The organism is Pectobacterium sp. S5 (assembly GCF_051707265.1).
GTDB lineage: Bacteria > Pseudomonadota > Gammaproteobacteria > Enterobacterales > Enterobacteriaceae > Pectobacterium > Pectobacterium polare.
In genome coordinates, this window is sequence record NZ_JAULSZ010000004.1 from 401,660 (window position 1) to 459,330 (window position 57,671).

The window sequence follows — 57,671 nt, forward strand, 5'->3', positions numbered from 1 at the left end:
CAGAGCAACGACTGAAAACAGCCATTTCTTCATTATTATTCCCTTCTGCGATTATGGTTATAAATGATAATAGTTATCATTATTGAAATGATATCCTGCCGTGATTATCAGAAGCAATGGGTTTTTAGCGCGGCGTTAATAAAAGGTAAAATTAGCCAGAGAATGGCCGAATACCGCCCATCATCGCGGGCTGTGCACTGAGGTAAAGCAGGACGCCGGAGCCAACTAAAATCAGCCCGCCGGCAAACGCAAGAAGAGAAAACGTCGCACGCTGCCACACGGGCGAGGCACGGTTTGCACCTAAGCGCTCAACCACGCGACGGCAGTAAAAAACCAACACGGCCAGTGCCGAGATCGTGATCGCCGTTCCGGCTGCCATCACCAGCGCAGAGGCGACGCCCCACCAATACACGCCGATCACTTTAGAGAAAAGCAGCACCAGAATAGCACCTGAGCACGGGCGCATGCCCATCGCCAGCACAATCATCAGACGCGTACGCCAGTTGCTATCGCGCTCAAGTTCTTCATTGCTCGGGAGATGGCGGTGCCCGCAGCCGCAGTCAGCATCGTGTTGATGAGGAGAAGAGGAAAGCGCAGGCGTCGGACGAAGCACCATACGTCTATCGGTTGGTACGTTAAACTGGGTGACGTGAGAAGTCGTTACATGAAAAGGCGTTACGCGCAAAATCATCGCCGGCTTAGGCTGCCGCACGATGGCGATATACAGCTGTTTCAACGCACGGAAACAGAGCAGCAGCCCCAGCCCCGCCACCAGCACAAAGCTTCCCTTTTCCATCCAGAAGCTGCTGCTATGCAGCGTTCGGCTGGATAACTGCAAGATCCCTAATACTATGGTCACCAGCGCTACCGCCATCAGCCCCTGTACCAACGACGCAGCAAGCGTCAACTTCAGGCTGCTTTTCAGCTTCGACGGGTGTGTCGCCAGATAGGTCATGATGACGACTTTACCGTGCCCCGGCCCGACGGCATGAAGCACGCCATAGACCAGACTGAACATCATCAGACTCAGCCCCGCCTGATGCGGTTGCTGTTCCACCATCTGCAACAGGTGCGACATCTGCTGATGCAGCGATTTCTGCCAGATCGCGCTTTGCAGCACGATTTGCGGCCAGTACCCCACGATGTAATGCAGCGCTAAGGCCAGCAGCGCCAAGAACAGCCACAGCGGCCACAGATCGTACAGCCGACTCAACAACGGACGCTGACGCGGCAGCAAGTTGAGGTTCACTGACATTGTAACGTCACCCGCTGTGCAAACTGTTTCCCTAGCTCCATGTCTTCATCCGGCGCATCGTTCTTATCCAGTGATAGCGCATAAGATTGCAGTTCTGTGTTGGGTTCCGGCGTGACGAGCGAGGTTTTACAACGTGAAGCCAGCGCAGGCGCTAGTTTAACGGCCTTGTCGTTCTGGTAGGACATATCGACAAAGTAGGTAGGATCGTAGGTAGAAATCAGCAAAGGCTTGCCGGCCAGAGGCTGTGGATGCGCCAGCGGCAGCACAAACTCCAATACCGCCTGATTGCCTTTGCGGGAAAGGTGATATTCGGTTGGCATCGGCGCATATTTCACGGGCTGGCCATCACGATAAATATCGGTGAAATAATGCTGCCCTAATACATTTGCCATCACTTCCGCTGCCAGCTTTTTCCAGACTTCAGAATCCTTCTTCGCTTTCCCAGCGTCATACAACAGGTCGGCAGACGTGATGGGATCCATCGTCCACAGCATACGTAAACCGGTGATGTTGTCGTTCTGGCTCTCAACTGTCGTCTGCATATCAATAAAACTGTGTGGGTGAGCAAAAACGGGCTGGCCGCATGCCAGACCTGTTATCAGCAACGTTATCCGTCCGCACCACCGTTTCAAAGCGTTATAATGTAACATTATTTTTACCACACTACGTTATATTGACAATGCGCGCCATGACTTACGCCTTTCCGACCACAGTATGGTGACTGACGGAAGGCCGGATAAACAGAGCCGGAACCGCCAACAGCGCCATCACCCAGAACGTTCCGCCCTGTAGATGTTCAAACAGGAAACCGGACACCATCGTCATCACCGCGATACTCCCGCCCATTGCCAGCGCGGAATACACCGCCTGTAACCGCAATACGTCCCCATCGCTGCGTGCGGCGATAAAACGCATGGCAGCCAGATGGCAGACGGTGAAGGTTCCACAGTGCAATATCTGTATCACAATCAGCCACGGCAGAGCCACCGTCGCCCCCATCAAGCCCCAGCGCACCACGCCGCATATGGCAGAGAGCAGTAAAAGCTGTCTGGCGCTCCAGCGTCGGAACAACCGTTGGCTGAAGGTAAAGATGACAATCTCCGCGACCACGCCCAATGACCAGAGATAGCCGATAATCGAGGCGGAATAGCCCGAATCCTGCCAATAAATGACGCTGAAACCATAGTAAGCCGCATGCGCACCTTGCAGCAGCGACACGCAAAGCAGGAAGCGCCATACCGCAGGTTCGGTCAGCAATCGTTTCCACGGCGTGACGCTAACCGACTGCGCTGTCGACGTTGCCGCTTGTGGCATCACGCTGGGACGAAGCAGCATGCCTACTAGCATCACAACCAGCCCCGCGCTGAGGATTGCCAGAATCGCGGGGTGTCCCCAGATAGCGACCAGTTCCCCCGTTGCGGCAGAAGCGATAACAAACGCGATCGAACCCCAGACGCGCACCTTGCCGTAATCCATCACGACCTGTCGCTGCCACGTCGCCGCTAATGCATCCGTCAGTGGCACCAGCGGTGCAAAAAACAGGTTAAACCCGATCATCACTATCATCAGCCACAGCCAGGCATTACCCAGCCAGAAACCGACGACCAGCGCCAGTGACAGCAACGCCAGTCCACGTAACACCGTAATCAATTTGGACGGATCTTTCACGCTTGGCGTGATGACCAGACTGCCGACGAAGCGCGCCACGAGCCCCGCGCCCAGCAGCATGCCGATCGACTCAGCGGACAGCCCCTCACCTTTCAGCCACCCGCCCCAAAACGGCAGGAAAACGCCATAGCAAAAAAAGTAGGTGAAATAGCTCAGCGCTAACCAGCGCGTCGATTGCAAAACCATGATTCCTCCCTTTCGATGACGAACTCTCCTAGCTTCAGCACTTTTTTGCTGGCTACTCTTTTTTGCCGGTTACTGTGTCAGAGTGCATGCGGCGGTGCAACGCGTTATTCGCCATTAAACGTGAACGGAAGTATCGACCGATCGACAGGCATAAAAAATTTCCGGGAGAAATTTTTAACATTGCGTCAGCAACGGCCCGCAGGGTGGCGGCCAGGGATGGCACGCCATAAAAAACGCCAGCACTCAGGCTGGCGTTTAGGACGTGTTCCGACAATGATGTCAGAGAAAATGCCGAATTATGCGTAAACCGGGAAGCGGGCGCAGATCTCCAGAACTTTCTGTTTCACGCGCTCAATGGTCGCTTCGTCGTTGATGTTGTCCAACACATCACAGATCCAGCCAGCCAGTTCACGCACTTCCGCTTCTTTAAAGCCGCGACGGGTTGCCGCTGGCGTACCGATACGGATACCAGAAGTCACAAACGGGCTCTTCGGATCGTTAGGCACGCTGTTTTTGTTCACGGTGATGTTCGCACGGCCCAGCGCAGCATCAGCTTCTTTACCAGTCAGGTTTTTGCTCACCAGATCCAGCAGGAACAGGTGGTTGCTGGTTGCACCAGAAACAACGTTGAAACCACGTGACAGGAAGACTTCAACCATTGCTTTGGCGTTTTTCGCAACCTGCTGCTGGTAAACCTTGAATTCAGGCTCCATCGCTTCTTTCAGCGCAACGGCTTTACCGGCGATAACGTGCATCAACGGGCCGCCCTGACCGCCAGGGAATACCGCAGAGTTCAGTTTTTTGTACAGCTCTTCGTCGCCGCCTTTCGCCAGAATCAGGCCACCGCGTGGGCCAGCCAGCGTTTTGTGCGTGGTGGTGGTCACGATGTGAGCATGAGGAACCGGGTTAGGGTAAACATCAGCAGCGATCAGACCGGCAACGTGCGCCATATCAACAAACAGGTAAGCACCGATGCTGTCAGCAATTTCGCGCATCTTCGCCCAGTCAACAACGCCAGAGTAAGCAGAGAAACCGCCAACGATCATTTTTGGCTTGTGCGTACGCGCCAGTTCAGCCATTTCGTCGTAGTCGATCTTGCCGCTTTCGTCGATGCCGTAAGGAATGACGTTATACAGTTTACCTGACAGGTTAACCGGAGAACCGTGCGTCAAGTGACCACCGTGCGCCAGGTTCATACCCAGAATGGTGTCGCCCGGCTGCAGCAGCGCGGTGTAAACGGCAAAGTTAGCCTGAGAGCCGGAGTGTGGCTGCACGTTGGCATAATCTGCACCGAACAGTGCTTTCGCACGATCGATCGCCAACTGCTCAACGATGTCAACATACTCACAGCCGCCGTAGTAACGCTTGCCCGGATAACCTTCAGCATACTTGTTCGTCAGCTGAGACCCTTGAGCCTGCATAACGCGTGGGCTGGTGTAGTTTTCTGACGCAATCAGTTCAATGTGCTCTTCCTGACGCACCACTTCTTGCTCCATTGCTTGCCACAGGTCGGCATCATAATCGGCAATGTTCATTTCACGCTTTAACATCCGGATCTCCTGACTCAGCTAACATAAATATACTGGGAATTAATGACCCATTTGGGAATTGGGCTACCCTTTTGGGGAATGGCGTATAGTGTAAACCGTTTTTCCCTAATGAAGATAGGTCTTGACAGAGGTTTTTACGCAAACGATTAGCTACACGCAGCACAAGGCTTCAGCAACTATCTGCTGCGCAGTGGTAAACGGATTTTTCTTCATTCTCAACCTGCTATTTCTTCATGTTATTCCCTTTGGCTCCGCCTAAAAACCCCTACCACCAAAAAGGTAATTTACAGCGGCGGACAAACCCAATAAGATGCATATAAAATACAACTTATAAGTCATGCCAATAAATAAGGAGTCACCATGCTGGATAACCAAACTATCGCCATCGTTAAATCAACCATTCCTCTGCTGGCGGAAACCGGCCCGAAACTGACCGCGCATTTTTACGATCGCATGTTTACGCACAACCCTGAGCTCAAAGATATTTTTAACATGAGCAACCAGCGCAATGGCGATCAGCGGGAAGCGTTGTTCAATGCCATCTGTGCTTATGCGACGAATATTGAAAATCTGGCTGCGCTGCTGCCTGCGGTTGAGCGTATCGCCCAGAAACATGCCAGCTTTAACATTCAGGCCGATCAGTATCAGATCGTCGGTAATCACTTATTGGCAACGCTGGATGAACTGTTTAGCCCAGGGCAAGAAGTGCTGGATGCCTGGGGTAAAGCCTATGGCGTGCTGGCGAATGTCTTCATCCAGCGCGAAGGCGATATCTACCGCAGTACCGAAGCGCAAAACGGCGGCTGGAGCGGCGTACGACCTTTCCGTATTGTGAACAAGCAGCCACAAAGCTCGGTGATTACCAGCTTCACGTTGGAACCCACTGACAGCCAGCCTATTGCTGATTTTCAACCGGGCCAGTATCTGGCGGTTTATATCAAGCATGACAGTTTTGCCAATCAGGAGATTCGCCAATACTCTCTGACTCATGCACCAAATGGAAAATCCTACCGGATTGCGGTGAAACGTGAAGCACAGGGCACCGTTTCCGGCTATCTGCATGATACCGCGCGTGAAGGCGATATTATTCATCTGGCGGCTCCGCACGGCGATTTCTTCCTTGATATCCCCGCTTCCACGCCGGTTGCTCTGATTTCTGGCGGCGTGGGGCAAACCCCGATGCTGGGCATGTTGCATACGCTCAAGCAGCAGAGTCATCAGGCGAAGGTGCTATGGCTGCACGCGGCAGAAAACGGCACAGCACATGCGTTTGCGGATGAAATCGGAAAAACGGGACAGTCTCTGCCGCAGTTCCAGCACCACATCTGGTATCGGGAACCGCAGCAGGCCGATCGTCCGGGCGAAGATTACCATCACAGCGGACTGATGCAGTTGGCCTCGTTAAAAGATGAATTAACCACGCCAGATATGCACTATTACCTGTGTGGCCCTGTAGTTTTCATGCAGTTTATCGCACAGCAGTTGTTGGCGATGGGCATCCCCGCTGAGCAGCTGCATTACGAATGTTTTGGTCCGCATAAAGTTGTCTAACCCTCATTGATAACGGATCAAACCCAAAGGCCGCTTTTGCGGCCTTTTTTTCATCTTTCAGAAAACCACCGCCTGTAAAACACCTTATTGATCACAAATTTATATGCCAATACGGCAGCACTCCGCTAAAAAAGAGGTGGGTCACAAAAAACAAGACCTTATTAAAATAACATTTCATTTTTAATGAATGGTTATTTCATCAAAGATGCCTCGTTTAGGCATCGGCTTGGGTGCACAATAAAAGCCCGACGTTCTCGCTAAAGGCCGTGACAAGAGCGATAAAAAACAGCGACCTTCCTTTGATAACGCCTGGGTTCATTAACCGTTTTCGACTAACCAACAAGGGATATGTCTGACCATGGCAAAACGATTTTCAGAAAGTGTAGCTTTAGCGCTGATACTTTCCGCCCCTTTCACACTCGTACACGCTAAAACGCCCGCTGCGGCACACCAGACTGCCGCGCCGGACAGCGTTAACTTACTGTCGGGTTCAACGCTGGATGAAAAAACCGGCTTATCCGGTAATGTCACCGCACGGGATATTCATCTGCCTGCCACCATCATTATCAGAGACCAGCAGGGTCAGAAGCGGCAGACACAGACCGATGAGCAAGGAAAATATCATCTCGATGTCTCTGGCCTCACACCGCCGCTACGTCTGTTAGCCATCGAATCTGGCGGCAATAACTGCCTGCTGAATAATATTTCCCGTGCAATCTGCCTGTCCGCTGTCGCTCCGTCATTGCATGACGGCAAAGAGAATATTGCCAATATCAACCCGCTGACTGACCGTATTACCTCAGATATTGCGGTAGCAGCAGGCTACATTGGTCCACAGCAGCTAACGGACGACACGGCATCACCGAAACTGGACGCCGCAGCATGGAAAAAAGCCTACGCCGATTTTCATGCAGGCTTTAATGACGCGCTAAAACAGGTAGGCGTCAGTGCGCCCAAGCGTTTCGATCCTCTGACTTACCCCGCAACCCAGCAGGATGCAGTCACCAAAATCGTCAACGTCATTAACCATAACCGCAATTATCACAACGACACCGGCTATTCCGGCCATACGGTACTGACCGACAGTGCATTCCATCCCATTGTTGGCCTGAATAATAAAGGCGATTATGAACCGCTGGATTACCGTTCTGCCCGCCAGAGTCTGGACGCGATCCAGAAAGCGCAAACCCGCATTTTCATGGTCGGCGACTCAACCGCGGCAACCTATGAAAAAATGCGCTTCCCGCGCATGGGATGGGGTCAGGTTTTTGAACAACAGTTCAGTAAAAATAGCGGCGTAAAAGTGGTAAATGGCACACGTGCAGGCCGTAGCTCACGCGACTATTTCTACGAAGGCTGGTTCCGCCAGATGCAGCCGCTGATGAAAGAGGGTGATTTCCTGTTTATTCAAATGGGGCACAACGATCAAAATTGCAACAGTGCAAAAGCGGTGCGTGGCCCAGCGGATGTTGCTAACCTCTGTACTTACCCGAACGATGCGGCAGGGAAAAAGCAGGCACCGCAGGGGAAAGCCGATATGTCATTCCAGACATCGCTGGAGCGCTACATCACTTTCGCCCGCCAGCACAAACTCACACCAGTTCTGCTGACCCCTACCACCCGAGTAAAAACGGCTGACGGGAAAAATGGCACGCCTGCGGTACACAGCCACTTCACCAAGCAAAATTCAGAAAATGGTTATGCTTTCATCGGCGATTACAGCCAGACCATCAAGAATACAGCTGCCGATAACAAGGTGATTTTACTGGACGTTGAACCCGCCACTATCGCGCTGGCGAATCAGGGCAACAGCGACCATTGGAAACAATACTGGCTGGTGATCGATCCTAAGCAATATCCTTACTATCGCGATCAGGCGGGTAGCCTGAGCAAACCGGATACCACCCATTTTCAGAAAAAAGGCGCTATCGCTGTGGCAGGGATTGTCGCTGACGCCATTCGGCAGGAACCCGCTTTAGCGTCGCTGGCGGAAAAAACGGTCAGCAAGCACAAGTAGTTATCAGTCAGGCAAAACAATAAGACAGAACCGCGCGCGGCGTTACACCGCCGCGCGTTATATACCTTTCCCTTACCGATTACAGGACTCTGGACATGATAAACGCCTCACACCTCTGCAAAACGCTGACCTTAGCCATGTTGATTTCCTCACCCTGGGCGCTAGCGCAGGCTGCCGACTACAATGCGCTGGTTTCCAGCAACGCAGGGGACGCCAAAGCCTACAAAACCATCTCTGAAGCTATCGCCAGCGCCCCGGCGGACAGCTCGCCGTTTGTTATCTATGTGAAAAATGGCGTGTACCACGAACGCCTGACGATTACGCGCCCCAACATTCACTTACAGGGCGAAAGCCGTGACGGCACCGTGATCACCGCAACCACCGCCGCTGGGATGCTCAAACCCGATGGCAGTAAGTGGGGAACCTATGGCAGTAACACGGTGAAAGTCGATGCGCCGGATTTCAGCGCCCGCTCGCTGACCATCAACAATGGTTTTGATTATCCGGCCAATCAGGCTAAAGCCAACGATGACCCGACCAAATTAAAAGACTCGCAGGCCGTTGCGCTGCTGGTTGCCGAAAATAGCGATCGGGCGTGGTTCCATGATGTCAGCCTGACGGGCTATCAGGACACGCTCTATGTGAAAGGGGGACGCAGCTTCTTCTCACAATGCCGAATCAGCGGCACCGTTGATTTCATCTTTGGTAACGGGACTGCGCTGTTTGACGATTGCGATATTGTCGCGCGTAACCGTACCGACGTGAAAGATCAGCCGATTGGCTATCTCACCGCGCCCAGCACCGACATTAAACAAAAATATGGTTTGGTCATTATCAATAGCCGGGTGACGAAAGAACAAGACGTCCCAGCGAACAGCTATGGCCTGGGTCGCCCGTGGCACCCAACGACCACCTTTGATGATGGGCGCTATGCCGATCCTAACGCGATCGGCCAGACCGTCTTCCTGAACACCAGCATGGATGACCACATTTATGGCTGGGACAAAATGTCAGGCAAAGATAAACAAGGCGAGAAAATCTGGTTCCATCCGCAGGACTCACGCTTTTTCGAGTATAAATCCAGCGGTAAAGGGGCTGAGAAAAACGATCAGCGCCGTCAGTTAAGCGATGCGGAAGCGGCAGAATACACCGCAGACAAGGTGTTGGCAGGTTGGGTTCCTACCGCGCCTAAAGGGAAGTAGAGTAGAAGTAAATGTGACGAAGCCAGCCCTCATCAGGCTGGCTTCTAAGCGGTATTGACGGGGAAGCGAAACAATTAAATCGCTTCTTCGTCTTCTTCACCGGTGCGAATACGGACAACGCGCGCCACATCAAAGACGAAGATTTTACCGTCGCCGATTTTACCCGTCTGCGCGGTCTGCGTGATGGTTTCCACACAGGTATCGACGATGTCATCTGACACGACAATTTCGATTTTTACTTTCGGCAGAAAATCGACCATGTATTCTGCGCCACGATACAGCTCGGTGTGGCCTTTCTGACGACCAAAGCCTTTAACTTCCGTTACCGTCATCCCTGTGATGCCCACTTCAGCTAACGCTTCACGCACATCGTCCAGTTTGAACGGCTTAATAATCGCATCAATTTTCTTCATGGAGGAACCTTTGTGTTATCTATGTTGCGGCCAAAGCCGAGCATCAGCGAGTGAACAGCATGTCAGAACTCAGGCGGACAATCTACACCTGCTCTGCTCTCTCAGCGCTAGTCTTTAAAATCGTTGGCATCCAGCTCGTGGCGGCCCAACAGTTTATAAAATTCCGTTCGGTTACGCCCTGCCATTCGTGCAGCCTGCGTCACATTACCTTTTGCGATCTGTAATAATTTTCGCAGGTAATTAAGCTCAAACTGATGACGCGCTTCAACAAACGTTGGCAGGGCGGTATTTTCACCTTCCAGCGCTTGTTCAACCAGCGCATCGCTAATCACCGGTGCGCTGGTCAGTGCCACACACTGTTCGATGACATTCACCAGTTGACGCACGTTACCCGGCCAGCTTGCCGTCATCAAGCGCTTCATCGCATCGGTTGAAAAGGTGCGCACAAAAGGCTTGTGACGATTAGCAGATTCACGCAGCAGATGGTTTGCCAGCATTGGAATATCTTCGGCGCGTTCATGCAATGCTGGCAGCTTCATATTCACCACGTTGAGTCGATAATAGAGATCCTCGCGGAATTCGTTTTTCTCCATCGCCTTCGGCAAATCACGGTGCGTGGCGGAAATAATCCGCACATCAATGTCCAAATCGCGGTTGCTACCCAGCGGGCGGACTTTTCGCTCCTGCAAAACGCGCAGTAGCTTAACCTGTAAGGACAGAGGCATATCGCCGATTTCATCTAAAAACAGCGTACCACCTTCCGCCGCCTGAAAAAGCCCTTCACGGCTGCTGACCGCACCGGTAAAAGCCCCTTTCGCATGGCCGAACAGCTCCGATTCCAGCAATGGTTCCGGCAGCGCACCGCAGTTAATCGCGATAAAGGCTTTCTTCGCACGCGGGCTTGCCGCATGAATCGCCTGAGCCAGCACCTCTTTCCCGGTTCCGCTCTGACCGTTAATTAGCACGCTGACGTCCGACTGCGCGACCATTCTGGCCTGCTCCAGCAGACGCAGCATAATCGGGCTGCGCGTCACGATGGTTTCACGCCAGCTTTCATCACCCGCCGGGGCGGACAATGCCAACGCTTCGTCTATCGCTTTGTAGAGCGCATCGCGGTCAACGGGCTTCGTCAGGAAGCTGAATACGCCCTGCTGTGTAGCCGCAACCGCATCGGGAATGGAACCGTGAGCGGTTAAAATGATCACCGGCATCCCAGGCTGATAACGCTGAATTTCGGCAAATAACGCCATGCCATCCATTTCATCCATACGAAGATCACTGATCACCAGATCGAACGTCTCGCGCGTTAACAGCCGCAGCGCCTCTTGGCCGCTCTCCGCCGTCATCACGCTAAATCCTTCACTGGTCAGACGCATACCCAACAGTTTCAGCAGGCTGGGGTCATCATCCACGAGCAACAAACTCGCCGTTTTTCGGGCTGTCATTGTCTTGTTGACTCCTTCTTCGTCGTCGCGTTGTCCGTATGTGATTCCATCGGCGGCGTATAGGTGTCATCCGCATCAACTGGCTCATTTCTGGATTTCGTTGCCGAATTGCGCGAACCGTCTTTATTTGCACTACCGCTATTCGCACCAGCACTACCACGACGATCGCCGTCGTTATCCGGCATGTCCCCCGACAGTTGCTTACGAGACGACAGTTGACGCTCAATATCCGTCAGATTTTCCAGTTTCTGCGTGGTCGTTTCTAACTGATATTGCAGATGACTTTGCTGTACACGCAGGGTGTCTAGCTGCTTGTCGCTGGATTCCTGCAAGCGCTTATAGCGCAGACGCTCATCCGACAGCGCCAAGAACAACGTTTGTCTGTCACGCCAGGTTTGCATCAGCGGGCGCAGCGCCGCCGGGAAAGCCAGACGATATAAATTGATCTGTTCCAGCACCTGACGGCGTTCAGCCTGAGTAATACCAGCATTATCCAGCAGGATGCCCTGCTTAAATATGCTATCCCAACTATCACCCGCCACTTGCCCGGCTTCCTCACGGGCCTGGAACTGTGTTAAACGCCCGGCACAGTCCATCGCCCGCAACCAGTAAAGCGCGTTGTTCATGGATTCACGATCGTCTATCTGCCACAGATGCTCGCATTGCGCGATACGGAAATCGGCAACCTGCTCTTTCGGCGGTGTCGCTTCTGTCTCCAGCAACGCCGAGCCGATGCTCACATGGCTATTACACGCAGCCAAAACGAGCGGTGACGACATGGCCACCACTTTCAACAGACGGGAAAATCTTCTACTCGCCAGCCATCCCTTCATAAATCCTACATTCATTATCTATTCATTCTCGGACTATTCGTTATCGGACAATAAGGGCAGCTCGATGCGGAAACACACATCAGCATAGTCCACGGTAATTAGGCTAAGCTCACCACGCATACGACGAATGCAATCACGCGCGATGCTCAACCCCAACCCGCTTCCTTTGACTGCACCACGGCGCTGATGGCTGCCCTGATAAAAGGGCTCAAAAATCATGCTCCGCTCTGCATCGGGAATGGGCGTACCACTGTTGGCGACATCAATCTGAACGCGATTGCCAATCTGACGGCTATAAATCCAAATGTTACCGGATTCCTTACCGTAGTGCACCGCATTGGAATAGAGATTGTCGATCACTCTCATCAATAACGTCGTCTCCGCCCAACAGTGCTCAACGGCAAGCGTCACATCGGTATGAATCATTTTGGCGCGGGCAGGCAAACTGTGAGAGGCCACGACAATATCGACGATTTCTTCGATTTCCACGCGCTCCAGCTCGGTCGGCGTATCCGCCAGCTTACGATTGTAGTCCAGCAGTTGATCGATCAGCTGTAGCAGGTGGCGGCTGCTGCTATCAAGAATAGCGACGACCTCTTTCTGATCGGTAGTCAGCGGACCAACCACCTCATCGGCCAGCAATTCGGTGCCTTCACGCAGGCTAGCCAGCGGTGTTTTCAGTTCGTGGGAGATATGGCGTAAAAACTCATGTCGCTGTGATTCGAGCCAGGACAGACGCTCGCTCAGCCAGATAATGCGCTGCGCCAGTGTCCGAATCTCACGCGGCCCTTTAAAGGTGCTGGTGTTACCCAACGATCGCCCTTCCCCAAGGCGGTTAATCATTCGCTCGACGCCATTAACGGGGCCGATAATCATCCGAGTAAAGAGAACCACCAGCAGCACGCTGACCAGAAACAAGAGCAGCGCCTGCCAGCCAAAGAATTGACCGCGTTCGGAAATAGCCTGCTGAAGTTGTTGCCCGCGGGAGAAAACGACGTCACGCGTCACCTGCACCATCTGTCCGTTAGCGCGGGAGAACCCTTCCAGCAGGCTAGATGCCGTTTGTTCCGGGCCGCTGTTATGGCAGCGTATTTCGCCGAGCTGAGTCAGGAGTTGACGTAGCGTCTGGTAATAACGGGGATCGGGCAGGACCTGCGCGTGAGAATCCAGCATTTGCAAATACTGTTTACGCTGGTTCTGATAGAGCGTCGCCAGCGTCTGATCGTCCAATACGCAGTATTGCCGGTAGCTACGCTCCATCGCCAGCGCGACGCTGGTCATTGCCTCGCTGCGCCGGGCATCCGTCAGCGTTGTCCGGTTAATATCCGCAGCCTGTTCGCTCAGCATGTTCAGGCTTTGATAAGCCTGATAGGCCAGCACCAACAGCGGCAGCAAAACCAGCAAGAAGGCCATAATTACTAATTGCCGCAGGGAACGCGGGAATAAACGCCATCGTTTCAAAGAAATCATCTCGTTACCTATCGAATCCGCTCTGATGCTAACTGAGTCTTATAAAAGTTCAACGTTTTCCCTTACGACATGCGCAACGCTTCGCAATGTGGCATGAATACCAATGTAAGGACGGCAAAAATCACGCCGTAAAACAATCAGGGGGATTCTCTGGGGAGACGTGGCGGGGTTAAAACGTCACGCGGCCAGAAGAATCACTCCTTCTGGCCGCGTAACTGAATAGGCGGTGCCTCACTCAACGTGTCGCCCGATGCTTGATAACGTTCGTTTTCACGCCCGATTATCGGTCTGGTGGACGATAGGCACCCTTTCTTTTGGCATCATTCCAGATGTTATGAGCGAAAATGTTTGCCAGTTAGCAACGCAATCATAACCAGTTGAATGAGCAACTACATTTAATATGCACTTATGATGCCAACCTTAAAACAAACAAATTAAAACCATGATTATTAGCGATTTTTATTTTAAACCCAAACAAGAAACAAATAACCCGAAATACAAATAACGAAAATACGCGCAAAAGAGACACTTTATGTCGCTAAAAACAGACAGCTTTATGATGCCATCACACCGCTCATATAAATCAAATAGTTAAATGTCACCAATTAGAGACATCAAAAAGTCTGTCCGTCGCAAAAAAACGACAAACTGAGAAAATAGACGTAAAAAAGGGGCCGAAGCCCCTTTCTCTTACTGACCTTAACTTAGCCCAGCTGTCTACGCGCATTGCGGAACATACGCATCCACGGGCCATCCTCGCCCCATTCTTCTGGGTGCCAGGAGTTACTGACGGTACGGAACACACGCTCAGGGTGCGGCATCATGACGGTTGCCCGACCACTGGTGCTGGTTACTGCCGTAATACCGTTTGGCGAGCCATTCGGGTTAGCCGGATAGTTCTCGGTAACCTGACCGTAGTGGTTGATATAACGCAGCGCCACCAGACCGTGTTCTTCAATCGCCGCCAAATGCGCATCGTCGCGGACTTCGACTTGTCCTTCACCGTGTGAAACCGCAATCGGCATGCGCGATCCTGCCATGTCATTCATGAACAGCGACGGGCTTTTCTCCACTTCGACCAGGCTGAAGCGCGCTTCAAAGCGATCAGATTTATTGCGGACAAAACGCGGCCAGAGATCGGCACCCGGAATCAGCTCACGCAGGTTAGACATCATCTGGCAGCCGTTACAGACACCTAACGCCAGCGTCTGAGGACGCAGGAAGAATTCAGCGAATTCATCACGAACGCGAGAGTTGAACAGAATGGATTTAGCCCAGCCTTCACCCGCGCCCAGCACGTCACCATAAGAGAAGCCGCCACATGCAACCAGCGCCTGGAAATCCTGCAAGTTACGACGATTCGCCAGCAGGTCGCTCATATGGATGTCGATGGCATCAAAGCCCGCACGGTGGAACGCCGCCGCCATTTCGACATGAGAGTTCACACCCTGCTCACGCAGGACAGCCACTTTAGGACGGACATTCTTAGCGATATAAGGTGCAGCAATATCTTCCTTCGGATCGAAGGTCAGCGACACGTTCAGGCCAGGATCGTTATCATCCTGTCTGGCGATGTGTTCCTGATCGGCACACTGCGGGTTATCACGCAGGCGCTGCATCTGCCAGCTGGTTTCAGCCCACCAGCGACGCAGCGTTGAACGACTTTCCTGATAGACGGCTTCTGCACCCTGATTGATGGTGAAACGCGTGCCTTCTTCAGCATGACCGAGGTAATGCACGCAATCTGCCAGACCATGCAGTGCAAGAACCGCTTCCACTTCCGCACGACGTGCCGCAGGGATCTGGATTACTGCGCCAAGCTCTTCGTTAAACAGCGTCGCCAGCGTATCCTCGCCCTGAGACGCGATATCGACAGTCACGCCGCAATGGCCAGCAAACGCCATCTCTGCCAGCGTAACCAGCAGGCCACCGTCTGAACGGTCGTGGTAGGCCAGAAGCGCTTTATCCGCGACCAGTTGCTGCATGGCGTTAAAGAAGCCTGCCAGTTGCTCTGGGCTATGAACATCTGCCGTCTTACGACCCAGCTGGCGATAAACCTGCGCCAGCGCCGTCGCACCCAGTGCTTTATTACCAGCACCCAGATCGATGAGCAGCAGCGCATTATCCTGTCCGGTACGCAGTTGTGGCGTTACCGTGTTACGCACGTCTTCCACGCGGGCAAACGCAGAGATCACCAGCGACATCGGCGAGGTTACCGCGCGATCTTCGCCCTCTTCCTGCCAGCGGGTTTTCATCGACATGGAGTCTTTACCCACCGGAATCGTCAGACCCAGCGCAGGACACAGCTCTTCACCCACGGCTTTCACCGCATCGTACAGCCCGGCATCTTCGCCCGGATGCCCTGCTGCTGCCATCCAGTTCGCAGACAGCTTCACGCGAGTCAGCGGGCCGATATGTGTGGCCGCAATGTTCGTCAGCGCTTCACCCACCGCCAAACGTGCGGAGGCTGCGAAGTTACGCAGCGCGACTGGCGCACGTTCACCGATAGACATTGCCTCGCCATAATAGCTATCAAGGCTGGCGGTGGTCACCGCACAGTCAGCCACTGGCACCTGCCACGGACCGACCATCTGATCGCGGGCTACCATACCGGTAACAGAGCGGTCACCGATGGTGATCAGGAAGGTTTTTTCGGCGACAACAGGCAAGTGCAGCACACGCTCGACCGCTTCTGCCAGATAGATTTCATCACGCTGTAACGGCGTGCCTTCTACCTGTTTGCGCTCAACGTCACGCAGCATCTTTGGCGTTTTGCCCAGCAGCACATCCAGCGGGAGATCGATAGGTTGGTTGTTGAAGTGACGATCGTTCATCGTCAGATGCAATTCTTCCGTCGCTTCACCAATCACCGCATAAGGCGCACGTTCACGACGGCAGATTTCATCAAACAGTGCCAGTTGCTCTGGCGCAACGGCCAGAACGTAGCGCTCCTGCGATTCGTTACACCAGACTTCCAGCGGGCTCATGCCCGGCTCGTCGTTCAGAATATCGCGCAGTTCAAAGCGACCACCGCGACCGCCGTCGCTCACCAATTCCGGCATCGCGTTAGACAGACCGCCCGCGCCAACATCGTGGATGAACAAGATCGGGTTGGCTTCACCCAATTGCCAGCAGCGGTCGATCACTTCCTGACAGCGGCGCTCCATTTCCGGGTTATCGCGCTGTACAGAAGCAAAATCCAGATCTGCATCAGACTGACCCGATGCCATAGAGGAAGCTGCACCGCCGCCCAGACCGATATTCATGGACGGTCCGCCCAGTACAATCAGTTTAGCACCGACGATAATTTCGCCTTTTTTGACGTGATCGGCACGGATGTTACCAATGCCGCCCGCCAGCATGATCGGTTTATGGTAGCCGCGTAGCTCTGTGCCATTGTGGCTATCAACACGCTCTTCATAAGTACGGAAATAGCCCGTCAGTGCAGGACGGCCGAATTCGTTGTTGAATGCCGCGCCGCCCAATGGGCCTTCGGTCATGATATCCAGCGCGCTGACAATACGTTCTGGCTTGCCGAATTCTTCTTCTTCCCACGGCTGAATAAAGCCAGGAATGCGCAGGTTCGATACAGAGAAGCCCACCAGACCCGCTTTTGGCTTGGAGCCACGGCCTGTCGCGCCTTCGTCACGGATTTCACCACCGGATCCTGTTGCTGCGCCCGGCCACGGTGAAATGGCGGTTGGGTGGTTATGCGTTTCAACCTTCATCAAGATATGGGCGTCTTCCTGATGGTAAGTATATTGCCCGTTGGGATCGGTGTAGAAACGGCCGACGGCGGAACCTTCCATGACGGCGGCGTTATCTTTATAGGCAGAGAGAACGTGATCGGGGGTATGTTCAAAGGTGTTTTTGATCATTTTGAACAGTGACTTCGGCTGAGTGACGCCATCGATCACCCAATCAGCGTTAAAAATCTTGTGGCGGCAGTGCTCAGAGTTCGCCTGTGCGAACATGTACAGTTCGATATCGGTTGGGTTACGGCCCAGTTTGGTGAAGGCTTCCAGCAGATAATCAATTTCATCTTCTGCCAATGCCAGTCCCAGACGGACATTCGCCTCTTCCAGTGCCTGACGTCCTTGCAGCAGAATTTCGATGCGCTTGAAAGGAGCAGGTTGATGATGAGAGAACAGCGCTTCGGCCTGTTTCAGGTCGCTAAATACGCTTTCCATCATCCGGTCATGCAGCAGTGCCCCCAGTTGCTGCCACTGTTCATCGCTCAGCGTAGGCGCATGAATATAGAAAGCCAGACCACGCTCCAGGCGCAGTACTTTGCTTAATCCACAGTTATGGGCGATATCCGTTGCTTTGGAAGACCACGGTGAAATCGTGCCGGGACGCGGCGTGACCAGTAACAGATGGCCTTGCGGTTCGTGCTCCGCGAGAGAAGGACCATACTTCAGCAAACGTGTCAGTTTGGCCTGTTCATCGTTGTTCAACGGGGCGCTGACATCGGCGAAATGTACGTATTCAGCATAGATATCACTGACCGGCAAAACGTGCTCTTTGCAGCGGACCAGCAATTTATTAATACGAAAAGCCGATAAAGCAGGTGAACCACGCAGTATTTCCATAATCTAAAGTTCTCTCGTCTTCGATGCACTGGCTGCGATACAGCCATGGGGCACAACAGGGGGGAAACGCGCATATTATAGAGAATCCTTCCCTCGGACGAAACCGTTTGCGTGGCGATAATTTCACTTCGCGTCCGACGAATGATTAATTGGTGACCAAATCAATAAAAGTTGCACACTGGCGCTTTGTTAAGCAAAATGCCCCCACTCTGGGAAATGACGTATAAAAAAACTGCCGTTACAGACAGCCTGGCCATATGGCCGCCGAGAGATAACTATTTGAAGCCGTTAAAATTAAATTATTTTTTCATCGGGATTATCACGTTACTGCTGGCGTTAGCGCTATGGCCTAGCATTCCCTGGCGCAGTAGTCAGGATGTACAGCTCAGGCAGATCCTCTCACGCGGTGAGTTGCGTATCAGCACAGTCAACTCACCACTGACTTATGCCGTGAGCAACGGATCCCCGACAGGTCTGGACTATGAACTGGCAAAACGGTTCGCCGATTACCTCGGCGTCAAGCTGGTGGTCTCGTCACGCAAGAATCTTGACGAGCTGTTCGACGATCTGGACGGTGACGATGCCGACCTGCTGGCTGCCGGGCTGATCTACAACCACGAGCGTCTGGAACGCTTCCGTGCCGGCCCAACCTACTATTCCATTTCACAACAGATGGTGTACCGCCTCGGTTCGCCTCGCCCAAAAACGCTAGATAAACTGCAAGGCCGCCTCGTCGTCACATCCGGTTCCGCCCACGCCGCAACCCTGCGCGATCTAAAAGCAGAGAAATACCCGCAGCTAAGCTGGGAATCGGCCTCCGATCAGAGCACGCAGGAATTACTGAAGCAGGTTGCCGACGGCAAACTGGACTATACGCTGGGCGATTCGGTCACCATCGGCTTGATGCAGCGAATTCATCCGCAGCTTGCCGTCGCCTTCGATCTCAGCGACGAAGAGCCGGTTACCTGGTATATGCGCCGTTCACACGATGACAGCCTGTCCGCCGCGCTGCTGGATTTCTTCAGCCAGATTGTCGAAGACGGGACGCTCGCGCGTCTGGAGGAGAAGTATCTCGGTCACGTTGGCGAATTTGACTATGTCGATACCACCACGTTCCTGAGCGCGATTGATGAAACGCTGCCGGATCTGCGCCCGCTGTTTGAAAAATACGCCACCGATATCGACTGGAAGCTGCTGGCTGCCATCTCTTATCAGGAATCACACTGGAACCCGCTGGCGACCTCTCCTACCGGCGTGCGCGGGCTGATGATGCTCACGCGCAACACGGCAGAAAGCCTGAACGTCACCGACCGAGTCGATCCGGAACAGAGTATCCGCGGCGGTGCGCAATATATGTCGCACATGATGCAGAAAATGCCGGACACTATTCCGGAAGATGAAAAAATCTGGTTTGCGCTGGCGTCTTACAATATGGGATACGCCCATCTGCTTGATGCGCGTAAATTGACCGAGAAACAGAAGGGTAACCCCGACAGCTGGGTCGATGTAAAGATGCGCCTGCCGATGCTGAGCCAGAAGCGCTATTACACTCAAACCACCTACGGCTACGCGCGCGGACACGAGGCCTATAACTACGTGGAAAACATTCGGCGTTATATGGTGAGTCTGGAAGGTTATCTGATAGAAAAAGAAGCCAAAGTGCAGCAACAAACCCAGATCGCACAAGGCTATCCGGCCGTGCCTCTCAGCAAAGTACCGGAATAATCGTGCCTTAATAGTACTATCCCCTAAATAATTCGAGTTGCGTGAAGGCGGCAACTGAGTGAATCCCCAGGAGCTTACACAAGTAAGTGACTGGGGTGAGCAAGGGCAGCCAACGCACAAGCAGCTTGAAGTATGACGGGGATACGCTACTCCTGCGCGGCGTTTTTTTCTGCGGCACGGCGGACTTTATGCTGTTCACGGCGCAGTCTAAAGAACGTGCTGAGCGTTGCAGAACATTCATCAGCCAGAATGCCGGATTCAATCACAATCTGATGATTCATGCCGGGATGGCGCAGAATATCCACCAGCGACCCCGCGGCCCCCGTTTTCTCATCTGACGCACCGTAAACCAAACGGCCAATACGGCTGTGTATCATCGCGCCCGCACACATGATGCACGGCTCCAACGTGACATACAGCGTCGTCTCCAGCAGGCGGTAGTTCTGCAACACCTGCCCTCCCTGCCGCAGTGCCATAATCTCAGCGTGCGCGGTAGGATCGTGATGTCCAATCGGCCGATTCCACCCTTCGCCGATGGCTTCGTTATCCAGCACCAGCACCGCACCAACCGGCACTTCGCCTTCATCCTGAGCGCGCTGAGCCAGCGTTAATGCATGACGCATCCAGTATTCATCGTTACGCAGGTTGCCCACGTTTCCTCACTTAGAACCTATCCCATTAGGGCTATTTCACTTGCCATTTTGAACCTGGGCAGTGCTCAAAATCCTCACGTACTACGTGTACGCTCCGGTTTTTCCGCGCTGTCCGAGTCCAAACTGGCTGCGCCAATAAACGCCTACTGGAATAGGCCCTTATTATTCATATTTTGGCGGCGCATTATACCTATATGAAGAGATGAAAAAATCAGATGAAGGAATGAAAAAATCATTCCAGCTGTTGCAGGCTACCTTCGGGGGTGACTCGCCAGCGATGTTCGCAAAAATAGAGTAGCGGATTGTCCTGTTTGCTGTCGCTGTAGCCGCTGTAGAGCTTGAGCGGTGCGCCCAGACGCTGCTCCATCTGCGTCACTTTTTCATGTCCGAGACAGCGCAGCGTTAATACCCAACCACCGTAGCGGCGCGTAATCTGGCTTCCCATCAGGCGAACGCCGGGCAGAAACGGCGAATCATGATAGACCTGTTCCACCAGCCGCTGCGGCGATCCAGTCACCAGCCAGACCTGTGCATCACTGTCTTCAAGGTAGATTTTCAGCCGCTGCTGAACCTGCGGAAATGGAATGACATCATGACGAAACGCACCGACAAACTGCTTTTCCAGTTGAACCAACTCGTCTTCATCACGCCCAAACGTAATCGCCCACAGCAGCCAGCTCATCGGCCACCGGGTCGCGCGACCACGAATCAGTAGCCCCAGCCCGATAATAGGTAATAGCGGGACAACCAGAACGAGATTTAACGGCAACCGACGAAGTAAAAAACGCAAAAAGCTGCCAAACATGTCCTGCTGATGCAACGTGCCATCCAGATCAAAAAAAACAATGCGTTGCTCTCGCTTATCACTCAAAACGTGTCCCCCGACTTACACCAAGAAAATCTTATCCACCAATCAGCGCCTCACGCAGATAACCGTTGTGCTGTTTCAGGCGCTCACGCGCCGCTACCACATCAATATTAGCCAGAAGCATCAGAATCGCAGGCTTAACTTCATTATCTGCCTGTACCAGCGCCTGCCGCGCTTTCTCACGCTCGGCACCCGTCGCTTCAACCACAATGCGGCAAGCCCGGTCCAACAGCTTCACATTGGTTGCCTTCACATCGACCATCAAATTCTGGTACACCTTTCCCAGCTTAACCATTGCGCCGGTAGAAATCATATTCAGGACGAGTTTTTGCGCCGTTCCCGACTTCAACCGCGTCGACCCCGTTAACGCTTCCGGGCCAACCACCGGAGAAATCGCCACCTGCGCTTCTTGCGCGATGGGTGAATGCGGATTACAGGAGATCGCCGCCGTCCGGCAGCCAACATCGCGCGCATAGCGCAAGGCACCAATCACATACGGCGTCCGGCCGGATGCCGCAAGACCGACAACCATGTCCGCCGCGGTTACATTCAGTGCTTTTAAGTCCGCCTCACCGAGTGTGGGATCGTCTTCCGCACCTTCAACCGCCTTCAGCAGTGCACCCGGGCCACCCGCAATCAGGCCGATAACCAGCCCATGCGGCACGCCAAACGTCGGCGGACACTCTGAGGCATCCAGCACGCCCAAACGACCGCTGGTCCCCGCACCCAGATAGATCAGCCGCCCGCCTTCCTGCAACGACGCCGTCGCCAGATCGACAGCCTCAGCAATCGCGGGTAAAACCTGCGCAATGGCTTCAGGCACTTTCCGATCTTCCTGATTAAACGCGTGCATCATCTCCAGCGTAGAGAGCTGATCCAGCGCCATCGTCGCCGGATTCCGAGTTTCAGAAACCAGCTTCCCTAAATTAAGGTTCTCTCCATCCATCACATCTGAACACATTCTGCTACCCCATGCTTTGTGCCAGCGTTTTACACGCCTATGACAAACAACCATTTTCACCACTATACTGCTTTTGAGACCTATGAAAGTACGCTATTCTGCATCGAATTCACCCTCCACATGCATCTCGCAAGGTAAACAGAGAAACCTCAGTGCGACTCTCCGGGTTCAGGCTCTCCAGTTACACGCTTTTCTTTATTAGCTGTCTGCTGTTTCTGCTGGCGGGTTCCCTACGTGCGGACTGGGATTTTATTACCATTAATCAGCGAACCGAGCAGCTTTATGGCCCGGCAACGCCCGATGCTCGCCGCCGAATAGATGAATGGCAGACGCTGTTGGTCAATTCCCGCAATAAAGAGGAAAAGGCTCTGCTGAGCAGCGTGAACCAATTTTTCAATGATCGTATGCTGTTTCGCGATGATATTGTCGTCTGGAATCAGGAAGATTACTGGGCTACGCCGATTGAAGCACTGCGTAAAGGTGCGGGGGACTGCGAAGATTATGCGCTTGCCAAGTATTTTACGCTGCGCCATTTAGGCGTCTCAGCGGACAAATTACGCATTACCTACGTTAAAGCCCTGCGCCTGAATAAAGCGCACATGGTAGTGACCTATTATCCCACGCCAACCTCGATTCCACTGGTGTTGGACAATCTGACCGACAAGATCCAACCGGCGACAGAGCGCAATGATTTAGTTCCGGTGTACGCCTTTAATGGCGGTGGTCTCTGGCTGCCGGGTGCCAGCGGCAGCAACAAACGCGTCAGTGACAGTAAACGACTTTCACGCTGGCAGGATGTATTAACCAAAATGCGTGCCGAAGGGTTTTCAATTGAGGAGTAAGGGTAGGCTATGTCTCTATACAAACAATTACTGATAGCCATCTGCCTGTTTGTGCTAATTATTTTCAGCGGGAGTTTTTTCGTCAGCCTGGAAAATTCGCGTGAACAGTACAATAACCAGCTTCACTCTCACGCGCAGGATGCCGCTACCGCGCTGGGCCTTTCCCTGACGCCGAACATCGATGATCCGGCAATGGTAGAGCTGATGGTCAGCTCGATTTTCGACAGCGGCTATTTTTCCAGTATTCGCGTGCGGGATTTAAAAACCAGCAATGTCACGCTGGAACGCACCGCGTCACCAGATATCCCTGACGTACCGCGCTGGTTTGTTCAGTTAGTGGACTTGCAACCCGGCGCGGGCGAAGCCATTGTGATGCGCGGCTGGGAACAAGCGGCAAAAGTCGAAGTCGTCAGCCATCCGATGTTCGCGGTGACCCGACTGTGGCGCAGCAGTACGGCCTCTTTCCTGTGGCTGCTCGGCTGCGGCACGCTGGGCGTGTTACTCGGCGCACTGTTCCTGCGCCGCCAGCTACGCCCGCTTGATTATATAGTCGATCAGTCGCTGGCAATTACCCGTCGTGAATTCCTTAGCCAGCCAGATTTGCCCAATACGCCCGAATTCCGCCGCGTCGCACAGGCGATGAACCTGATGGTCAGCAAGCTCAAAACGCTGTTTGAAGAAGAAGCAGAGCGGAGCGAGCGCTTACGTCAGGACGCCTATCAGGATCCTCAAACTGGATTGAATAACCGTCGCGCGTTTGACATGCAGTTCAACGACAAACTGGCCGACGAAGAAACCGCCCCCGGCTTCCTTATTATGATTCGCGTTCAGGATCTGGCGGGAATGAACCAACGGCTGGGCGGCCAGCGCACCGATGCCCTATTAGCCTCTGTCGGGCATATCCTGCGCAAAATGCAAAAACAGCATACCAATGCGGAGAGCCTTCTGGCACGCATCCGTGGTGGGGAATTTGCGCTGTTCTGCCCCGGTCTGGTCGATAAAGAAGCCTATGCGCTGATTGGCGAACTGACACGCAACATCGAAACCTTGCATCTAACAGGCGAAACCGACGTCTCCCCTGTCGCCCAATTCGGCATGGTGCCTTTCCGCCCCGGCGACACCGCGCAATCCCTGTTTATTCAGGGCGATCAGGCGCTCACGCGGGCCGAAAGCAATACCGATACCACCGCGCCTCATGAGATTCCGTCAGTCAGTACCGAACAGGTCGAAACCGATCGCCATATGTGGTTTAACCTGCTCGATCCCATTTTGGAACAGGAACGCTTACAGCTTTTCCTGCAACCGGTCGTCGCCTGTGACGATCCCAGTCAGGTGCTGCATCACAAGGTACTGGCTCGTATTCAGGATGAGCAAGGGAACAGCATCGCCGCTGGCCGCTTCCTGCCGTGGATTCAACGCTTTGGCTGGGATACCCGTCTGGATCAAACCATGCTGCGCGAAGTGCTGGACTATCTCCGCCAGCACGACGGTAATCTGGCACTGAGCCTGTCCGGCACCACGGTTCTGAATCTTCATCTACTTGCCGATCTGCTTGCCCCGTTGAAGCATCAGCCTGATGTCGCCAGACGACTGATTCTGGAGCTGGATGAGAACCAATTGCCAGACAGCGCCCAACTGGAAGCCTTAATCAAGCTGCTGAATGAGCATGGCTGTGCTCTGGGGCTACAGCACTTTGGCGGGCGCTTTAATATGATCGGCAACCTGTCGCAATGGGGGCTGGCTTATCTGAAAGTCGATGGCAGCTACATCCGCAATATCGATCAGGAGGACGATAAACAAATGTTTATCGAAGCGCTGTATCGCGCCACCAACAGTATTGCCCTGCCGCTTATTGCCGAACGTGTTGAAACCGCCGGTGAACTGAAAGTGCTTCAGGAGATGGGATTACAGGGCGCGATGGGACGGCTGCTGGGTGAACCAGCGCCAGCGATCAGAATCTGATGCCATATCGTTTTGGCTAACGGCGTTTAACGACCCGGCTTCTTACTACGATATTGAGAAGCCGGAAACGGCTAAACGGGACGTTAAGGGATGATTTCTTCTTCAAAGCGCTATGCCTTTAAAACATAGTCTCTTCGTCGTCGCCAATCAGCTTGTTCAATCCGCCATTCAGGGCTTCACGCGCCTGCGCACGGTTGATCAACTTCAACTGTGCCGCCTGAGGGAAATCGGTAATGCTGACCACGCCTTTCTGAATCAAAACCTGAATTAAATCCTCCAGCACGCGCACCATTTCCAGATCGCTTTGCCGTAACTGCTGGAGACTGGACATCGCTGCCTGATGACTGCGGAACCAAGCCTGCGCCTCACGCGAATCATCGGACAGTTCGCCGTTCATTTCAGGAAAAGGACTCTTTTCTACCTTCATCAGGTGGCCATCACTGTCGCGCTGGATATAAAACATGTTCGGAGACCTTTTAAGTTTTTGATAAAAAAGGGAGCCGGGCAGGCTCCCCCTTTTCGTCAGCTAGACGGTTCTGGCTTGCTGACCAGACTTTCAAGCGACGGCAATGCACCGTTATAGTGTTCCAACGTAATCGACACTGCAACCGTTCCGCCTTTATCCGCCGTAAAGTTCCCCGCAGTGCTCACTTCAATCGTCGGTGAACCATGATTATCGGTGATGCGAATATAGCGGCTGATATCGGTGCCTTCCTCCAGTTCGCCAACCAGATCGCTTAAATCAATCCGGTCACCCTCTTTGGCATTGAAGTCTTTGATCACATCGTTGCCGATATCGCCAGCCTGCCACTTAAAGGTATCCGCACCCGCACCGCCGATGAGCGTATCGCCCCCCGCGCCGCCAATCAGGATGTCGTCTCCGCTGCCGCCGTAAAGCAGGTCATTCCCCGCCCCACCGTAGAGGGTGTCATTTCCTCCCTGGCCGAAAAGGATATCATCCCCTGCGCCGCCATTGAGTATGTCATTCCCCCCCTTCGACGACGACAGTTCAAACTCTGAACTGTGCGCAGCAATATAGTTATGCATGTCCTTCGTCGTCGGGACGCCCGTTTGCATGCCTAACTGTTTGCCGATGTAGTTCTGTAAAGCCGCAATGCCGTTACCGTCGATATTAGGAAACGACACGACATCGCCAAACAACACACCATCATTGTACGTACCGGACATCGTGTCATTGCCCGCCGCACCGACACTCAGCCCATACTGTTCAGCACCTTCCGCTGAATAGCCAGTTGCCGTATCGTGGTTACCCATTTCTGTCGATGTCGCCTGCGCCACGACATTCAATTTACCCGCATCGGCCGGCACCTCAAGCGTGATTTTCCCGGCTAACGTCATGGCGTTGTGCGCATTTTGAATCAGGTATGAACCATCAGCACCGACGGTATATTTCACGTTATTGATTTGGTCGGTCAGCACCGTTCCCGTCGGGATCCCCGTCAACCTAATCCCTGACAGCGTTTCGCTACCGTCGCGGTCGGTCAATGCCGCGGAAACATCGAGCGTATAAGTCTGTTTTCCCGCCTGACCGGGGACTTTTTCCACCGTCGCGCTATTGGTGCCGGGGGTATACGTCGATCCATCGCTGTAGATCACGCCTTCGATATTGTTGCTAACCTGCCTCGTAAACGAGCCTGACTTGCCACTGCTATCGGTATAATTAACCTTCAGCCCATCCAGCGTGTTGACCGACGTATTCGCGTTGTTGTTGGTGCTATAGGTCGCGTTATAGGTGTAACCCGTTTCCTTGATAACGAAAACGTAGTCAGAGTGCGCGTTGCTGCCGTTATTGGTGCGGTTACCGTTGAATGAATCCAGATCGCGGTGATCCTTACGATCGGCCGCCCAGTCGCTCTGACGATAAAAATAGCCGCTGTTGGAGTGCACAACGAAGATATCGCTGTAATTGCCATCCCCGCTGGTATTGCCCTGACTGTAGTACGCCACTTTTCCGTTGCCGACGACGGTAGGGACCGAATCCCCCTCGGTCAGCCAGACGCGGACGCCGTTGCCCACCGCGACAATTTTTCCGTTCTGCACGTCAAAGCCACCGTTCGCGCTTCCCCCATTCACCTTAATGACTTCCGCAGAAGCTGGCGCTGTGGTAACGCTGGAGGTGCTCAGGCTCACGACTGGCGCATCGGCGACTGGCGTAATACCAATGTGCAACGCGGCTTTATCGCCCGTGTTCCCGGCGCTATCAACAGGCCGGTAAGCAATGTCCCCCAGCGCGGCGCCAGAGACATTACTCGCTGGCGTAAAGCGTAGATCGGTGGTGCCAGCCGTAAAGGATTGTCCAGCGGTGACCGCTTTCCAACTCCCGTTATCATTAAAATAGAGCGTGCCAGCGGCAGCAGGCGGCAGAGACGAAATCACGATGCTGGTGGTATCGCTCGATACGCCCAGATCGCTCCAGCCAATGTGCAACGGCGTGTCTTCCGTACCAGACACCGTGTTGTTGTGTGCGGCTGGCGGCGTAACATCCATGATGGCCTGACTGTTATCATGCGCCTGATTACCTGCCGCATCGGTTGCCGTCGCCCCGGCGGTAATCTTGCCTTCCGCTAACGTACTCAGATCGACATTCGTCTGCCATTTTCCGTTCGTCACGGGCACATCATGCAACGTAACCGACTTACCATTCACATCGGTAAAGACCAGATCGACCTTCTTCTCGTTGCTGGTGCCGCTGACCAGGGTGTTTTTCGACTCACTTTGGCTAACATAGCCATCGTTACCCGCGAAATTCGTAATATCAATTTCTGGTGCGGTCGTATCTACGCTGTATGCATGATGGGTATTCGCCGTGGTGGCGTTCCCCGCTGCATCACGCGTGGTCACGCTCGCGCTAATGTCACTGTTAGCCGCCAGTACCGAACCGGGAACATTGACACTCCAGGTCTTGCCGTCGGTATTGACGGTCGTCTGGTAGGTTTCGGTGCCGACTTTGACGGTAACGCTATCGCCTGCTCTAACCTCATTGCCGACTTTTCCGGTAACAGAGATAGTTTGTCTGGATTCATTAGCATTGATGACGTTATCTGACGTGACATTGTCGATAGAGATCGACGCCACCGGCACGACGGTATCCACACCATAAGTATGGCTGGTGTTCGCGGTGGTGACGTTACCCGCAGTATCACGTGTGGTAACCGTGGCACTCACATCACCATTCGCGGCCAGCACGGAGCCCGGAACGTTGACGCTCCAGGTCTTACCGTCGGTATTGACCGTCGTCTGGTAGGTCTCGGTACCGACTTTAACGGTAACTGCGTCACCCGCTTTGACTTCATTGCCGACTTTACCCGTCACCGCAATCGTCTGGCCGGATTCGGTAGCATTGATGACGTTATCTGACGTGACGTTATCGATAGTAATCGACGCGATTGGCGCAACCGTATCGACACCGTAGGCATGAGAGGTATTCGCGGTAGTCACGTTACCTGCGGTATCACGGGTAGTCACGGTGGCGGAGATATCGCCATTCGCGGCCAGCACGGAACCCGGAACATTCACGCTCCAGGTTTTGCCGTCAGTATTGACGGTCGTCTGGTAGGTCTCGGTGCCGACTTTGACGGTAACCGCGTCACCCGCTTTGACTTCATTGCCTACTTTACCCGTCACGGCAATGGTCTGACCGGATTCGGTAGCATTGATCACGTTATCGGATGTGACGTTATCGATAGAGATGGAAGCCGTTGGCGCGACGGTATCCACACCGTAAGCATGGCTGGCATTGGCGGTGGTGACGTTACCTGCCGTATCGCGCGTCGCCACCGTGGCACTCACATCACCGTTTGCTGCCAGCACCGCACCCGGAACATTCACGCTCCAGGTCTTGCCATCGGTATTGACGGTCGTCTGGTAGGTCTCGGTACCGACTTTGACGGTAACCGCGTCACCCGCTTTGACTTCATTGCCRACCTGACCGGTGACCGCTATCGTCTGGCCCGATTCGCTGGCATTGATGACATTGTCAGCGGTGACGTTATCGATAGTAATCGATGCGGTTGGCGCAACCGTATCCACGCCATAAGTGTGATTAATATTCGCGGTGGTTACGTTACCTGCGGTATCGCGCGTCGTCACCGTCGCACTCACATCACCATTCGCAGCAAGTACCGAACCAGGCACGTTGACGCTCCAAGTCTTGCCATCGGTATTCACCGTGGTCTGATAGGTTTCGCTGCCGACTTTGACGGTAACCGCATCGCCCGCTTTGACTTCATTGCCGACCTGACCGGTGACCGCAATCGTCTGACCCGATTCGTTGGCGTTAATCACGTTATCGCTGGTGACATCATCAATTGAAATTGAAGCAACCGGCGCAACGGTGTCCACACTGTAAGTGTGACTGGTATTGGCAGTCGTGACATTGCCTGCGGTATCACGGGTAGTCACAGTGGCGGAGATATCGCCATTCGCTGCCAGAACAGAACCCGGAACATTGACGCTCCAGGTTTTACCATCAGTATTCACGGTGGTCTGGTAGGTCTCGGTACCGACGGTAACGGTAACCGCATCCCCCGCTTTGACTTCGTTGCCGACCTGCCCCGTGACCGCAATCGTCTGGCCGGATTCGGTAGCATTAATCACGTTATCCGACGTGATGTTATCGACAGAGATTGAGGCCACAGGTGCAACCGTATCCACGCCATAAGCATGAGAGGTATTGGCGGTGGTCGCGTTACCCGCGGTATCACGCGTCGTCACCGTTGCACTGACATCGCCATTCGCTGCCAGCACCGATCCCGGAACGTTGACGCTCCAGGTTTTACCATCGGTATTGACGGTTGTCTGGTACGTTTCCGTGCCGACGTTGACGGTAACGCTATCGCCTGCTTTCACTTCGTTGCCCACCTGACCGGTGACCGCAATCGTCTGACCGGACTCGGTCGCATTAATCACGTTATCAGACGTGACATTATCGATAGAGATCGACGCCACAGGCGCAACGGTGTCCACACTGTATGTGTGATTGGTATTGGCCGTAGTGACATTCCCAGCCGTATCGCGCGTGGTGACCGTGGCACTCACATCGCTATTCGCCACTAATACTGAGCCCGGAACGTTCACGCTCCAGGTTTTGCCATCGGTATTGACCGTCGTCTGGTAGGTCTCGGTGCCGACTTTGACGGTAACCGCGTCGCCCGCTTTGACTTCATTGCCAATCTGACCCGTGACGGCAATCGTCTGACCGGACTCGGTAGCATTAATTACGTTATCGCTAGTGACATTATCGATAGCAATCGATGCAACAGGAGCAACGGTGTCCACACCGTAAGCATGACTGGTATTCGCGGTGGTGATATTGCCTGCAGTATCGCGCGTCGTCACCGAAGCAGAGATATCGCCATTCGCTGCCAGCACGGATCCCGGAACATTGACGCTCCAGGTTTTACCATCGGTATTCACCGTGGTCTGGTACGTTTCGGTGCCGACTTTAACCGTAACGACGTCGCCCGCTTTGACTTCATTGCCCACCTGACCCGCGACGGCAATCGTCTGGCCGGACTCGGTAGCATTGATGACATTGTCAGCGGTGACATTATCAATTGAAATTGAAGCAACCGGCGCAACCGTATCGACACCGTAAGCGTGATTGGTGTTGGCGGTGGTGGCGTTGCCTGCGATATCGCGTGTGGTGACCGTCGCACTCACATCACCGTTCGCCGCCAGCACTGCGCCTGGAACATTCACGCTCCAGGTCTTACCATCGGTATTCACCGTGGTCTGGTACGTTTCGGTACCAACGGTAACGGTAACCGCATCGCCCGCTTTGACTTCATTGCCAACTTGACCCGTCACCGAAATGGTCTGGCCGGATTCGCTGGCGTTAATCACGTTATCAGACGTGACATTATCAATAGAGATCGAAGCGACTGGTGCAACCGTATCGACACCGTAAGTGTGCGAGGTATTGGCCGTAGTGACATTACCTGCGGTATCGCGAGTGGTGACCGTCGCACTCACATCACCATTGGCGGCCAGCACGGATCCCGGAACATTCACGCTCCAGGTCTTGCCGTCGGTATTGACGATCGTCTGGTACGTTTCCGTGCCGACGGTAACCGTGATCGCATCACCTGCTTTGACTTCATTACCGACCTGACCCGTGACAGCAATCGCCTGACCGGACTCGGTCGCATTGATCACATTATCGGATGTGACACTGTCGATAGCAATTGAGGCTACTGGCGCAACGGTATCCACACCGTAAGTGTGATTGGTATTCGCCGTGGTGGCGTTACCCGCCGTATCGCGCGTGGTGACCGTGGCACTCACATCGCTATTCGCTGCCAGCACCGATCCCGGAACGTTAACGCTCCAGGTTTTACCATCGGTATTCACGGTGGTTTGGTACGTTTCCGTGCCGACTTTGACGGTAACCGCATCGCCCGCTTTCACGTCGTTGTCGACTTTACCCGTCACGGCTATCGTCTGATCCGATTCGGTAGCATTAATGACGTTATCGCTGGTGACATCATCAATTGAAATTGAAGCAACTGGTGCAACGGTGTCCACACCGTAAGTGTGACTAGTGTTCGCAGTGGTGACATTGCCCGCTGGATCGCGCGTGGTGACCGTAGCACTCACATCGCCGTTAGCAGCCAGTACAGAACCGGGAACATTCACGCTCCAGGTCTTGCCATCGGTATTCACGGTCGTTTGGTAAGTTTCAGTGCCCACTTTAACGGTAACCGCGTCACCCGCTTTGACTTCATTGCCTACTTTACCCGTCACGGCAATGGTCTGACCGGATTCGTTGGCGTTGATGACGTTATCAGATGTGATGTTGTCGATAGCGATAGACGCTACTGGCGCGACAGTATCGACACCATAAGTGTGATTGGTATTCGCGGTAGTGACGTTCCCGGCGGTGTCACGGGTAGTGACGGTCGCACTCACATCCCCATTCGCAGCAAGTACCGCACCCGGAACGTTCACGCTCCAGGTTTTTCCATCGGTATTCACCGTCGTCTGGTACGTTTCGGTACCGACTTTCACCGTAACGGCGTCACCCGCTTTCACTTCGTTGCCAACCTGACCGGTGACGGCAATCGTCTGACCGGACTCGGTCGCATTGATGACGTTATCGGATGTGACGTTATCGATAGAGATGGAAGCCGTTGGCGCGACGGTATCCACACCGTAAGCATGGCTGGCATTGGCGGTGGTGACGTTACCCGCCGCATCGCGCGTGGTGACCGAAGCAGAAATATCACCGTTAGAAGCAAGTACAGAACCGGGAACGTTCACGCTCCAGGTTTTGCCATCGGTATTGACCGTCGTCTGATAGGTTTCGGTGCCGACGTTGACGGTAACGGCGTCACCCGCTTTGACTTCGTTGCCGACCTGACCGGTGACGGAAATCGTCTGACCCGATTCGCTGGCATTGATGACATTGTCATCGGTGACGTTATCGATAGTAATCGACGCGGTTGGCGCGACGGTATCCACACCGTAAGAGTGGCTGGTATTCGCGGTGGTGACGTTGCCCGCGGTATCGCGGGTGGTAACCGTGGCGCTCACATCACCATTGGCTGCCAGAACCGATCCCGGAACATTCACGCTCCAGGTCTTGCCATCGGTATTCACCGTCGTCTGATAGGTTTCCGTGCCGACGGTAACGGTGATCGCATCACCGGCTTTCACTTCATTGCCGACCTGCCCCGTGACCGCTATCGTCTGACCGGACTCGGTCGCATTGATCACGTTGTCGGACGTGACGTTATCGATAGCAATCGACGCGACTGGCGCAACCGTATCCACGCCATAAGTGTGGCTGGTATTGGCGGTGGTGACGTTGCCCGCCGTATCGCGCGTGGTAACCGTAGCGCTCACATCACCATTCGCGGCCAGCACAGAACCCGGAACATTGACGCTCCAGGTCTTGCCGTCGGTATTGACGGTCGTCTGATAGGTCTCGGTGCCGACGGTAACGGTGATGGCATCGCCCGCTTTCACTTCATTACCGACCTGACCCGTGACGGCAATCGTCTGGCCCGATTCAGTCGCGTTAATCACGTTATCGGACGTGACGTTATCGACAGAGATCGACGCCACTGGTGCAACGGTATCGACGCCGTAAGTGTGATTGGTATTGGCGGTGGTGACGTTACCCGCGGTATCGCGTGTGGTGACGGTTGCACTGACATCGCCATTCGCGGCCAGCACCGCACCGGGAACATTCACGCTCCAGGTTTTACCGTCAGTATTCACGGTGGTCTGGTACGTTTCCGTGCCGACGTTGACGGTGATSGCATCGCCCGCTTTCACTTCATTACCGACCTGACCCGTGACGGCAATCGTCTGGCCAGATTCGGTAGCGTTGATGACGTTATCGCTGGTGACATTATCAATAGAAATTGAGGCCACAGGTGCGACAGTATCAACACCATAAGCGTGACTGGTATTAGCGGTAATGACATTACCTGCGGTATCACGCGTCGTAACCGTCGCACTCACATCACCATTCGCAGCAAGTACCGAACCCGGCACGTTGACGCTCCAGGTCTTGCCGTCAGTATTGACGGTCGTCTGGTAGGTCTCGGTACCGACTTTAACGGTAACTGCATCGCCTGCTTTGACTTCATTGCCGACCTGACCGGTGACGGAAATCGTCTGGCCCGACTCGCTGGCGTTAATCACGTTATCGCTGGTGACATTATCAATAGCAATCGACGCGACTGGCGCAACGGTGTCCACACCATAAGTGTGATTAGTATTCGCGGTGGTGACATTGCCCGCGGTGTCACGCGTGGTGACGGTGGCGGAGATATCACCGTTCGCCGCTAAAACAGATCCGGGAACATTCACGCTCCAGGTTTTACCATCGGTATTGACGGTGGTCTGGTACGTTTCCGTGCCGACGGTAACCGTAACGGCGTCGCCCGCTTTGACTTCATTGCCCACCTGACCAGTCACGGCAATCGTCTGACCGGATTCGCTGGCGTTAATCACGTTGTCGGACGTGACGTTATCGATAGCAATCGACGCGACTGGCGCAACCGTATCGACACCGTAGGCATGAGAGGTATTGGCGGTGGTAACGTTACCTGCGGTATCGCGCGTCGTAACCGTCGCACTGACATCACCATTGGCTGCCAGTACCGCGCCCGGAACATTCACGCTCCAGGTCTTACCATCGGTATTCACCGTGGTCTGGTACGTTTCAGTACCGACGTTGACGGTAACGGCGTCACCCGCTTTGACTTCGTTGCCGACCTGACCGGTGACGGAAATCGTCTGACCCGATTCGGTAGCATTGATGACATTGTCAGCGGTGACATTATCGATAGTAATCGATGCGGTTGGCGCAACGGTGTCCACACCATAAGTGTGATTAGTATTCGCGGTGGTCACGTTACCTGCGGTATCCCGCGTGGTGACCGTCGCACTCACATCACCATTCGCGGCCAGCACGGATCCCGGAACGTTGACGCTCCAGGTTTTGCCATCGGTATTGACCGTCGTCTGATAAGTTTCGGTACCGACTTTCACGGTAACCGCATCACCGGCTTTGACTTCATTGCCCACCTTGCCAGTGACCGCAATCGTCTGGCCGGATTCGCTGGCATTGATCACATTATCGGACGTGACGTTATCGATAGAGATCGACGCCACTGGTGCAACGGTATCGACACCGTAAGTGTGGCTGGTATTGGCAGTAGTGACATTACCCGCAGTATCGCGTGTGGTAACCGTCGCCGAGATATCGCCATTCGCGGCCAGCACGGAACCGGGAACATTCACGCTCCAGGTCTTGCCATCGGTATTCACCGTCGTCTGGTAAGTCTCGGTACCAACGGTAACCGTAACCGCGTCGCCCGCTTTCACTTCGTTGCCGACCTGACCCGTCACCGCAATCGTCTGACCCGATTCGCTGGCGTTAATCACGTTATCGCTGGTGACATTATCAATAGCAATCGACGCGACTGGCGCAACGGTATCCACACCGTAAGCATGGCTGGTATTCGCGGTGGTGACATTACCTGCGGTATCGCGCGTGGTGACGCTGGCGCTCACATCGCCATTGGCTGCCAATACAGAACCCGGAACATTGACGCTCCAGGTCTTGCCGTCAGTATTGACCGTCGTCTGGTAGGTTTCCGTACCAACGGTAACGGTAACCGCGTCACCTGCTTTCACTTCATTGCCTACCTGCCCCGTCACGGCAATGGTCTGACCRGACTCGGTCGCGTTAATCACGTTATCTGACGTGACACTGTCGATAGAGATCGACGCCACTGGCGCRACSGTATCCACRCCGTAAGYGTGATTGGTATTSGCTGTCGTGACRTTGCCCGCKGKATCGCGWGTGGTSACGGTTGCACTSACATCAGCATTGGCGGCCAGTACAGAACCGGGAACATTCACGGTGACGGTTGCACTCACATCGCCATTGGCTACCAGCACCGAACCCGGAACATTCACGCTCCAGGTCTTGCCGTCGGTATTGACCGTCGTCTGATAGGTTTCCGTACCAACGGTAACGGTAACCGCGTCACCTGCTTTCACTTCATTGCCTACCTGCCCCGTCACGGCAATGGTCTGACCGGACTCGGTCGCGTTAATCACGTTATCAGACGTGACGTTATCGATAGAGATCGACGCCACTGGCGCAACCGTATCCACGCCGTAAGTGTGATTGGTATTCGCTGTCGTGACGTTGCCCGCGGTATCGCGTGTGGTCACGGTTGCACTGACATCAGCATTGGCGGCCAGTACAGAACCGGGAACATTCACNGGTAACCGCGTCACCTGCTTTCACTTCATTGCCGACCTGACCCGTCACGGCAATGGTCTGACCRGACTCGGTCGCGTTAATCACGTTATCTGACGTGACACTGTCGATAGAGATCGACGCCACTGGCGCRACSGTATCCACRCCGTAAGYGTGATTGGTATTSGCTGTCGTGACRTTGCCCGCKGKATCGCGWGTGGTSACGGTTGCACTGACATCAGCATTGGCGGCCAGTACAGAACCGGGAACATTCACGCTCCAGGTCTTGCCGTCGGTATTCACCGTGGTCTGGTAAGTCTCGGTACCGACTTTAACAGTAACGGCATCGCCCGCTTTGACTTCAGTGACGGTTGCACTCACATCGCCATTGGCTACCAGCACCGAACCCGGAACATTCACGCTCCAGGTCTTGCCGTCGGTATTGACCGTCGTCTGATAGGTTTCCGTACCAACGGTAACGGTAACCGCGTCACCTGCTTTCACTTCATTGCCGACCTGACCCGTCACGGCAATGGTCTGACCGGACTCGCTGGCGTTAATCACGTTGTCTGACGTGATGTTATCAATTGAAATTGAAGCAACCGGCGCAACGGTATCCACGCCATAAGTGTGACTGGTGTTCGCGGTGGTGACATTGCCGGCGGTATCACGTGTCGTCACCGTCGCACTCACATCGCCATTGGCGGCCAGCACAGATCCCGGAACGTTGACGCTCCAGGTTTTGCCATCCGCATTCACCGTCGTCTGGTAGGTCTCGGTGCCGACTTTAACAGTGATCGCATCGCCTGCTTTAACGTCGTTATCGACTTTACCCGTCACCGCAATCGTCTGACCCGATTCGGCAGCGTTAATCACGTTATCCGACGTGACATTATCAATAGTAATCGACGCCACTGGCGCAACGGTATCCACACCATAAGTGTGCGAGGTATTGGCAGTGGTGACATTGCCTGCGGCATCACGCGTGATGACCGTTGCACTGACATTGCCATTCGCGGCCAGTACGGATCCCAGAACATTGACGCTCCAGGTCTTGCCATCCGCATTGACCGTGGTCTGGTACGTTTCAGTACCGACTTTAACGGTAATCGCATCGCCCGCTTTCACGTCGTTATCGACTTTACCGGTCACGGCAATCGTCTGACCGGACTCGGTAGCATTGATGACGTTATCGGATGTGACGTTATCGATAGCAATCGACGCGACTGGCGCAACCGTATCGACACCGTAGGCATGAGAGGTATTGGCGGTGGTAACGTTACCTGCGGTATCGCGCGTCGTAACCGTCGCACTGACATCACCATTGGCTGCAAGTACCGCGCCCGGAACATTCACGCTCCAGGTCTTGCCGTCGGTATTGACCGTAGTCTGGTACGTTTCGGTGCCGACTTTGACGGTAACCGCATCACCGGCTTTCACTTCGTTGCCGACCTGACCGGTGACGGCAATCGTCTGGCCAGACTCGGTCGCGTTAATCACGTTATCGGACGTGACATTATCGATAGCAATCGACGCCACCGGTGCAACGGTATCCACACCGTAAGTGTGATTGGTATTCGCAGTAGTGACATTACCCGCGGTATCGCGCGTGGTGACCGTCGCACTCACATCACCATTCGCGGCTAACACTGAGCCTGGAACATTCACGCTCCAGGTTTTACCGTCGGTATTCACCGTGGTCTGGTAGGTCTCGGTACCGACTTTAACCGTAACGGCGTCGCCCGCTTTAACTTCATTGCCGACCTGACCGGTGACGGCAATCGTCTGACCCGATTCGGTAGCATTGATGACATTGTCAGCAGTGACGCTGTCGATAGAAATAGAGGCTGTTGGCGCGACGGTATCCACGCCGTAAGCGTGACTGGTATTGGCGGTGGTGGCGTTGCCTGCGGTATCACGCGTGGTGACCGTGGCACTCACATCACCGTTAGCAGCAAGTACAGAACCGGGAACATTCACGCTCCAGGTTTTACCGTCAGTATTCACGGTGGTCTGGTAGGTCTCGGTACCGACGGTAACCGTGATGGCGTCGCCCGATTTAACTTCATTACCAACCTGACCGGTGACGGCTATGGTCTGACCGGATTCACTGGCATTGATGACATTGTCAGCGGTGACGTTATCGATAGTAATCGATGCAGTTGGCGCGACGGTATCCACACCGTAAGCGTGGCTGGTGTTCGCAGTAGTGACGTTACCTGCCGTATCGCGCGTCGTGACCGAAGCAGATATATCACCATTCGCCGCCAGCACCGATCCCGGAACATTCACGCTCCAGGTCTTGCCATCGGTATTCACCGTCGTCTGGTACGTTTCAGTACCGACGTTGACGGTAACGGCGTCACCCGCTTTGACTTCGTTGCCGACCTGACCGGTGACGGCAATCGTCTGGCCGGACTCGTTGGCATTAATCACGTTATCGGATGTGGCGTTATCAATAGAGATCGACGCCACTGGCGCAACCGTATCCACACCGTAGGCATGAGAGGTATTCGCGGTAGTGACGTTACCTGCGGTATCGCGAGTGGTGACCGTCGCACTCACATCACCATTGGCTGCTAAAACAGAACCGGGAACATTGACGCTCCAGGTCTTGCCATCGGTGTTCACCGTTGTCTGGTACGTTTCCGTGCCGACGGTAACGGTGATCGCATCGCCCGCTTTAACTTCATTGCCAACTTGACCCGTCACCGCAATCGTCTGACCGGATTCGGTAGCATTAATCACGTTATCGGATGTGACATTATCAATTGAAATTGAGGCAACCGGCGCAACCGTATCCACGCCGTAAGTGTGACTGGTATTAGCGGTGGTGACATTGCCTGCGGTATCGCGTGTGGTGACAGTAGCAGAGATATCACCATTCGCTGCCAGCACCGCCCCCGGAACGTTGACGCTCCAGGTCTTACCGTCAGTATTGACTGTCGTTTGGTAAGTCTCGGTGCCGACGGTAACGGTAACCGCATCACCCGCTTTGACTTCATTGCCAACCTGACCAGTCACCGCAATCGTCTGACCGGACTCGGTAGCATTGATCACGTTATCGGATGTGACGTTATCAATAGAGATAGACGCGACTGGCGCAACCGTATCAACACCGTAAGCGTGGCTGGTGTTCGCAGTGGTTGTGTTACCGGCAGTATCGCGTGTGGTGACCGTTGCAGAGATATCACCATTGGCCGCTAATACAGTGCCCGGAACATTGACGCTCCAGGTCTTGCCATCGGTATTCACCGTGGTCTGGTACGTTTCAGTACCGACGTTGACGGTAACCGCGTCGCCCGCTTTGACTTCATTGCCAACCTGACCCGTGACGGCAATCGTCTGACCGAACTCGGTAGCATTGATGATATTGTCAGCGGTGACGTTATCGATAGTAATCGATGCGGTTGGCGCAACAGTGTCCACACCATAAGTGTGACTGGTATTAGCGGTGGTGACGTTGCCCGCCGTATCGCGGGTGGTAACCGTGGCACTTACATCACCATTGGCGGCCAGCACCGATCCCGGAACATTCACGCTCCAGGTTTTACCATCGGTATTGACGGTCGTCTGATACGTTTCCGTGCCGACGGTAACAGTGATCGCATCGCCTGCTTTGACTTCATTGCCCACCTGACCGGTGACGGTAATCGTCTGCCCAGACTCACTGGCGTTAATCACGTTATCCGACGTGACATTGTCGACAGAGATCGACGCCACTGGCGCAACCGTATCCACGCCATAAGCGTGGCTGGTGTTGGCGGTGGTGACATTGCCTGCGGTATCGCGCGTGGTCACCGTCGCCGAAATATCGCCATTCGCGGCTAAAACAGCGCCAGGAACGTTCACGCTCCAGGTCTTGCCATCGGTATTCACGGTCGTCTGATAGGTCTCGGTACCGACGGTAACGGTGATCGCATCGCCCGCTTTGACTTCATTGCCGACCTGACCGGTGACGGTAATCGTCTGCCCAGACTCACTGGCGTTAATCACGTTATCCGACGTGACATTGTCGATAGAGATCGACGCCACGGGCGCGACGGTATCCACACCGTAAGTGTGATTGGTATTCGCGGTGGTCACGTTGCCCGCGGTATCGCGCGTCGTAACCATCGCACTGACATCGCCATTCGCGGCCAGCACAGAACCCGGCACGTTGACGCTCCAGGTCTTGCCGTCGGTATTGACCGTCGTCTGGTAGGTTTCGGTGCCGACTTTCACGGTAACCGCATCACCCGCTTTGACTTCGTTGCCAACCTGACCGGTGACGGCAATCGTCTGACCCGATTCGGTAGCATTGATGACATTGTCAGCGGTGACGTTATCGATAGTAATCGATGCAGTTGGCGCGACGGTATCCACACTGTAAGCGTGACTGGTGTTGGCGGTGGTGACATTGCCTGCGGTATCGCGCGTGGTCACCGTCGCCGAAATATCGCCATTCGCGGCTAAAACAGCGCCAGGAACGTTCACGCTCCAGGTTTTTCCATCGGTATTCACCGTGGTCTGGTAGGTTTCGGTACCGACTTTGACGGTAACCGCATCACCCGCTTTAACGTCGTTATCGACTTTACCCGTCACCGCAATCGTCTGGCCGGACTCAGTAGCGTTGATGACGTTGTCTGATGTGATGTTATCTACAGAGATCGAGGCAACTGGTGCGACGGTATCGACACCGTAAGTATGATTCGTATTGGCGGTGGTGACGTTACCCGCCGTATCGCGCGTGGTGACCGTGGCGCTCACATCACCGTTGGCGGCCAACACCGATCCCGGAACATTCACGCTCCAGGTTTTACCATCGGTATTCACCGTCGTCTGGTACGTTTCGGTACCGACTTTAACCGTGACGGCGTCGCCCGCTTTAACGTCGTTATCGACTTGACCCGTCACCGCAATCGCCTGGCCGGACTCGGTCGCATTGATCACGTTATCGGACGTGACATTATCGATAGAGATAGACGCCACCGGCGCGACGGTATCGACACCGTAAGCATGACTGGTGTTGGCAGTCGTGACATTGCCCGCGGTATCACGCGTGGTCACGGTTGCACTGACATCGCTATTCGCAGCAAGTACCGAGCCCGGAACATTCACGCTCCAGGTTTTACCATCGGTATTCACCGTGGTCTGATAGGTTTCGGTGCCGACGGTAACGGTAACCGCATCACCCGCGTTGACTTCGTTGCCGACCTGACCCGTGACCGAAATCGTCTGACCGAACTCGGTCGCGTTAATGACGTTATCAGACGTGACGTTATCGATAGTAATCGATGCGATTGGTGCAACGGTATCCACGCCGTAAGCATGGCTGGTATTCGCGGTGGTGACGTTGCCAGCGGTATCGCGTGTGGTGACGGTAGCAGAGATATCACCATTGGCCGCTAATACAGTGCCCGGAACATTCACGCTCCAGGTCTTGCCGTCGGTATTCACGGTGGTCTGGTAGGTCTCGGTGCCGACGGTAACGGTAACCGCATCGCCAGCTTTGACTTCATTACCAACCTGACCGGTGACGGCTATCGTCTGACCGGATTCGGTCGCGTTAATCACGTTATCGCTGGTGACATTGTCGATAGATATCGATGCGGTTGGTGCAACAGTGTCCACACCGTAGGCATGAGTAGTATCGGCGGTAGTGACGTTACCTGCTGTATCGCGGGTGGTGACCGAAGCAGAGACATCACCGTTAGCAGCCAATACAGAACCGGGAACATTCACGCTCCAGGTCTTGCCGTCGGTATTCACGGTGGTCTGGTAGGTCTCGGTGCCGACTTTAACCGTGACCGCATCACCGGCTTTCACTTCATTGCCGACCTGACCGGTGACAGCAATCGTCTGGCCGGACTCGCTGGCATTGATGACGTTATCTGACGTGATGTTATCAATTGAAATTGAAGCGACTGGCGCAACCGTATCGACACCGTAAATGTGACTGGTGTTCGCGGTAGTGGAATTGCCCGCCGTATCACGGGTGGTGACCGAGGCAGAGATATCGCCATTCGCTGCCAGCACAGAACCCAGTACATTCACGCTCCAGGTCTTGCCATCGGTATTCACCGTCGTCTGGTAGGTCTCGGTACCGACGGTAACGGTAACCGCATCGCCGGCTTTCACTTCGTTGCCAACTTTACCCGTCACCGTAATGGTCTGGCCCGATTCGCTGGTGTTAATCACGTTATCGCTGGTGACATTGTCGATAGCAATCGACGCCACTGGCGCAACCGTATCCACGCCGTAAGTGTGACTGGTATTCGCAGTGGTGATATTGCCTGCGGCATCACGCGTGGTGACCGAAGCAGAGACATCACCGTTAGCAGCAAGTACTGAACCGGGAACGTTGACGCTCCAGGTCTTGCCGTCGGTATTGACAGTCGTCTGGTAGGTCTCGGTACCGACTTTGACGGTAATGGCGTCGCCCGCTTTGACTTCGTTGCCCACCTGACCGGTGACGGCAATCGTCTGGCCAGATTCGGTAGCGTTGATGACGTTATCGCTGGTGACATTATCGATAGCAATCGACGCGATTGGCGCAACGGTGTCCACACCATAAGTGTGACTGGTGTTCGCAGTCGTGACATTACCTGCGGTGTCACGCGTGGTGACCGTCGCACTCACATCACCATTCGCTGCCAGCACGGATCCCGGAACGTTGACGCTCCAGGTTTTACCGTCGGTATTGACGGTCGTTTGGTAAGTTTCAGTGCCAATTTTTACCGTAACGCTATCGCCCGCCCTAACCTCATTGCCGACTTTTCCGGTAACAGAGATCGTTTGTCTGGATTCATTAGCGTTAATCACGTTATCGCTGGTGACGTTATCGATAGTAATCGATGCGGTTGGCGCAACGGTATCCACACCGTAAGTGTGACTGGTGTTCGCAGTGGTGACATTGCCTGCGGGGTCACGCGTGGTGACGGTCGCACTGACATCGCCGTTCGCTGCCAGCACCGATCCCGGCACGTTGACGCTCCAGGTTTTACCATCCGTATTGACGGTCGTCTGATAGGTTTCGGTGCCAACAGTAACGGTGATCGCATCGCCGGCTTTCACTTCATTACCGACCTGCCCCGTGACAGCTATCGTCTGACCGGACTCGGTCACGTTAATCACGTTATCGCTGGTGACATCATCAATTGAAATTGAAGCCACTGGCGCAACCGTATCGACACCGTAAGTGTGACTGGTGTTGGCGGTGGTGACGTTACCTGCGGTATCGCGCGTGGTGACAGTTGCACTCACATCACCATTAGCGGCCAGTACAGCACCGGGAACATTCACACTCCAGGTTTTACCGTCGGTATTCACCGTGGTCTGGTAGGTCTCGCTACCGACTTTAACGGTGATCGCATCACCCGCTTTAACGTCGTTATCGACTTTACCCGTCACCGCAATCGTCTGGCCGGACTCAATGGCGTTGATGACGTTGTCTGATGTGATGTTATCTACAGAGATCGAGGCAACTGGTGCGACGGTATCGACACCGTAAGTGTGATTCGTATTGGCTGTGGTGGCGTTACCTGCGGTATCACGCGTGGTGACTGTCGCACTCACATCGCCATTGGCTGCCAGCACAGCGCCCGGAACGTTGACGCTCCAGGTCTTACCGTCGGTATTCACCGTCGTCTGATAGGTTTCGGTGCCAACGGTAACGGTTATCGCATCGCCTGCTTTGACTTCATTGCCAACCTGACCGGTGACCGCAATGGTCTGGCCGGATTCGGTCGCATTGATGACGTTATCGCTGGTGACATTATCGATAGCAATCGACGCGGTTGGCGCAACCGTATCCACACCGTAGGCATGAGAGGTATTGGCGGTGGTGACATTGCCCGCTGGATCGCGAGTAGTGACCGTGGCGAAGATATCACCGTTTGCGGCCAGCACGGATCCCGGTACGTTCACACTCCAGGTCTTGCCGTCAGTATTGACGGTCGTCTGGTAGGTTTCGGTGCCGACTTTCACGGTAACCGCATCACCCGCTTTGACTTCATTGCCGACCTGACCCGTGACGGCAATGGTCTGACCCGATTCGGTAGCATTGATGACATTGTCAGCGGTGACGTTATCGATAGTAATCGATGCAGTTGGCGCGACGGTATCCACGCCGTAAGTGTGACTGGTATTGGCAGTGGTGACATTGCCCGCTGGATCGCGTGTGGTGACTGTCGCACTCACATCACCATTCGCTGCCAGCACAGAACCGGGAACGTTGACGATCCAGGTTTTGCCGTCGGTATTTACCGTGGTCTGATAGGTTTCCGTACCAACGGAAACCGTAACGGCGTCGCCCGCTTTAACTTCATTGCCAACCTGACCAGTCACTGCGATGGTCTGGCCCGACTCGGTCGCATTGATGACGTTATCGGACGTGACGTTATCAATAGAGATCGACGCCACCGGAGCAACCGTATCCACACCGTAAGCATGGCTGGTGTTCGCGGTGGTGACATTGCCCGCTGGATCTCGTGTGGTGACCGTCGCAGAGATATCACCATTCGCTGCAAGCACCGATCCCGGAACATTCACGCTCCAGGTCTTGCCGTCGGTATTCACGATCGTCTGGTAAGTCTCGGTACCGACTTTAACGGTAACCGCGTCGCCCGCTTTGACTTCATTGCCGACCTGACCGGTGACCGCAATCGTCTGACCCGATTCGCTGGCGTTAATCACGTTATCGCTGGTGATGTTATCAACAGAGATCGAAGCGACTGGCGCAACCGTATCCACGCCGTAAGTGTGACTGGTATTGGCAGTGATGACATTGCCCGCTGGATCGCGTGTGGTGACCGTCGCAGAGATATCACCATTCGCTGCAAGCACCGCTCCCGGAACATTGACACTCCAGGTCTTGCCGTCGGTATTCACCGTGGTCTGATACGTTTCCGTGCCGACGGTAACAGTGATCGCATCGCCTGCTTTGACTTCATTACCGACCTGACCCGCGACGGCAATTGTCTGACCGGACTCGGTCGCGTTAATCACGTTATCGCTGGTGACATCATCAATAGAGATCGACGCTACTGGCGCAACGGTGTCCACACCGTAAGTGTGACTCGTATTGACAGTCGTGACATTGCCTGCGGTATCGCGGGTAGTGACCGTTGCACTCACATCACCATTCGCTGCCAGTACGGATCCCGGTACATTGACACTCCAGGTCTTGCCATCGGTATTCACCGTCGTCTGGTACGTTTCCGTGCCGACGGTAACAGTGATCGCATCGCCTGCTTTGACTTCATTACCGACCTGACCCGTCACCGCAATCGTCTGACCGGATTCGCTGGCATTAATCACGTTATCCGACGTGACGTTATCAATAGAAATTGAGGCAACAGGGGGCAAAGTATCGACCATTACCGCTTCACTGCCACCCGTGCCAGGAATGCCCGCAGCATTGGTGTAGCTGCCGTCAGGAATGCTGAGGCGGACTTCTCCCTCAAAATTGGTGGCTGGCGTCAATGTCGCCGTCCAGCGCGTCGGATCGTTAAGATCCTGCACCAGATTCGTTACTGAGCCGTTTGTTACGGTGATATCACTGAGGTCAAAACCAACGGGCGGTGTGGTGAAGACAAAACTTACTGTGCCATCACTGTTTATGACAATGGTGACAGAAGGCGGAGTGGTATCGGTGGTATCCGTTGCCGCAGCCAGCAACGTCGTGGATGAATCTACGCCATCCAGAACGGACGAGGCTCGGTCAGTAAACGACAGGCCCGCGGTATCATAGCCAATCGGGGTCGTCACGACCTCGGCCGTCAAATTCAGAACGACCGTTGGATTGAAATGCCCACCGCCGCCGTCACCCGCTTCTCCAGTGTCGTCATTACCTGCGGCAGTCGCTTCTAATACCTGTGTTGGGTCGGCGCCCTGAGCGATAGCATCTTGTATAGCAGCGACATCATCGGCGACATCCGCACTGGCCTGAGAGGATGCGTTGCTAACATCGCTCCAGCGGCTATCACGCCCCAAATCCAATGTTTTGCCATCCGGTAATGTGATTGAAACCGCGCCATTAGCACCGGTTACCACTTCTTCACCGCTGTAAACCCGATCGCCAGCAACTAGCAGTCTCTGGCTTCCATCAAGCGCGACGATAAATACTTGTCCAATAACGAACTTAATGACACCAATCACACCATTCAAAATACTTTCTCCTTGATATCTATAATTATTTTTATAATGTGGCGATATTGCGGCTATAGATTTTTGCTATCATCCTGATAAGGTTGATTTGCTGTGTGTCGTCCTGACATTTTATGAAAAAAAGCGTTACGATAGTGCTGTCGTTATGCGTCAAACGCTTGACTCAATGACCGATATAATAAAAAATTCGGAATATTCTTTCCAGAACTTTACTCATTTAGAGTAAGCCTTATTTTTACCGCATTAAGGCACGTCAGGGATGAAATTAACATATTGATATAAAAGGAATAAAATCAAATCAATTCGTTAAGCGTTTATATAACACTCAAACACTTTAATAGGAATAATCACAAATAAAGTTTTTGTGAAGGAAAACTGCTGATGATGCGTAGATACCATTTTGCTTTATTACCTTTTATTACCATTTTTTCCACAGCGACGCATGCCGAGACGATTCAGGAAGCAATAAAAAGCACGCTTTATACGCATCCTGAAGTAAGCGCCTCTATTAATAGTCGTTTTTCTGCAGAACATGATTTACGTGCGGCAAAAGGCGGATATCTCCCCTCTATCACGCTAAGTGCAGGCGTTGGACGCGAAGAGACCGATAGCCCTTCAACACGCGCCAGCACCAATAAGCGCGTTGAACTCAGCCGCCAGGAATCGAGTATCAATCTAAGCCAGACGGTGTTTGATGGTTTCGCCACCTCCAGCGAAGTGGGCAGACAACGCGCTACGGTCAATTCACGCGCCTATAAAGTATTAAATACCAGTGAGGCAACAGCGTTAGATACCGTTCAGGTCTATCTCAGTGTGCTGCAGCGTCAGGAATTTGTCCGTCTGGCGGAAGCCAACCTTGCAAGCCATGAGCGCATTTACGATCAAATCAGGCTGCGTAGCGAACAAGGCGTTGGGCGATTGGCCGATTTGGATCAGGCCGAAGCACGTCTTGCGCAGGCACGTAACAATGTGCTGACAGAAAAAACCAATCTGGACGACGCCAAAACCAACTACATGAGCATTGTGGGTAAGGTACCAGAGAATTTGGTGATGCCAGATGCGTCTGCGATAAAACTCCCCGCCTCGCTGGAGGAAGCGCTGCGCATCATGCTGGCTAACAGCCCGGCATTGAAATCCGCGGAGTCAGATATTGAAGCCACTCAGCAGCAATATGAGACTTCAAAATCAACGTTTTACCCACGTCTCAACGTTGAGCTCTCTCGCACGATGGATAACAATGTTGACGGGACGCGCGGTCAAAATAATGAGTGGCAGGCGATGTTGCGGATGCGCTACAACCTGTATGAAGGCGGTAGCAGTAAAGCCAATATGGAATCAAAAGCCTATCAGGTAAAAGAAGCACAGGATGTCCGAAATAATGCCCTGCGCCTGCTGAGCGAAGAACTCAAGTTAGCCTGGTCAGCGTTAAATAACTCGCGCCAGCAGCTGCCGATTGCCGCTGAATATGCTGACCGCAGTATGAAAGTGCGTACCGCCTATCAGAAGCAATTTGGCCTGGGAGAAAGGACGTTGCTGGACCTGCTGGACAGCGAGAACGAGCTGTTCACCGCACAGCGCCGTCTGGTCGAGGTTCGCTTCACCTCCCTCTATACCGAATACCGGATCGCATCCCGTATGGGAGAGCTATTAAACCGTTTGGCGATTCCAGCGCCTGATGCCGGTACCAGCTTGACCAACGTCACCACCCAAGCAGAGTTGCCGAGCCTTAATTAATATATTTCATTGGTCAGACGGCGATAAATTATGCTTTATATGCGGGGAATTACGTTGCGTAAGGGAACGTTTAGTTAAATGAAGTTGCATTCAGTACAAGAGACAAATGGTTCTGATAAATCAGTTAACCAGGAGTCTATCGTCCAAGAGCCTGTTGTTCACGAGCCGACTGTTGTTCATGAATCGACTAGTGTTCACGAGTCGACTATTGCCCATGAGCCGTCGATCGTTCATGAGCCTATCGTTAATGAAAATAGTGACCCTCGCAGCCGCCATGACGATCCCTTATTGGATAGCTTGCTGATCCTCTGCACCTTGCAGGGGAAATCCGTCAGTCGTACCACACTCACCGCGGGGCTCCCTTTAGCCAACCAGCGGTTATCGGTAAAATTGCTCCCGAGAGCCGCTGCACGTGCGGGGTTGCAAGGGCGCGTTCTCAAACGTTCTCTGAATAAAATTTCCGAGATGTCGCTCCCCGCGATGTTGCTGTTACGGGAAGGACGTGCGGCGATTCTGCTAGGCTGGAACGCTGATGGCAGCGCGCGTCTGATGCCCAGTGAAACAGAAGGCGGGGAAATTTCCGTTGAGCACAATACGCTGCAACAGAATTACCTCGGTCTGGTGATGTTTGCCCAACCTCGTCATCAGTTCGATCTGCAAAATCCATCGCTGATCCCCCGAACCAAATCCTGGTTCAAAGATACGCTGAAGCTTTCGCGTTCGCTCTATCTCGATGCCATCCTCGCCAGTTTGCTGGTGAACATTATCGCGCTTGCCACGCCGCTGTTCGTGATGAATGTCTATGACCGCGTTGTGCCCAATCAGGCAACGGCGACACTCTGGGTGCTGGCTATCGGCGTGACTGGCGCTTTTGTTTTCGATTTGATACTCAAAACGCTGCGCGGCATTTGCCTGGATATGGCGGGCAAAAAAACCGACCTGATTATTTCTGCCACGTTATTTGAACGCATTACCGGCATGTCGATGAAGGCCCGACCACCGCGGGTCGGTAGCTTTGCACAGAATATTCATGAATTTCAGTCGCTCAGAGATTTCCTATCTTCATTAACGCTGACGACGCTGATCGATTTTCCTTTTACGCTGCTTCTGCTGCTGGTTATCGGCATCATCGGCGGCCCGCTGGTCTGGGTTTCCATATTAGCCTACCCTATCGCCTTGCTGGCGAGTTGGGCGATGCAAAAACCGCTGTCCGCCACCATTGAAAAAACGATGCACCTTGCCAGTGAACGGCAGGCTACGCTGATCGAAACCTTGAGCTGTCTGGATGCGATCAAGGTCAATAATGCGGAAAGTGAACGGCAGCACCAGTGGGAACAGACCATTGGCAGCCTGAGCAAGCTGGAAATGCGAGCCAAGGCACTGTCTTCACTGGCGGTAAACCTGACGCAGTGGTTCCAGCAATTTGCCGGCGTCGCCATGATTGTCGTCGGCGTCTATATGCTGATTAACGGCAAACTCAGTATGGGTGGGCTGATTGCCTGTTACATGCTGAACGGCAGAGCACTCATGCCGTTGGGCCAGCTGTCTGGACTGGTCAGCCGTTACCAGCAAGCACGTTTGACGATGCAAACCACTGAACAGATGATGCAGTTACCGCAGGAGCGTAGCGATAACGAACGCCCGCTGAAGCGCGAGAGCATCCGGGGCGGTATCGAATTTCGCGATGTGACGTTTAATTACCCAGAACAAAAAACCAGTTCGCTGCAAGGCATCAGCTTGACCATCGCGCCCGGTGAAAAAGTGGGCGTTATTGGTCGTAGCGGCTCGGGAAAAAGCTCGCTGCAAAAACTGATCGTAAACCTCTATCAGCCTAATACAGGCAATATCCTGATCGACGGTGTCGATGCTCGTCAGTTGGATGTCAGCGATTTACGCCACAACATTGGCTATGTTCCTCAGGATATTCAGCTGTTTAGTGGTTCGCTGCGCAATAACCTGATTAGCGGTGCACGCTATGTCGAAGACGAAGCCATGTTGCGAGCCGCAGAAATTTCAGGGGTGAACGAGTTTGCTCGTCTGCATCCCGATGGCTATAACCTTCAGGTGGGTGAACGTGGTCAACAACTCTCCGGCGGGCAGCGTCAGGCTGTCGCGATAGCCAGAGCGCTGCTGCTCGATCCGCCGATTCTGGTGTTGGATGAACCCACCAGTTCGATGGATAACACCAGCGAAGACCGACTAAAGCAAGCCCTGGCCCCCGTGATTGCAGAGAAAACGCTCTTGCTGGTCACCCATCGGGTTTCCATGCTGGCGCTGGTCGATCGTTTAGTGATTGTCGACAGAGGTAAAATTATTGCTGATGGGCCGAAAGCAATCGTGATGGATGCGTTGAAGAAGGGGCAGATCAATGCGTCTCGGTAAATATATCAAACGAATCAAACGGTATTTTGTCGGCGGAGATGAAGAGAGCCTGCAAACGATGCCAGAAGTGAGCCGGGCAATGGCCGAGGATTCGCCACGTTCTATTCGCTTCACGCTGTGGGCTATCGGTGCTTTTTTCCTGTTTTTCATCCTGTGGGCCGGGCTCGCGAATATCGATGAAGTCACTCGCGGCGATGGTAAAGCCATCCCGTCTTCCCGGCTGCAAAAAATCCAAAACCTGGAAGGCGGCATTATCACGGAAGTGTTTATTCGTGAGGGACAAGTCGTCAATGCAGGCGATCCTTTGCTACGCCTTGATGATACTCGCTTTGCCTCCAACGTCGGTGAAACCGAAGCCGACCGGCTTGCGCTGCTGTCGCGAATTGAACGCCTAAACGCCGAAATCAGCGGTCAAGACCTCGTGCTTTCCGAAGAAATCACGACTCAAGCACCTAAAATAGCAGCAGGAGAAAAAGAGCTTTATAACAGCCGCCGCCAGCAACTGCATAATGAGATATCCGGCCTGGAAGAACAGTTGATCCAGCGCCAGCAGGAACTGCGGGATTTCTCAGCCAAGGAGATTCAGTTCCGCAACAGTCTTGGCCTGCTCCAGCAAGAAATTAAAATGTCAGAACCGCTGATCGCGGAAGGCGCGATTTCTAAAGTGGAAGTTTTACGCTTGCGCCGTGCTGAAGTCGAAACCCGTGGTCAGCTTGATTCCATCAAACTCTCCATTCCGCGGGCGGAGTCTGCGATTAAAGAGGGTGAAAATAAAATAGAGGAAACGCGTAGTCGCTATAAAAGTGAGGCGTTATCTCAGCTTAGTGAAGCACAAACCAGCCTGAACAAAATTGCAGCCACGGGTAAAGCGCTCGAAGATCGGGTAAACCGAACGCTGGTCGTCTCCCCTGTTCGCGGTATCGTGCAGCAGGTTCTGGTGAATACCATCGGGGGAGTGATTCAACCGGGTAGCGATCTGGTAGAAATTGTCCCACTGGATGACAAGCTGTTGGTCGAAGCTAAAATTCGCCCTCAGGATATTGCATTTTTACACCCAGGTCAGGATGCCATCATAAAATTGACGGCCTACGACTACACCATCTATGGTGGCCTAAAAGGTCAGTTGGAACAAATCAGCCCGGACACCGTCACTGATAAAGAAGGGAACAGCTTTTATATTATTCGCTTACGGACTGATAAGAATTACTTAGGTTCAGCCGATAAACCACTCCTTATCATTCCAGGCATGGTGGCCTCTGTTGATATAATCACGGGCAAGAAAACCATCCTCAGCTATTTGTTAAAGCCGATTATCCGAGCAAAAGCAGAAGCACTACGAGAAAGATAATAAAAAAGGCGCTCGACAGAGCGCCTTTTTTATTTCATTTATCAATGCTCGTTCATGCTGTGATAAATCTGAGTCTGACTACGCCCCATGGCTTTAGCTTGGTACATGGCGGAATCGGCATTAATTGCCAGCGTCAGAGAATCAGAGCCATGTTCTGGATACAACGCAATACCGATACTGCACGATATATCCAGTTTTTTCCCATTGATCTCAAATGGTTTGTTCAGTGCGTTGTGGATTTTATCTGCAACATAGAGTGTATTATCAATTTCCTTAATACCCTGAAGCAGAATAATGAATTCATCACCGCTACGGCGATATACCGTATCCGAATCTCGAACCGCACCACGCATACGTGCAGCCGCTTCTTTTAATAGCAAATCGCCAACAGCATGCCCAAACGAGTCGTTTATCTGCTTAAATTTATCGAGATCCAGGAACATCAGCGCGATCTTTCTACCCGTTTGTTTCGATAACAGAATCGCCTGCTCCATCTGCTCAGCAAACGTCAGGCCATTAGCCAGTGACGTTAATGAGTCATAGTGCGCCAGCTGCCGATAGTGTTCCTCGCTGCGCCGCAGCATATCAATGGCATGATATCGCTCTATCGCGATCGCAATCAGCTGTGCAGATTTCTCGATAGAGAAAATTTCCTCTTCAGTCGGGACATACACTTTACGGTGATAAACGCTTAAAACACCTAATATTTCTTTGTTCTGACCAATGATAGGTTCAGACCAGCAGGAACGCAGCCCGGCATATAATGCGAGCCCTTTATATAAAGACCAATGTGGATGCACGGAAATATCATCAGCGATTACGCGTTTTCCGGTATGGGCTGCTGTGCCAAAAGAAGCCACACCATCGGCAATTTTCACATTGTGAATGGCATTTTTATAAAAACCTGGCAAGCTCGGCGCCGATCCAAGCGTCAAACATTTCTTTTCTTTATCAACGAGCAGTACAGAACAAACAATACGACCTGGGTTTTTTTCCTCAACGCTGAAAATGATCGCATCCAGGATATCCTTCAGCGGCGCGCCGCTTGATAACAGCTCCAACGCACGATTGTATGAATTATCATGATGTTCCTGCGATTTCCGCTCTGTAATATCTAATTTAATGCCGACATACTGGGTCGTGTTGCTCGCCTTATTATATATTTTAACGATATTGGCCTTTTCCCAATACAACTGCCCATCTTTACGCCGGTTAACGAACTCACCGCTCCAAACATTACCTTTATTTATGGTAGCCCACAGATCTTCATAGACGCTGGCGTTGGTCATGCCAGAGTTTAATATATTCGTTTTTTTGCCAATAACTTCATCCGGCATATAACCAGACATGGTAATAAACTGGCGATTAACGTAAATAATTTCACAATTTTCATCTGCGATCATAATTGAGGCAGGGCTATATTCCATCGCAAAAAAAGTCATGTTGAGGAAGTCTTGTTTTTTCTGCTCAGTTTTAAACTTTTGTTTAATTTTTCTATTTTTCACAGAAGAAAACAATAACAATAACAACAGTAGGGTTATTATAATTTCATACACAATAACACTCTCCTCAGGCCCGAGTGGTCCTGATCGTACAAATCACAACGCTGATGACGAAAAATCCCGGTAACAAGCCCCTACCCCGTAGATTTTCAGGATGGGTGCATTTCCGGAGAGCAGAAAGGATGAAAGAAAAAACGCTCCATGAAGCAGGAGTGTTTAGAAACATAGCAACGTAAGCATAAAGCCCTCGCATATGACTGTGCGCAGATAAAAACAACAAATTCAAAAGAGTATCTTAATTTAATAGTAGTAATTGTTCGGGTTATAAGCTTCTCTAATGGAATAAAAGAATATTCCTAAGGGTACATGGCGATATATTCTGAACATCAAATTTTTGTAAGCAAATCAATTATACCAATAAGTATCATTGTTTTAATCAACAAAATCTATCACAAAGTGATTTTTGATCGTTAACAGTAAACATTATATTTTTTTACCATTAAAAATCAAATAATTAAAAGAAAAAAATAAAATCATTAACGTAAGCGTCTGATTATATATGTCATAATTTGATGCAAAATCCGTAGTCCTCCTCCCTGTTGCTTCATTGAAATTAAACACTGTCATAACAAATAAAATGAGAATTAAATAACAAAAACAAAACAAAATACAGCATTATACCTCGAGAATCAGCAGGAAAAGGAAGTCTGTCAGATGGGTTAAATTTTGTACAATAATGAAATATTAGGAAATATAATGAATTAATATGAAGGAACAACATGGATGGGCATACAACAGTACTCTACTATGCAAAGTGATAGCCTAAACAACAGGTTATCACCTAAAGTTCAAGCTTCAATGTCTCAAAATTCTCAAACGGCTGAGGGCGCGAGAGGTAGTATCCTTGGGCAGCATAAGCATGCGATGCTTGAACAATGGCCCATTCTTCCTTTGTTTCGATTCCTTCAATGACCACATAATTGCAAAAACGCGATAGCAAAGCGATCAGTGCAGGGAAAACGGTTTTTCCTTCACCACTTTGTTGCAGGAGAATGAAGAGCTCACGTGCCACTTTGATGCAATCATACTGAGCCAGCATAAGTGATGAAAAATTCGCCATGCCGCAGCCGAAATCATCCAGCCACAGTGTTTGTGCTTCAGGGAGCTTGGTTAAGATTTCTTTTGGCAGCCCTCCCTGATTTTCGACCATTTCAAAACGAATCCAGGGCATTGCGGCAATCAGGCGTTTAGCTTCCAGATTATTTTGTAACGCCAGTAACGTCATGCCATCAATGTTGACGGAGGCAAAAAGCCCGTCACGAGTAAATCGAAAATTCCACTGAGATAAAAGTTGCAGTTGTTCTACAATAATTAGAAGGCGGGTTTCAACATCAATATTCGCGAAGTATTTTTCAGGAGAGATGAACTTTTGCGGCAGGGTAGGAGAAAAAACGGAAGTCAGTAACTCAATAGCCATCAATTTACCTGATGTTCGGTAAATGGGCTGAAAAGTATACCGCCGTTGGCATTGGTGCCAGTAATCAGCACCTAATGGCTCTGCGTCTCCCTGTTGGAAAAATCCTGCCCCAACCTGATTAAAATGACCTTCCTGCTGCACTATGAGTTCCGCCATTAAACTGACACTATTAGTTATAAAATTATATCATACGGACATGCACCGTCATCGACTCTCCAGATGCAAACTTCATCGGCAATACCGATTAAATCAATGTCCATGATATTACAAAAATAAGTGGTTCAATATCACAACTAAATTTATTTAAATTGTAAATCAATAAATTAAAACCCAAGAAACACAGTCGCACTGGCTGATTCATACAGTTTAAAGGATGGGTATAAAACCAATTTAACGAACAGATGGTAATTTTACCCTGTAACCTCACTATTTATGCTGCCAATAGGTTGCATGCTGAAGGCCTCCGAAAACACGCAAAACCCGCAGTAAACAGCCTCGGAAGAGAGGCACATTGAAGACAGGAGAGACCGATTTGCCAGTATATTCTCCCTCAATGACAGTTACGCGTGTTTAAACGAGCATCAGCGGGTATAATCTGCGCCCTGTTTGTAAGGTAGAAGAACATCATGGCGTTACTCATCACCCATAAATGCATCAACTGTGACATGTGTGAGCCCGAGTGTCCTAATCAGGCTATTTCCATGGGCACGGACATTTATGAAATTGACACCACCCTCTGTACCGAGTGCGTTGGCCACTACGACACCCCGACGTGTCAGAAAGTCTGTCCGATCGACAATACGATCGTCAAAGATCCAAACCATGTTGAAGGCAATGAGCAGCTGTGGGAAAAATACGTGCTCATGCACCATGCCGACAGGATTTAAGCATCCGTTTACGAACGATCAGCTTTCGATAATCACCGTCGCACAGGCATAGCGTCTTTCGTCAGCCAGCGTCACATGGACGTGTCTGACGCCCATCTGTTCAGCCAGCTCTGCCGCTTTAGCAAAAAACCGCAAGCAAGGTTTACCCAGTTCGTCATTAAAAACCTCAAACTGGTTGAACGCGAGCCCGTTACGGATTCCAGTACCGAAGGCTTTTGCGGCCGCTTCTTTCACGGCAAAGCGCTTGGCGAGGAAACGAACAGGCTGCTGATGCTGCTGATAATGCGCCCACTCAGCATCCGTCAGAATGCGGCGAGCCAATCGCTCGCCTGAACGTTCAATCACCGCGTCAATACGGGCGATTTCGACAATATCCGTTCCGAGCCCAAGAATTGCCATCAGCGGCGTGCTTCTCGCATCAGACTCTTCATTTCGGCAACAGCATCCTTCAGACCGCTCATCACCGCTCGCCCGATAATCGCATGCCCAATATTCAATTCATGCATTTCTGGCAAGGCAGCAATCGGCAGAACGTTGTGGTACGTCAGACCGTGGCCGGCATTAACTTTAAGCCCCTTCGCCGCCGCGTAAGTCGCCGCATCGCGAATGCGCTCGAACTCATGTTGGCGTGCTTCGTCATCTGGCGCATCGGCATACGCCCCAGTATGGATTTCGATATAGGGTGCACCGCTGGCCACAGCGGCATCGATTTGCCGCTTATCCGCATCAATGAAGAGTGAAACCAAGATATTAGCCTGACTAAGTCTGGCTACTGCCTTATCGATCTTTTCCTGCTGCCCCGCGACATCCAGCCCGCCTTCGGTTGTCACTTCCTGACGTTTTTCCGGTACCAGACAGCAAAAATGCGGCTTCACCTCACAGGCGATATCCAGCATCTCTTCCGTGACAGCCATTTCCAGATTCATACGAGTTTGGAGCGTTTCTCTCAGGATCCGCACATCACGATCCGTGATATGGCGACGATCTTCACGCAAATGCACGGTGATGCCATCCGCCCCCGCCTGCTCAGCGACAAAAGCCGCCTGAACGGGATCGGGATACGCCGTTCCACGCGCATTACGCAGCGTTGCAATGTGATCGATGTTAACGCCAAGCAGCAGTTCAGCCATGATAAATCCTCGGTAAAGTCATGCACGATACGTGGCAGTTTACACCGATGTCACAGCGTCAGGGTACTGAGGAGGCGGGATTATTTATCAGAAGATGCGGGTTTGGACAAATTAGCAGCAGGAACGAACTGGCGGAATAGTTCACGACTTTTCAGCGGTTTTCCCCCCAGATAAGGCTTTAACGCGATACGGGTGAAACGCTTTGCCGCCTTCAATGTGCCGACATCTGGAAATTCACGCGACGCCAGCGAACGTAATTCATGCCCGGTAAAGCTTTTATTATCAACAACCAGACTGGCAATAAATCCCCTTTCTTCTCGATACTGATAAGTCATGGTATCGGCCACGGGTTCACCGCTACCAGCACAATGCAGGAAATCAACGCCGTATCCTAGATAGCCTAACAACGCTAATTCAAAGCGTCTTAATGCTGGTTCGGGAGAGGCATCTTGTGCAGCAAGATGTTGTAAACAGTGGAGATAATCGAAGAAAAGAGCGGAGTAATTGGTTTCATGTTCTAGCACGCGAGACAGCAGTTCGTTAACGTATAAACCGCTATAAAGCATCGAGCCAGTCAGTGGTAGTGCGAGCGAGACAGGCTCAGCGCTGCGTAATGTTTTCACTTCACCCCGGCCACTCCAGCGTACCAGCAGCGGAGTGAAAGGCTGTAAACAGCCTTTCAGGCTAGAGCGTCGGGCTCGCGCGCCTTTGGCAAGCACGCGAACTCGACCATCGCTTTCACTAAACAGATCCAGCAATAAACTGGTTTCACTATAAGGTCGCCCATGTAAGACAAATGCGCGCTGCCAGCCTTCCATCGGCGTGAACCTTACAGGTCTTCGCTATAACCCAAGCTGCGCAGGGCACGTTCGTCATCTGCCCAACCGGATTTCACTTTAACCCACAGCTCAAGGTGCACCTTGGCTTCGAACATCTCTTCCATATCCTGACGAGATTCGATACCAATGGTTTTAATTTTGGCACCTTTGTTGCCAATGACCATCTTCTTCTGGCCTTCACGCTCAACCAGAATCAGGCCGTTGATGTCATAACCGCCACGCTCGTTCGTCACGAAACGCTCGATTTCAACCGTCACGGAATACGGCAATTCTTCACCCAGGA

Annotated in this window: 32 protein-coding genes (2 of these 32 running past the window's edge); 10 read left to right on the top strand and 22 right to left on the bottom strand. The window is 52.8% G+C overall.

The features are described 5' to 3' along the window. From QWJ20_RS16675 to glyA, 5 genes are all read right to left on the bottom strand, one after another. Positions 1 to 33, bottom strand: partial view of an ABC transporter substrate-binding protein gene (locus QWJ20_RS16675; RefSeq protein ID WP_109411557.1) — the start only. It extends 1,095 nt beyond the left edge of the window; 33 of the gene's 1,128 nt are visible here — the first part of the coding sequence; it begins with the start codon at positions 31 to 33; its stop codon lies off the left edge, out of view. A 118-nt stretch (positions 34 to 151) separates the two neighbouring features. Beyond that, positions 152 to 1,255: a nickel/cobalt transporter gene (locus QWJ20_RS16680; protein WP_433993052.1), complete on the bottom strand. Its 1,104-nt coding sequence runs from the start codon at positions 1,253 to 1,255 to the stop codon at positions 152 to 154. Next, positions 1,246 to 1,905 carry a DUF1007 family protein gene (locus QWJ20_RS16685; RefSeq protein ID WP_233968593.1) on the bottom strand — a complete coding sequence of 220 codons (660 nt, stop codon included), beginning with the start codon at positions 1,903 to 1,905 and terminating at the stop codon, positions 1,246 to 1,248. The genes QWJ20_RS16680 and QWJ20_RS16685 overlap by 10 nt, the downstream gene beginning before the upstream one ends. A gap of 43 nt (positions 1,906 to 1,948) precedes the next feature. Continuing rightward, positions 1,949 to 3,109: a 3-phenylpropionate MFS transporter gene (locus QWJ20_RS16690; RefSeq protein WP_323635731.1), complete on the bottom strand. Its 1,161-nt coding sequence runs from the start codon at positions 3,107 to 3,109 to the stop codon at positions 1,949 to 1,951. Between the two features lie 296 nt (positions 3,110 to 3,405). Next, entirely contained in the window at positions 3,406 to 4,659 is a 1,254-nt protein-coding gene (gene glyA, locus QWJ20_RS16695) for a serine hydroxymethyltransferase (protein ID WP_120358690.1), read from the bottom strand. 360 nt (positions 4,660 to 5,019) lie between these two features. Between glyA and hmpA the strand changes: the two genes are divergently transcribed. The 3 genes from hmpA (at position 5,020) to pemA (ending at position 9,429) form a co-directional block, all read left to right on the top strand. After that, positions 5,020 to 6,210: an NO-inducible flavohemoprotein gene (gene hmpA, locus QWJ20_RS16700; protein ID WP_433993053.1), complete on the top strand. Its 1,191-nt coding sequence runs from the start codon at positions 5,020 to 5,022 to the stop codon at positions 6,208 to 6,210. Positions 6,211 to 6,568: 358 nt separating this feature from the next. Then, positions 6,569 to 8,227 (top strand): pectin acetylesterase PaeY, encoded by a 1,659-nt coding sequence (gene paeY, locus QWJ20_RS16705; RefSeq protein ID WP_095995218.1) that lies wholly within the window; start codon positions 6,569 to 6,571, stop codon positions 8,225 to 8,227. Between the two features lie 95 nt (positions 8,228 to 8,322). Beyond that, positions 8,323 to 9,429, top strand: coding sequence for a pectinesterase PemA (gene pemA / locus QWJ20_RS16710; protein WP_109411564.1), 1,107 nt, complete (start codon positions 8,323 to 8,325; stop codon positions 9,427 to 9,429). A gap of 74 nt (positions 9,430 to 9,503) precedes the next feature. Here pemA and glnB read toward each other — a convergent pair whose 3' ends face one another. The 5 genes from glnB to purL all read right to left on the bottom strand — a co-directional run bounded on the left by glnB (position 9,504) and on the right by purL (position 18,182). Continuing rightward, positions 9,504 to 9,842 (bottom strand): nitrogen regulatory protein P-II, encoded by a 339-nt coding sequence (gene glnB, locus QWJ20_RS16715; protein ID WP_005970202.1) that lies wholly within the window; start codon positions 9,840 to 9,842, stop codon positions 9,504 to 9,506. Positions 9,843 to 9,949: 107 nt separating this feature from the next. Then, a complete protein-coding gene (gene glrR / locus QWJ20_RS16720; protein ID WP_010280116.1) occupies positions 9,950 to 11,287 on the bottom strand; it encodes a two-component system response regulator GlrR in 1,338 nt (445 codons plus the stop codon). Continuing rightward, positions 11,284 to 12,135, bottom strand: a complete 852-nt coding sequence (gene qseG, locus QWJ20_RS16725) for a two-component system QseEF-associated lipoprotein QseG (RefSeq protein WP_433993054.1) — start codon at positions 12,133 to 12,135, stop codon at positions 11,284 to 11,286. The genes glrR and qseG overlap by 4 nt, the downstream gene beginning before the upstream one ends. Positions 12,136 to 12,153: 18 nt before the next feature. Continuing rightward, positions 12,154 to 13,590, bottom strand: coding sequence for a sensor histidine kinase (locus tag QWJ20_RS16730; RefSeq protein WP_095995221.1), 1,437 nt, complete (start codon positions 13,588 to 13,590; stop codon positions 12,154 to 12,156). A 704-nt stretch (positions 13,591 to 14,294) separates the two neighbouring features. Further along, on the bottom strand, positions 14,295 to 18,182 hold the full coding sequence (purL, locus tag QWJ20_RS16735; RefSeq protein ID WP_433993055.1) for a phosphoribosylformylglycinamidine synthase: 3,888 nt from the start codon (positions 18,180 to 18,182) through the stop codon (positions 14,295 to 14,297). Between the two features lie 216 nt (positions 18,183 to 18,398). On the opposite strand from purL, the gene mltF reads away from it, so the two are divergent. Continuing rightward, entirely contained in the window at positions 18,399 to 19,907 is a 1,509-nt protein-coding gene (gene mltF, locus QWJ20_RS16740; RefSeq protein WP_095700256.1) for a membrane-bound lytic murein transglycosylase MltF, read from the top strand. A 146-nt stretch (positions 19,908 to 20,053) separates the two neighbouring features. Here the strand turns inward: mltF and tadA are convergent, their stop codons facing one another. The 3 genes from tadA to murQ all read right to left on the bottom strand — a co-directional run bounded on the left by tadA (position 20,054) and on the right by murQ (position 22,389). Next, positions 20,054 to 20,560, bottom strand: a complete 507-nt coding sequence (gene tadA / locus QWJ20_RS16745; protein WP_433993056.1) for a tRNA adenosine(34) deaminase TadA — start codon at positions 20,558 to 20,560, stop codon at positions 20,054 to 20,056. Positions 20,561 to 20,792: 232 nt separating this feature from the next. Then, positions 20,793 to 21,431, bottom strand: coding sequence for a phosphatidylglycerophosphatase C (gene yfhb, locus QWJ20_RS16750; protein ID WP_433993057.1), 639 nt, complete (start codon positions 21,429 to 21,431; stop codon positions 20,793 to 20,795). 31 nt (positions 21,432 to 21,462) lie between these two features. Further along, positions 21,463 to 22,389, bottom strand: a complete 927-nt coding sequence (gene murQ, locus QWJ20_RS16755) for an N-acetylmuramic acid 6-phosphate etherase (RefSeq protein ID WP_433993058.1) — start codon at positions 22,387 to 22,389, stop codon at positions 21,463 to 21,465. A gap of 152 nt (positions 22,390 to 22,541) precedes the next feature. Here murQ and lapG point away from each other — a divergent pair, with 152 nt between their 5' ends. Together lapG and lapD are read left to right on the top strand one after the other, a co-directional pair. Then, a complete protein-coding gene (gene lapG / locus QWJ20_RS16760) occupies positions 22,542 to 23,231 on the top strand; it encodes a cysteine protease LapG (RefSeq protein WP_127157329.1) in 690 nt (229 codons plus the stop codon). A 9-nt stretch (positions 23,232 to 23,240) separates the two neighbouring features. Then, the gene (gene lapD, locus QWJ20_RS16765; RefSeq protein WP_039487579.1) at positions 23,241 to 25,193 is read left to right on the top strand and encodes a cyclic di-GMP receptor LapD; all 1,953 of its coding nucleotides are present in this window, start codon (positions 23,241 to 23,243) and stop codon (positions 25,191 to 25,193) included. 118 nt (positions 25,194 to 25,311) lie between these two features. Here the strand turns inward: lapD and QWJ20_RS16770 are convergent, their stop codons facing one another. Genes QWJ20_RS16770 through QWJ20_RS16780 form a run of 3 tightly spaced genes read right to left on the bottom strand, consistent with a single transcriptional unit; the run spans position 25,312 to position 45,300 of the window. Then, complete coding sequence (locus QWJ20_RS16770; protein ID WP_014916239.1) at positions 25,312 to 25,656, bottom strand: hypothetical protein; 345 nt, start codon at positions 25,654 to 25,656, stop codon at positions 25,312 to 25,314. Between the two features lie 59 nt (positions 25,657 to 25,715). Continuing rightward, positions 25,716 to 35,978, bottom strand: a complete 10,263-nt coding sequence (locus tag QWJ20_RS16775) for an Ig-like domain-containing protein (protein WP_433993059.1) — start codon at positions 35,976 to 35,978, stop codon at positions 25,716 to 25,718. Then, a complete protein-coding gene (locus QWJ20_RS16780) occupies positions 35,926 to 45,300 on the bottom strand; it encodes an Ig-like domain-containing protein (protein ID WP_433993089.1) in 9,375 nt (3,124 codons plus the stop codon). Before QWJ20_RS16780 ends, QWJ20_RS16775 begins: the two co-directional genes overlap by 53 nt. 1,170 nt (positions 45,301 to 46,470) lie before the next feature. Here QWJ20_RS16780 and QWJ20_RS16785 point away from each other — a divergent pair. The 3 genes from QWJ20_RS16785 to QWJ20_RS16795 all read left to right on the top strand — a co-directional run bounded on the left by QWJ20_RS16785 (position 46,471) and on the right by QWJ20_RS16795 (position 51,553). Next, positions 46,471 to 47,823: a TolC family outer membrane protein gene (locus QWJ20_RS16785; protein ID WP_349718519.1), complete on the top strand. Its 1,353-nt coding sequence runs from the start codon at positions 46,471 to 46,473 to the stop codon at positions 47,821 to 47,823. Between the two features lie 78 nt (positions 47,824 to 47,901). Continuing rightward, positions 47,902 to 50,205: a type I secretion system permease/ATPase gene (locus QWJ20_RS16790; protein WP_119888353.1), complete on the top strand. Its 2,304-nt coding sequence runs from the start codon at positions 47,902 to 47,904 to the stop codon at positions 50,203 to 50,205. Further along, entirely contained in the window at positions 50,192 to 51,553 is a 1,362-nt protein-coding gene (locus QWJ20_RS16795) for an HlyD family type I secretion periplasmic adaptor subunit (RefSeq protein WP_095995231.1), read from the top strand. Before QWJ20_RS16790 ends, QWJ20_RS16795 begins: the two co-directional genes overlap by 14 nt. Positions 51,554 to 51,594: 41 nt before the next feature. On the opposite strand, the gene QWJ20_RS16800 is transcribed toward QWJ20_RS16795, so the two are convergent. Next, positions 51,595 to 53,109 (bottom strand): sensor domain-containing protein, encoded by a 1,515-nt coding sequence (locus QWJ20_RS16800; protein WP_039486653.1) that lies wholly within the window; start codon positions 53,107 to 53,109, stop codon positions 51,595 to 51,597. Positions 53,110 to 53,896: 787 nt separating this feature from the next. Then, on the bottom strand, positions 53,897 to 54,688 hold the full coding sequence (pdeH, locus tag QWJ20_RS16805; protein WP_147387604.1) for a cyclic-guanylate-specific phosphodiesterase: 792 nt from the start codon (positions 54,686 to 54,688) through the stop codon (positions 53,897 to 53,899). Between the two features lie 470 nt (positions 54,689 to 55,158). Between pdeH and QWJ20_RS16810 the strand changes: the two genes are divergently transcribed. Beyond that, positions 55,159 to 55,419, top strand: coding sequence for a YfhL family 4Fe-4S dicluster ferredoxin (locus QWJ20_RS16810; RefSeq protein WP_072012422.1), 261 nt, complete (start codon positions 55,159 to 55,161; stop codon positions 55,417 to 55,419). An 18-nt stretch (positions 55,420 to 55,437) separates the two neighbouring features. On the opposite strand, the gene acpS is transcribed toward QWJ20_RS16810, so the two are convergent. From acpS to era, 4 genes are all read right to left on the bottom strand, one after another. Then, on the bottom strand, positions 55,438 to 55,818 hold the full coding sequence (gene acpS / locus QWJ20_RS16815) for a holo-ACP synthase (protein ID WP_014916247.1): 381 nt from the start codon (positions 55,816 to 55,818) through the stop codon (positions 55,438 to 55,440). Then, a complete protein-coding gene (gene pdxJ, locus QWJ20_RS16820) occupies positions 55,818 to 56,549 on the bottom strand; it encodes a pyridoxine 5'-phosphate synthase (protein WP_433993060.1) in 732 nt (243 codons plus the stop codon). Before pdxJ ends, acpS begins: the two co-directional genes overlap by 1 nt. An 80-nt stretch (positions 56,550 to 56,629) precedes the next feature. Continuing rightward, positions 56,630 to 57,367, bottom strand: a complete 738-nt coding sequence (gene recO, locus QWJ20_RS16825; RefSeq protein WP_010280459.1) for a DNA repair protein RecO — start codon at positions 57,365 to 57,367, stop codon at positions 56,630 to 56,632. 11 nt (positions 57,368 to 57,378) lie between these two features. Further along, a protein-coding gene (gene era / locus QWJ20_RS16830) for a GTPase Era (protein WP_012822898.1) crosses the window boundary here: on the bottom strand, positions 57,379 to 57,671 show its final stretch. Its footprint extends 613 nt past the window's final position; 293 of the gene's 906 nt are visible here — the last part of the coding sequence; its start codon lies beyond the right edge, outside the window — the gene reads right to left on this strand; it ends in the stop codon at positions 57,379 to 57,381.

Coding starts and splice junctions, on each gene's coding strand:
- pdxJ (WP_433993060.1), bottom strand. CDS start 56,549: ATGGCTGAACTGCTGCTTGGCGTTAACATCGATCACATTGCAACGCTG.
- QWJ20_RS16680 (WP_433993052.1), bottom strand. CDS start 1,255: ATGTCAGTGAACCTCAACTTGCTGCCGCGTCAGCGTCCGTTGTTGAGT.
- glrR (WP_010280116.1), bottom strand. CDS start 11,287: ATGACAGCCCGAAAAACGGCGAGTTTGTTGCTCGTGGATGATGACCCC.
- purL (WP_433993055.1), bottom strand. CDS start 18,182: ATGGAAATACTGCGTGGTTCACCTGCTTTATCGGCTTTTCGTATTAAT.
- mltF (WP_095700256.1), top strand. CDS start 18,399: ATGACGTATAAAAAAACTGCCGTTACAGACAGCCTGGCCATATGGCCG.
- QWJ20_RS16795 (WP_095995231.1), top strand. CDS start 50,192: ATGCGTCTCGGTAAATATATCAAACGAATCAAACGGTATTTTGTCGGC.
- paeY (WP_095995218.1), top strand. CDS start 6,569: ATGGCAAAACGATTTTCAGAAAGTGTAGCTTTAGCGCTGATACTTTCC.
- glyA (WP_120358690.1), bottom strand. CDS start 4,659: ATGTTAAAGCGTGAAATGAACATTGCCGATTATGATGCCGACCTGTGG.
- pdeH (WP_147387604.1), bottom strand. CDS start 54,688: ATGGCGGAACTCATAGTGCAGCAGGAAGGTCATTTTAATCAGGTTGGG.
- QWJ20_RS16770 (WP_014916239.1), bottom strand. CDS start 25,656: ATGTTTTATATCCAGCGCGACAGTGATGGCCACCTGATGAAGGTAGAA.
- QWJ20_RS16810 (WP_072012422.1), top strand. CDS start 55,159: ATGGCGTTACTCATCACCCATAAATGCATCAACTGTGACATGTGTGAG.
- lapD (WP_039487579.1), top strand. CDS start 23,241: ATGTCTCTATACAAACAATTACTGATAGCCATCTGCCTGTTTGTGCTA.
- QWJ20_RS16685 (WP_233968593.1), bottom strand. CDS start 1,905: ATGTTACATTATAACGCTTTGAAACGGTGGTGCGGACGGATAACGTTG.
- hmpA (WP_433993053.1), top strand. CDS start 5,020: ATGCTGGATAACCAAACTATCGCCATCGTTAAATCAACCATTCCTCTG.
- recO (WP_010280459.1), bottom strand. CDS start 57,367: ATGGAAGGCTGGCAGCGCGCATTTGTCTTACATGGGCGACCTTATAGT.
- glnB (WP_005970202.1), bottom strand. CDS start 9,842: ATGAAGAAAATTGATGCGATTATTAAGCCGTTCAAACTGGACGATGTG.
- QWJ20_RS16785 (WP_349718519.1), top strand. CDS start 46,471: ATGATGCGTAGATACCATTTTGCTTTATTACCTTTTATTACCATTTTT.
- pemA (WP_109411564.1), top strand. CDS start 8,323: ATGATAAACGCCTCACACCTCTGCAAAACGCTGACCTTAGCCATGTTG.
- qseG (WP_433993054.1), bottom strand. CDS start 12,135: ATGAATGTAGGATTTATGAAGGGATGGCTGGCGAGTAGAAGATTTTCC.
- murQ (WP_433993058.1), bottom strand. CDS start 22,389: ATGTGTTCAGATGTGATGGATGGAGAGAACCTTAATTTAGGGAAGCTG.
- QWJ20_RS16790 (WP_119888353.1), top strand. CDS start 47,902: ATGAAGTTGCATTCAGTACAAGAGACAAATGGTTCTGATAAATCAGTT.
- QWJ20_RS16730 (WP_095995221.1), bottom strand. CDS start 13,590: ATGATTTCTTTGAAACGATGGCGTTTATTCCCGCGTTCCCTGCGGCAA.
- acpS (WP_014916247.1), bottom strand. CDS start 55,818: ATGGCAATTCTTGGGCTCGGAACGGATATTGTCGAAATCGCCCGTATT.
- QWJ20_RS16690 (WP_323635731.1), bottom strand. CDS start 3,109: ATGGTTTTGCAATCGACGCGCTGGTTAGCGCTGAGCTATTTCACCTAC.